Annotated in this window: 56 protein-coding genes, 1 tRNA gene, 1 other RNA gene and 1 pseudogene (1 of these 59 cut by a window edge); 27 read left to right on the forward strand and 32 right to left on the reverse strand. The window is 68.0% G+C overall.

From position 1 onward, the window contains the following. The 3 genes from ACL03I_RS11145 to ACL03I_RS11155 all read right to left on the reverse strand — a co-directional run. A protein-coding gene (locus ACL03I_RS11145; protein ID WP_412805836.1) for a cytochrome P450 crosses the window boundary here: on the reverse strand, positions 1 to 260 show its 5' portion. It extends 919 nt beyond the left edge of the window; the window shows 260 of its 1,179 coding nt (coding positions 1-260); it begins with the start codon at positions 258 to 260; its stop codon lies beyond the left edge, outside the window. 235 nt (positions 261 to 495) lie between these two features. Further along, positions 496 to 1,080, reverse strand: coding sequence for a GNAT family N-acetyltransferase (locus ACL03I_RS11150; RefSeq protein WP_356960983.1), 585 nt, complete (start codon positions 1,078 to 1,080; stop codon positions 496 to 498). Positions 1,081 to 1,526: 446 nt separating this feature from the next. Beyond that, the gene (locus ACL03I_RS11155; RefSeq protein ID WP_412805837.1) at positions 1,527 to 2,669 is read right to left on the reverse strand and encodes an FAD-dependent monooxygenase; all 1,143 of its coding nucleotides are present in this window, start codon (positions 2,667 to 2,669) and stop codon (positions 1,527 to 1,529) included. Positions 2,670 to 2,764: 95 nt separating this feature from the next. Between ACL03I_RS11155 and ACL03I_RS11160 the strand changes: the two genes are divergently transcribed. Beyond that, the gene (locus tag ACL03I_RS11160; RefSeq protein ID WP_412805838.1) at positions 2,765 to 3,340 is read left to right on the forward strand and encodes a TetR/AcrR family transcriptional regulator; all 576 of its coding nucleotides are present in this window, start codon (positions 2,765 to 2,767) and stop codon (positions 3,338 to 3,340) included. A 460-nt stretch (positions 3,341 to 3,800) separates the two neighbouring features. Here the strand turns inward: ACL03I_RS11160 and ACL03I_RS11165 are convergent, their stop codons facing one another. Beyond that, a complete protein-coding gene (locus tag ACL03I_RS11165; protein WP_355077822.1) occupies positions 3,801 to 4,616 on the reverse strand; it encodes a hypothetical protein in 816 nt (271 codons plus the stop codon). Between the two features lie 378 nt (positions 4,617 to 4,994). Beyond that, positions 4,995 to 5,612, reverse strand: coding sequence for a TetR/AcrR family transcriptional regulator (locus ACL03I_RS11170; RefSeq protein ID WP_397276898.1), 618 nt, complete (start codon positions 5,610 to 5,612; stop codon positions 4,995 to 4,997). Positions 5,613 to 5,674: 62 nt separating this feature from the next. Between ACL03I_RS11170 and ACL03I_RS11175 the strand changes: the two genes are divergently transcribed. From ACL03I_RS11175 to ACL03I_RS11185, 3 genes are all read left to right on the forward strand, one after another. Continuing rightward, a complete protein-coding gene (locus ACL03I_RS11175; protein WP_412805839.1) occupies positions 5,675 to 6,556 on the forward strand; it encodes an SDR family NAD(P)-dependent oxidoreductase in 882 nt (293 codons plus the stop codon). A 515-nt stretch (positions 6,557 to 7,071) separates the two neighbouring features. Next, the gene (locus tag ACL03I_RS11180) at positions 7,072 to 7,386 is read left to right on the forward strand and encodes a hypothetical protein (RefSeq protein ID WP_412805840.1); all 315 of its coding nucleotides are present in this window, start codon (positions 7,072 to 7,074) and stop codon (positions 7,384 to 7,386) included. 61 nt (positions 7,387 to 7,447) lie between these two features. Next, complete coding sequence (locus ACL03I_RS11185; RefSeq protein WP_364429631.1) at positions 7,448 to 7,711, forward strand: hypothetical protein; 264 nt, start codon at positions 7,448 to 7,450, stop codon at positions 7,709 to 7,711. A gap of 482 nt (positions 7,712 to 8,193) precedes the next feature. Here ACL03I_RS11185 and ACL03I_RS11190 read toward each other — a convergent pair. The 8 genes and pseudogenes from ACL03I_RS11190 to ACL03I_RS11225 all read right to left on the reverse strand — a co-directional run bounded on the left by ACL03I_RS11190 (position 8,194) and on the right by ACL03I_RS11225 (position 16,324). Continuing rightward, positions 8,194 to 8,266 (reverse strand) — tRNA-Ala (locus ACL03I_RS11190). Positions 8,267 to 8,948: 682 nt separating this feature from the next. Then, entirely contained in the window at positions 8,949 to 9,650 is a 702-nt protein-coding gene (locus tag ACL03I_RS11195) for a DsbA family protein (RefSeq protein ID WP_412805841.1), read from the reverse strand. A gap of 914 nt (positions 9,651 to 10,564) precedes the next feature. Next, positions 10,565 to 11,743: pseudogene (locus ACL03I_RS11200) on the reverse strand (MFS transporter); the annotation flags it as partial. Beyond that, complete coding sequence (pgm, locus tag ACL03I_RS11205) at positions 11,733 to 13,376, reverse strand: phosphoglucomutase (alpha-D-glucose-1,6-bisphosphate-dependent) (RefSeq protein WP_355077830.1); 1,644 nt, start codon at positions 13,374 to 13,376, stop codon at positions 11,733 to 11,735. The pseudogene ACL03I_RS11200 and the gene pgm, both read right to left, overlap by 11 nt. Positions 13,377 to 13,423: 47 nt before the next feature. Beyond that, positions 13,424 to 13,723, reverse strand: coding sequence for a hypothetical protein (locus ACL03I_RS11210; RefSeq protein WP_364431692.1), 300 nt, complete (start codon positions 13,721 to 13,723; stop codon positions 13,424 to 13,426). Then, positions 13,720 to 14,082, reverse strand: coding sequence for a DUF190 domain-containing protein (locus tag ACL03I_RS11215; protein WP_355077832.1), 363 nt, complete (start codon positions 14,080 to 14,082; stop codon positions 13,720 to 13,722). Before ACL03I_RS11215 ends, ACL03I_RS11210 begins: the two co-directional genes overlap by 4 nt. A gap of 92 nt (positions 14,083 to 14,174) precedes the next feature. Next, positions 14,175 to 14,348, reverse strand: a complete 174-nt coding sequence (locus ACL03I_RS11220; RefSeq protein ID WP_356960966.1) for a hypothetical protein — start codon at positions 14,346 to 14,348, stop codon at positions 14,175 to 14,177. Between the two features lie 476 nt (positions 14,349 to 14,824). Then, positions 14,825 to 16,324: an MFS transporter gene (locus ACL03I_RS11225; RefSeq protein ID WP_412805842.1), complete on the reverse strand. Its 1,500-nt coding sequence runs from the start codon at positions 16,322 to 16,324 to the stop codon at positions 14,825 to 14,827. A 117-nt stretch (positions 16,325 to 16,441) separates the two neighbouring features. Between ACL03I_RS11225 and ACL03I_RS11230 the strand changes: the two genes are divergently transcribed. Next, positions 16,442 to 17,122: a TetR/AcrR family transcriptional regulator gene (locus tag ACL03I_RS11230; RefSeq protein WP_355077834.1), complete on the forward strand. Its 681-nt coding sequence runs from the start codon at positions 16,442 to 16,444 to the stop codon at positions 17,120 to 17,122. Positions 17,123 to 17,176: 54 nt separating this feature from the next. Further along, complete coding sequence (locus ACL03I_RS11235) at positions 17,177 to 18,475, forward strand: D-arabinono-1,4-lactone oxidase (RefSeq protein ID WP_355077835.1); 1,299 nt, start codon at positions 17,177 to 17,179, stop codon at positions 18,473 to 18,475. Between the two features lie 19 nt (positions 18,476 to 18,494). Here the strand turns inward: ACL03I_RS11235 and ACL03I_RS11240 are convergent, their stop codons facing one another. Continuing rightward, a complete protein-coding gene (locus ACL03I_RS11240) occupies positions 18,495 to 19,250 on the reverse strand; it encodes an SIR2 family NAD-dependent protein deacylase (RefSeq protein ID WP_356960962.1) in 756 nt (251 codons plus the stop codon). 107 nt (positions 19,251 to 19,357) lie between these two features. Between ACL03I_RS11240 and ACL03I_RS11245 the strand changes: the two genes are divergently transcribed. The 3 genes from ACL03I_RS11245 (at position 19,358) to ACL03I_RS11255 (ending at position 21,729) form a co-directional block, all read left to right on the forward strand. After that, positions 19,358 to 20,269, forward strand: coding sequence for an oxygenase MpaB family protein (locus ACL03I_RS11245; RefSeq protein WP_397276889.1), 912 nt, complete (start codon positions 19,358 to 19,360; stop codon positions 20,267 to 20,269). A gap of 602 nt (positions 20,270 to 20,871) precedes the next feature. Beyond that, on the forward strand, positions 20,872 to 21,285 hold the full coding sequence (locus ACL03I_RS11250; RefSeq protein ID WP_355077838.1) for an arsenate reductase ArsC: 414 nt from the start codon (positions 20,872 to 20,874) through the stop codon (positions 21,283 to 21,285). A 54-nt stretch (positions 21,286 to 21,339) separates the two neighbouring features. Continuing rightward, complete coding sequence (locus tag ACL03I_RS11255; RefSeq protein WP_355077839.1) at positions 21,340 to 21,729, forward strand: VOC family protein; 390 nt, start codon at positions 21,340 to 21,342, stop codon at positions 21,727 to 21,729. On the opposite strand, the gene ACL03I_RS11260 is transcribed toward ACL03I_RS11255, so the two are convergent. Continuing rightward, a complete protein-coding gene (locus tag ACL03I_RS11260) occupies positions 21,726 to 22,430 on the reverse strand; it encodes a helix-turn-helix domain-containing protein (protein ID WP_412805843.1) in 705 nt (234 codons plus the stop codon). The two genes, ACL03I_RS11255 and ACL03I_RS11260, sit on opposite strands and share 4 nt — an antisense overlap. Positions 22,431 to 22,503: 73 nt before the next feature. Continuing rightward, complete coding sequence (locus tag ACL03I_RS11265) at positions 22,504 to 23,205, reverse strand: TetR family transcriptional regulator (RefSeq protein WP_412805844.1); 702 nt, start codon at positions 23,203 to 23,205, stop codon at positions 22,504 to 22,506. A gap of 85 nt (positions 23,206 to 23,290) precedes the next feature. Between ACL03I_RS11265 and ACL03I_RS11270 the strand changes: the two genes are divergently transcribed. Beyond that, complete coding sequence (locus tag ACL03I_RS11270; RefSeq protein WP_355077842.1) at positions 23,291 to 24,460, forward strand: FAD-dependent monooxygenase; 1,170 nt, start codon at positions 23,291 to 23,293, stop codon at positions 24,458 to 24,460. 25 nt (positions 24,461 to 24,485) lie between these two features. On the opposite strand, the gene ACL03I_RS11275 is transcribed toward ACL03I_RS11270, so the two are convergent. Further along, on the reverse strand, positions 24,486 to 24,980 hold the full coding sequence (locus ACL03I_RS11275) for a hypothetical protein (RefSeq protein ID WP_355077843.1): 495 nt from the start codon (positions 24,978 to 24,980) through the stop codon (positions 24,486 to 24,488). Between the two features lie 706 nt (positions 24,981 to 25,686). Here ACL03I_RS11275 and ACL03I_RS11280 point away from each other — a divergent pair. The 3 genes from ACL03I_RS11280 to ACL03I_RS11290 all read left to right on the forward strand — a co-directional run bounded on the left by ACL03I_RS11280 (position 25,687) and on the right by ACL03I_RS11290 (position 28,697). Then, positions 25,687 to 27,081, forward strand: a complete 1,395-nt coding sequence (locus ACL03I_RS11280) for a bifunctional lysylphosphatidylglycerol flippase/synthetase MprF (RefSeq protein WP_355077844.1) — start codon at positions 25,687 to 25,689, stop codon at positions 27,079 to 27,081. Between the two features lie 23 nt (positions 27,082 to 27,104). After that, the gene (locus ACL03I_RS11285; RefSeq protein ID WP_355077845.1) at positions 27,105 to 28,043 is read left to right on the forward strand and encodes a threonine/serine dehydratase; all 939 of its coding nucleotides are present in this window, start codon (positions 27,105 to 27,107) and stop codon (positions 28,041 to 28,043) included. Between the two features lie 105 nt (positions 28,044 to 28,148). Next, positions 28,149 to 28,697, forward strand: a complete 549-nt coding sequence (locus ACL03I_RS11290; RefSeq protein WP_355077846.1) for a thioredoxin family protein — start codon at positions 28,149 to 28,151, stop codon at positions 28,695 to 28,697. Here the strand turns inward: ACL03I_RS11290 and ACL03I_RS11295 are convergent. Then, the gene (locus ACL03I_RS11295) at positions 28,678 to 28,905 is read right to left on the reverse strand and encodes a type 1 glutamine amidotransferase family protein (protein WP_412805845.1); all 228 of its coding nucleotides are present in this window, start codon (positions 28,903 to 28,905) and stop codon (positions 28,678 to 28,680) included. The genes ACL03I_RS11290 and ACL03I_RS11295 overlap by 20 nt on opposite strands. Positions 28,906 to 29,205: 300 nt before the next feature. Here ACL03I_RS11295 and ACL03I_RS11300 point away from each other — a divergent pair, with 300 nt between their 5' ends. Next, complete coding sequence (locus ACL03I_RS11300) at positions 29,206 to 29,721, forward strand: ester cyclase (protein ID WP_412805846.1); 516 nt, start codon at positions 29,206 to 29,208, stop codon at positions 29,719 to 29,721. 70 nt (positions 29,722 to 29,791) lie between these two features. Next, positions 29,792 to 30,718 carry a hypothetical protein gene (locus ACL03I_RS11305; RefSeq protein ID WP_412805847.1) on the forward strand — a complete coding sequence of 309 codons (927 nt, stop codon included), beginning with the start codon at positions 29,792 to 29,794 and terminating at the stop codon, positions 30,716 to 30,718. Positions 30,719 to 30,804: 86 nt separating this feature from the next. Here the strand turns inward: ACL03I_RS11305 and ACL03I_RS11310 are convergent, their stop codons facing one another. After that, the gene (locus ACL03I_RS11310; protein ID WP_412805848.1) at positions 30,805 to 31,419 is read right to left on the reverse strand and encodes a dihydrofolate reductase family protein; all 615 of its coding nucleotides are present in this window, start codon (positions 31,417 to 31,419) and stop codon (positions 30,805 to 30,807) included. Positions 31,420 to 31,485: 66 nt separating this feature from the next. Beyond that, positions 31,486 to 32,433, reverse strand: coding sequence for a GlxA family transcriptional regulator (locus ACL03I_RS11315; protein WP_397276870.1), 948 nt, complete (start codon positions 32,431 to 32,433; stop codon positions 31,486 to 31,488). 153 nt (positions 32,434 to 32,586) lie between these two features. Between ACL03I_RS11315 and ACL03I_RS11320 the strand changes: the two genes are divergently transcribed. Continuing rightward, the gene (locus ACL03I_RS11320; protein WP_355077852.1) at positions 32,587 to 33,042 is read left to right on the forward strand and encodes a hypothetical protein; all 456 of its coding nucleotides are present in this window, start codon (positions 32,587 to 32,589) and stop codon (positions 33,040 to 33,042) included. 3 nt (positions 33,043 to 33,045) lie between these two features. Here the strand turns inward: ACL03I_RS11320 and ACL03I_RS11325 are convergent, their stop codons facing one another. Both ACL03I_RS11325 and ACL03I_RS11330 read right to left on the reverse strand, forming a co-directional pair. Further along, complete coding sequence (locus ACL03I_RS11325; protein ID WP_412805849.1) at positions 33,046 to 33,951, reverse strand: universal stress protein; 906 nt, start codon at positions 33,949 to 33,951, stop codon at positions 33,046 to 33,048. A 73-nt stretch (positions 33,952 to 34,024) separates the two neighbouring features. After that, entirely contained in the window at positions 34,025 to 34,423 is a 399-nt protein-coding gene (locus ACL03I_RS11330) for a hypothetical protein (protein ID WP_355077854.1), read from the reverse strand. 206 nt (positions 34,424 to 34,629) lie between these two features. Between ACL03I_RS11330 and ACL03I_RS11335 the strand changes: the two genes are divergently transcribed. Then, positions 34,630 to 35,535: an EamA family transporter gene (locus tag ACL03I_RS11335; protein ID WP_355077855.1), complete on the forward strand. Its 906-nt coding sequence runs from the start codon at positions 34,630 to 34,632 to the stop codon at positions 35,533 to 35,535. A 14-nt stretch (positions 35,536 to 35,549) separates the two neighbouring features. On the opposite strand, the gene ACL03I_RS11340 is transcribed toward ACL03I_RS11335, so the two are convergent. Next, positions 35,550 to 36,437 (reverse strand): helix-turn-helix transcriptional regulator, encoded by an 888-nt coding sequence (locus ACL03I_RS11340; protein WP_412805850.1) that lies wholly within the window; start codon positions 36,435 to 36,437, stop codon positions 35,550 to 35,552. 101 nt (positions 36,438 to 36,538) lie between these two features. On the opposite strand from ACL03I_RS11340, the gene ACL03I_RS11345 reads away from it, so the two are divergent. Further along, positions 36,539 to 37,291 (forward strand): SDR family oxidoreductase, encoded by a 753-nt coding sequence (locus ACL03I_RS11345; protein WP_412805851.1) that lies wholly within the window; start codon positions 36,539 to 36,541, stop codon positions 37,289 to 37,291. Positions 37,292 to 37,679: 388 nt separating this feature from the next. Here ACL03I_RS11345 and ACL03I_RS11350 read toward each other — a convergent pair whose 3' ends face one another. Further along, on the reverse strand, positions 37,680 to 38,570 hold the full coding sequence (locus tag ACL03I_RS11350) for a phosphotransferase (protein WP_355077858.1): 891 nt from the start codon (positions 38,568 to 38,570) through the stop codon (positions 37,680 to 37,682). A gap of 458 nt (positions 38,571 to 39,028) precedes the next feature. Beyond that, positions 39,029 to 39,399, reverse strand: a transfer-messenger RNA (tmRNA) gene (gene ssrA, locus ACL03I_RS11355). Positions 39,400 to 39,730: 331 nt separating this feature from the next. On the opposite strand from ssrA, the gene ACL03I_RS11360 reads away from it, so the two are divergent. Both ACL03I_RS11360 and ACL03I_RS11365 read left to right on the forward strand, forming a co-directional pair. After that, positions 39,731 to 41,044, forward strand: a complete 1,314-nt coding sequence (locus tag ACL03I_RS11360; RefSeq protein WP_412805852.1) for an ABC transporter substrate-binding protein — start codon at positions 39,731 to 39,733, stop codon at positions 41,042 to 41,044. A 49-nt stretch (positions 41,045 to 41,093) separates the two neighbouring features. Continuing rightward, positions 41,094 to 42,353: an ABC transporter substrate-binding protein gene (locus tag ACL03I_RS11365; RefSeq protein ID WP_355077860.1), complete on the forward strand. Its 1,260-nt coding sequence runs from the start codon at positions 41,094 to 41,096 to the stop codon at positions 42,351 to 42,353. Positions 42,354 to 42,486: 133 nt separating this feature from the next. Here ACL03I_RS11365 and ACL03I_RS11370 read toward each other — a convergent pair whose 3' ends face one another. From ACL03I_RS11370 to recQ, 5 genes are all read right to left on the reverse strand, one after another. Next, positions 42,487 to 43,350, reverse strand: a complete 864-nt coding sequence (locus ACL03I_RS11370; RefSeq protein WP_412805853.1) for an EamA family transporter — start codon at positions 43,348 to 43,350, stop codon at positions 42,487 to 42,489. After that, positions 43,347 to 43,820, reverse strand: coding sequence for an SsrA-binding protein SmpB (gene smpB / locus ACL03I_RS11375; protein ID WP_174186417.1), 474 nt, complete (start codon positions 43,818 to 43,820; stop codon positions 43,347 to 43,349). The genes ACL03I_RS11370 and smpB overlap by 4 nt, the downstream gene beginning before the upstream one ends. A 56-nt stretch (positions 43,821 to 43,876) precedes the next feature. Continuing rightward, the gene (locus ACL03I_RS11380) at positions 43,877 to 44,119 is read right to left on the reverse strand and encodes a hypothetical protein (protein WP_355077862.1); all 243 of its coding nucleotides are present in this window, start codon (positions 44,117 to 44,119) and stop codon (positions 43,877 to 43,879) included. A gap of 67 nt (positions 44,120 to 44,186) precedes the next feature. Further along, positions 44,187 to 45,266, reverse strand: coding sequence for a metallophosphoesterase (locus ACL03I_RS11385; protein WP_412805854.1), 1,080 nt, complete (start codon positions 45,264 to 45,266; stop codon positions 44,187 to 44,189). Between the two features lie 76 nt (positions 45,267 to 45,342). Beyond that, the gene (gene recQ, locus ACL03I_RS11390) at positions 45,343 to 47,217 is read right to left on the reverse strand and encodes a DNA helicase RecQ (RefSeq protein ID WP_355077864.1); all 1,875 of its coding nucleotides are present in this window, start codon (positions 47,215 to 47,217) and stop codon (positions 45,343 to 45,345) included. A gap of 196 nt (positions 47,218 to 47,413) precedes the next feature. On the opposite strand from recQ, the gene ACL03I_RS11395 reads away from it, so the two are divergent. Next, complete coding sequence (locus ACL03I_RS11395) at positions 47,414 to 48,385, forward strand: NHL repeat-containing protein (protein WP_412805855.1); 972 nt, start codon at positions 47,414 to 47,416, stop codon at positions 48,383 to 48,385. A gap of 21 nt (positions 48,386 to 48,406) precedes the next feature. Here the strand turns inward: ACL03I_RS11395 and hisN are convergent, their stop codons facing one another. Beyond that, positions 48,407 to 49,192, reverse strand: coding sequence for a histidinol-phosphatase (gene hisN, locus ACL03I_RS11400; RefSeq protein WP_355077866.1), 786 nt, complete (start codon positions 49,190 to 49,192; stop codon positions 48,407 to 48,409). 25 nt (positions 49,193 to 49,217) lie between these two features. Then, positions 49,218 to 49,814 carry an NADPH-dependent FMN reductase gene (locus ACL03I_RS11405; protein WP_355077867.1) on the reverse strand — a complete coding sequence of 199 codons (597 nt, stop codon included), beginning with the start codon at positions 49,812 to 49,814 and terminating at the stop codon, positions 49,218 to 49,220. A 142-nt stretch (positions 49,815 to 49,956) separates the two neighbouring features. Between ACL03I_RS11405 and ACL03I_RS11410 the strand changes: the two genes are divergently transcribed. The 6 genes from ACL03I_RS11410 to ftsX all read left to right on the forward strand — a co-directional run bounded on the left by ACL03I_RS11410 (position 49,957) and on the right by ftsX (position 55,375). Then, complete coding sequence (locus tag ACL03I_RS11410) at positions 49,957 to 50,817, forward strand: helix-turn-helix transcriptional regulator (RefSeq protein ID WP_412805856.1); 861 nt, start codon at positions 49,957 to 49,959, stop codon at positions 50,815 to 50,817. Positions 50,818 to 51,577: 760 nt separating this feature from the next. Further along, a complete protein-coding gene (prfB, locus tag ACL03I_RS11415; protein WP_355077869.1) occupies positions 51,578 to 52,693 on the forward strand; it encodes a peptide chain release factor 2 in 1,116 nt (371 codons plus the stop codon). Next, positions 52,694 to 53,554 carry a mechanosensitive ion channel family protein gene (locus ACL03I_RS11420; RefSeq protein WP_412805857.1) on the forward strand — a complete coding sequence of 287 codons (861 nt, stop codon included), beginning with the start codon at positions 52,694 to 52,696 and terminating at the stop codon, positions 53,552 to 53,554. A 16-nt stretch (positions 53,555 to 53,570) separates the two neighbouring features. Further along, entirely contained in the window at positions 53,571 to 53,696 is a 126-nt protein-coding gene (locus ACL03I_RS11425; protein ID WP_379253216.1) for a hypothetical protein, read from the forward strand. An 84-nt stretch (positions 53,697 to 53,780) separates the two neighbouring features. After that, positions 53,781 to 54,470, forward strand: a complete 690-nt coding sequence (ftsE, locus tag ACL03I_RS11430) for a cell division ATP-binding protein FtsE (RefSeq protein ID WP_039800068.1) — start codon at positions 53,781 to 53,783, stop codon at positions 54,468 to 54,470. Then, the gene (gene ftsX, locus ACL03I_RS11435; RefSeq protein ID WP_355077872.1) at positions 54,470 to 55,375 is read left to right on the forward strand and encodes a permease-like cell division protein FtsX; all 906 of its coding nucleotides are present in this window, start codon (positions 54,470 to 54,472) and stop codon (positions 55,373 to 55,375) included. Before ftsE ends, ftsX begins: the two co-directional genes overlap by 1 nt. The last annotated feature ends 16 nt before the right edge of the window (positions 55,376 to 55,391 follow it).

Raw genomic sequence — 55,391 nt, forward strand, 5'->3', positions numbered from 1 at the left:
GGCGTATGCGTCCGCAGAATCGCGCGCACCGCACGGCCGAAATCGACCTGAGCAGACCGCGAAGGCAGCATAGAACCGAAGAACCCGGACTTCCCCGCATGGAAAGCGCGGTCACTCAGCACCGTCAGCGCCAGACCCGTATCGCCGACACACCACCCGCCCCACGGCAGCCCGAACACCTCTACCGGGCTGGTCCGGCGCAGATTCTCGAGGAAACCCAACGGATCACGCCGGAACCGGCGCATCTCTGCAAAACCCATCGGACGGTCCTCTCATAGAGAGGGTGAGCGATTCATCAGATTTTTTCGAGCGGATTTATCCACTGGCGGTGCGTACAAACGCAGATCAAGCATAGTCTCGAGTAATTTTGCAAGCGAGGCCGTGGGGGTCGACCATGAGGTGAGTACCCGGCACCACCGGGCGTATCGAACACTGTGCCAGCAGTGATATCGGTTCACGATCACCCGCGACGGCCGGGCAACCGGCCATCGAGGTCTAACCGATGTGAACTCCATCCGCCTCGGCGAGGGCTCCCGCTGCCACGCGCGCGTACATGAACATGTCGCGGCGTCGATCGCCGACCTTCTGCCACGATCTGAGGAGCCCTTCGCATTCGAAACCGGCTCTCTCCGCAGTGCGGATCGAAGCGCGGTTCCAAGGTTCCACATAGAGCTGTAGTCGTGGGATATGCAGCTCTTCCAGCGCCCAGGTAGCCATTGCCGCCAGAGCATGCGCGGCGACGCCATGGCCGCGGGCAGAGCGGACCACCCAGTAGCTGAGCGATGCGCGGCCTTCGTCGATGTCCTTCAACCACAGGCCGATGCTTCCCAGTGGTGTGTTGTCCGGTCGCCGGACGATCACCATCGGGTATCCGGTTCGATCGGTCGCTGGTTGCCGCTGGCGTTCGACAAACCTCGTTGCGGCCTCGAGCGAGAAGGTCGCAGGCACCGTGGTTATAGGAATCAGGTCGTCGGCAGAAGCTTCCCTCACAAGCTCGAGGTCTGCCGCGGACAACGACCACGGGCGGAGTTCCAAGTCTGCGGTGGCTCTCAGATGCGGTATTTGCAGAGCATCGTCCATGGTCGACCTCCCCACAATATGCACAGGATATCGGCCCGGTGTCACCCTTACCACTTCCATTCCCGAGTACCGCATGCACACGCCCACCCCCGCAATTCGATGGCCTCCGGCAGGCATCGGCCGGTTCACCGCGCGATAGGTAGTACCGAACTCCTCGGGCTGAAAGGCGCTTCTTCGATCCGGGCGAACGTCACCTCGCCCGGCGGCAAGTCGCCAATGGTATCGGCCCAGGATCACCACACCCACCGGCCCATCCGATACAAACCAGAATGCAAACCGTGCGTTTCCGTGGGGTCGGGCCGAACAAAACAGGTCATCGCCTCCACCGGCAGCATCACCGGTCACCCGCCGATGATCAACCCGCCACCCCGGGCCGCGGGTTACAGCGTCAACCTTCCCGGACACGGCACTAGTATTCTCGCTGGTTTCTCGCGGCGGGCCTGGAATTACGCGGTTCGTGTTCTCCTGATCCCGGCGAGTGCGGGTGCGAGCCGGGCGGCGGTGTTGCGCAACGCGATGCCGGTCCGGGTGCCGGGTAGCAGCATGGCGCGTGCGGCGCGGAATCCCTGTTGTTTGGAATCGACCAGGGGTCGGTGGCCGGTTTCGTAGCGGCGCAGCGCGTCGGCTATGTGGGTCGGTGATTGGCTCAATTCCTCGGCGAGCCGGTAGGCGCCGGCGATGGCCAGGGTTGAGCCGTCGCCGAACAACGACACCGCGGCGGCCGCGTCCCCGACCAGTCCGATGCGCCCGGTGGACCAGTGCGGCGCCCGGACCCGGCTCACGGAGTCGAAGTACAGATCTTCGGCGGTGTGTACCTGGTCCAGCAGTTCCGGCAGTCGCCATGAGGCGTCGGGGAATGCTTCGGCGACGAGGTTCTTGTGCTGAGCCAGGTCGCGGTGGTCGTAGCCGGGCACCGCGTCACCGCGGAACATGAACGTCGCGATCGCATGTCCCTTGGTCGGGTGTATCGAGACCGCCCGGCCGGGTGTGTTGTAGATGATGACTTCGGTGTCGTCACCGAACGGTACGCCGATCGGCAGCGTCGCCACATACATTCCGGCATGGCGCACGAACTGCTGTTCCGGCCCGAAGGCCAGCCGCCGCACGGCCGAGTGCAGACCGTCGGCGCCGATCACCGCATCGAACCGTGCGGGTGGAGCGGCAGCGAAACCGACATCGACGCCCGCCGCGTCCTGGGACAGGTCGGTGATCGTGTCGCCCCAGAGGAATTCGACGCGGTCGCGGGCGGCGTCGAGCAGGATCGAGGCGAGGTCGGCGCGCGGCACCTCGACCTCCCGCTCGCCGGCGCCGCCCTGGAACATGCGCAGCGGAACACCGGCCACCCGCCGGCCTGCCGCATCGACGAACGTCATCCGGTCCACCACGGAGGCGACCTCCCGCAGCCGTGGCATCACGCCCATCTTCTCGACCACCTCGACCGCCGGCCCCTTCACGTCGACGGGATTGCCACTGGAGCGCTCCGTTGCGGCCCGCTCGACAACCGTCACGTCGAATCCCTTGTGGGCCAGCCAGTATGCAGCCGTCGCGCCGCCGACGCCCGCGCCGGAGATCAGCACCTTCTTGTCCATGTCGCACACCCTTCGAATAACTGGACGATTTTCGTCCACTTCCAGAAGGTAGCATAAGCGGAAGATATTCGTCCAGTTATTACCGGGAGGCGCGCATGGCGGCCGAGACCTTGCGGGCCGATGCCCGCAGCAACCGCGACCAGATCGTCGCGGCGGCGTTGATCCTGTTCCGCGACAAGGGTATTGACGTGTCGATGAAAGAGGTCGCCGACCATGCCGGTGTCGGCGTCGGCACGCTCTACCGCCGCTTCCCCGACCGCGACGCACTCATCTCCGCCGCCGCGCACGCCTACCTGACCGATCTCGCCGACCGCTGCGCCGCAGCGGCCCGCGAGGAGCGCGACGCCTGGTCGGCGCTGGGCCGTTTCCTGCGCGAATGCGCCCTCGCCGACGTCGGCGCGTTCGCCTCCTCGGTGGAACCCGCCCTGCACACGCGCATACAGGCCGATCCCGTATCGACTCAGGTGCGCGCGACGGTCACCGACTCCATCGCTCGACTCGTGACGCGAGCCCACGACGACGGCACACTCCGCTCCGACGTCGACGCCGCCGATATCGCCCGGCTGATGACCGTGCAGATCTACACCCGGCCCACCGAAGACCGCACCGTCGCAGTGGGGCGCGTCGTCGATCTGCTACTGGACGGCATCAGGAGTGCGGCGCACCCCTGAACCCTGCCTCACGAATGTCTCATCATGTCCCAAAACCACAGAAAGCCTCCCCGACTACGGGTCGGCAGCCGATGGGCTACCGGGCCACTGTCCGGCGAAGAACTCACCTTCGTGCGGTCCCGGCGCACTGACACAAACTCGGTCTAATTCGCTGGGATCGGTGGTGATGAGCGCGTTTTCGGTTGGTGCCGCCCACGGACTCGCAGAGGCGACGGTATTCGTCCTCGGGGTCGATCACGACCTGCTCGATCCCGCGATACGGCCCCCCAGAACGGCGACACGGCCACGTTCCCGGCCACCGGCTATGAACCCGACACCGCCGCCCCCGTGCAGACCGGCTGGATCGAACAGGCCATCGATCGCACCAAATAGGCCCCGCAATAGACGAACAGCGAACAGCCGGTGGCGTCGAGCAGATGCTCGGCCCACCGGCTGTCTCGGCACAAGCTCGGGGACTGGACTACTCAGTCAATGCACTCTGCCTGTCCTGGGCTTCGTGATGTCCGAGCGCGATCTGGTGACGCTGTCTGAATTCCGGAGACACCGCTTCCACCTCGTTCTGTTCCCAACCACGCTGGTGCGGGTCTGGCACCCATAGACCTTCTATGAACTCGCTCCTCTCCGACAACTCTCGAGCACGCTGAACGAAATCCCCCAGCGATGAACGATTCGCCTGGAAAGTTGAACTGCCCGTGGGATAGAACTCAAGGCCGCCTTGCAGGATGTGGTCGAGCTCAGCGCACAGCCCGCACGCGATATCGCCCTCCGCGAGCGGCGTGGCGCAGAATTGCAGGTAGAAACCGATCCTCTCCAAGAGCGGCTCGGAGATGAGGAAGGGGCGTGGACGGTGAGCGAGGTGCAGCAGCGCGAGCCTCGCACACGTCGTCGCATCAGCACGGCTCGGAACGCTGATGTCGGCCGGCCGCAGCCTGCGCAATGGCTGCATGCGCAGCCGCATCACCTCGTAGCCCCTCCCGACGTCGGGGTACTTGGTGATGTCACGGCGCTCGTGGTGGCGGTGCCAATACTCTCCGTCGTACTCGATAATCAGGTCGTACCGGCGGTTGTTGCCGACGAGGCTTCGCCAGCCCTCACCGATGCGTCGCAGGCGCTCGCCCTCGATCGAGAACACCATGTCTGGCCGCACCCAACCCGGTGGTCCGAGGACACCTTTTCCGAGGATCACGTTCAGCGCGGCGAAGACATCGATCTCCGAGACCGACGCTCCAGGCTTCGGTCCCCCACTCAACGGCCCGCGATATCGCCCACCAAACATAGGCGCCACCGTAGGACCAAGGGCTGACATATCGGCGACTGTGGCTACATCGGTGCACCGTGACGCTCGAACCGCGCTCTGGATCGTTCCCGGCCGCCAGGGAACCACCCCGGCGGGCCTCCACCATTTCCTCGCACGCACGCAAATGGCGAATTCAGTGTGTTCTGAGCCATTTTACTCGCACGGCCCCGCCGCTCTTAGACCAGCTCGCCGACTGACGGAAACAACGCAAGCTATGCTGGCAGGCCATGTTCCGCTCTATGTGGAACACGACAATCTTCCAACGAAGCCGTCGCCGCGCAAATTCACACGTAGGTCGTGTTGCGAAGTAGGTGGTCGTGGGGTCGGTGTGGGCTGTCGGCCGCGATCTGTTCGACGTCATCGATCCGTGCGAGCAGCCTGTGTCTCGACACAGGCGACGGCGGCGTCGAGGGCCGCCTCCAGCGGTGCGGGCTCGCGCTGGGCCCGGGAGACGAGCATGCCGCCCTCGTAGGCGGTGACGACGACGAGCGCCAGGCGGTCGATATCGGTGTCCTCGCGCAGTTCTCCCGCATCGCGCATGGCGGTGAGGCCATCGGCCACGGCGGCGGTGAGGCGGCGTAATCCGGCGGCCACCAGTTCGAGGAGTTCCGGATCGGTATCGGGGATGTCCTCGGCGAACGAGGCCAGCGGACACCCCGTGCGACAGCCGGTCGCGCGCGCGGCGGCGACCACCGCATCCCGCCACGCGCGCAGATCATGCAGCGAGCGCATCTCGAGCAGCCACTTGTTGGCGACCACGACCTCCGTGCTCGATTGAATGACCGCCGCCAGCAGATCCCGTTTGTTGTCGAAGTAGTGATAGAGCTGCGAGGCGCTGACGCCCGCCTCGTACTGGATCGCCTCCATCGTGGTGCCGTGCGCACCGTTCGCGAGCATCAGGCGCGCGGCGGCGTCGACGATCCTGGCGCGGCTACGCAGGCCTTTGGCGGTCAGGGTTTCGGTAGACGCAGGCATTGGGAATCTCCGGACTCGATTTTGGTATTGCCATTCCATTCTGCGCTCCGAGAATGAGAGCAATGGACACAACGAATCCATTGGCGGTCCCGTCGGCTTCGACCGCGCTGGTGACCGGAGCGACGAGCGGTATCGGATTCTCGGCCGGTCGCGCGCTGGCGCGGCTCGGCTGGACCGTACTGGTGCACGGGCGCAGCGGGGAGCGTGCGCGGGAGGCGGCAGCGAGCATGGGCGACGTGCCCGGCGGTCTGATCCCCGTCGATGCCGACCTCGAAACACGGTCGGGAGTGCGGCGACTGGTCGATCAAGTGCACCGCGCCGCACCGGACGGTCTCGGCGTCCTGGTCAACAACGCGGGCGCCGCGTTCGATCGGCACGGCCTCACCGCGGACGGCGTGGAACGGACCGTCGCCGTCAACCACCTGGCGGCCGCCGGACTTGCCCACAGCCTGGAGTCGATCATGAAACCGATTGGCGGACAGCCTCATTTATTGCCGAAGGTGATCATGATGACCTCGTATCTGGAAGCGCGGGCCCGCCCGATCGAGGACTGGGCATTGCCGGGGGAGTGGACACAGATGCGCGCGTACGCGTCGAGCAAACTCGCCAATCTCGCCTATACCTACGCGCTGGCCGAGCGGTGGCGTGACCGGATCGAGGTATTCGCGGTGGACCCGGGGGCCGTGCGCACCGGATTCCAGCGCAGCGCGGGCGGTCCGCTGCACCTGATCGGCCTCGTCGGCGCACCGTTGATGACCTCACCGGAGCAGCCGGCGCGCACGGTGGTCGCGACGGCCACCCGACCCGCCCACCCGAGCGGCAGCTATATCCGTGCGGTCCGCGCCGTGGACACCGGACGTGCGAAGCTGTCCTCGGCCCGCTCCCGCGATCATGCCTACCAACGCGACGTCTACGACGCCACCCAGCGCTTCCTGGGCGGCTAACAGTACTCCCCAAAAGACCGGCCAGGTCTACCGCGCGCTTCTCCGGATACTTCAGGCCCGGGGACGTGCTTGCGATCTGGGAGCAGAGCCGCATCACCCCGCGAGGAGGAGAAGAAGGGGTGAAGCACATCTGGCTCGTACCCCAACTCTTCCCCGCTGACAGCCCTGTGCGAGCCCTACCAAGAAGTCCGCCGAGCAGTGGATCGGAGAGAACTCCTCGGGGCTGTTGTTCTCGGAGGGCGACGGCGACGGACACTTCATTGCTCGAACCCGGGGCCCGACCCCGTTGCCGTCTACGGCATCGAAAGAATCCCATTCGGAAGTGAGGAGAAGAAGTGATACCACCATGCGAAAGATGCAGCGAGCCAGCCGTCTTTTCGGTCCAGGAGCCCGGCGCCGACCTGGGGCTAGTCCGCTTCTGCACGACATGCCTGGTCAGCTTCGCCAACGCCCAGCTAGCAAAAAAGAACCGCGAGTTAGTGGACGCCTTTCTCGAGTATGGCTCCGCGCGAAAGGTGGAGGAGCATCACGCGGACTTCGCCAGGGGGATCGGCGAAGTACTCGACATCGAGGCGGGGCTGGCCATGGCCGAAATTCTGAACCAGGAGGTGAAAGTACCCGAGGGCGACGGCTTCTGTCTGTCCATGGACACCAAGGATGGACACCACTTCGAGATCGTCGGCGAATCGGAGGACAGCGACATCCTGAGCGCACTCATCATGGCCGAGGACTGGGTAGTCGACTTCGACTTGACCCCCAAGGAGGTCGAGTTCTTCCGAAACGCGCTGGATGCCTGGATCGAGCACCGCCGTGGCAACAAGGCCACCTGAGAGCGCCTGACAGGTTCGTTTGAGTGGCGGTGATTATCGTTGCGGCGCAGTATGTTTCGTCATGACGGCACCGCGGATTGTCGACTTCTCCGCCGAGATCTACCGCTCCTACGCCCGCAACGCCGAGCAGTTCCTCGCCGACGAGCCGATCGACCTGCCCGCGAACAGCGGCCGTGCGGTCATCCGCCGACGGGGGATGCCGTACACGACGATCGACAATCCGGCGGAGGTCGATCCAGATGAGGTTTTCACGCTCGACATGATGGTGCTGCAGCACTGCGTGGACGCGGTGATCGAGGGGACGCGAGAACGCGCCAGCGAGTAACGGCGACGGAAATGACTGCACACGCGTCGAGTCTGGGTGCGAGTCCCAGAGGAGGCAATTCATCTGGGCTGGTAGATCAGCCGCAGTGTCGGGGGCCGGCCAGCGGCAGCGGGTTTCGCGCCAACGCGCGTACCAATCCCTGTCCGGACTGCTGGACCGGACCCCACGCTCAGCGTGGGTAGCCCGTCCAACAGCACAACGGGTGTGGTGCGGAGCCCTATGGGGAACGCACCAACAACATCCATACCCGCTCGTCTGCCAGTGACATTGTTTCATCACAACCGCGCGGCATCCGTGCGGCTGGTGACGGCAATCAGCTACCGATCGGGACACCTGGTTGCGGCGGATACAGCGGCAGAGCAGGACCGCGATAGGCAGCACCGGCGAACGGGACCTAAAACGAAAACGGGGGGTAAACGCGGGGCTAGACAAATAAAACAGGTCAGGCCCGCTCGTAGACCGGGCCTGACCTGCTATTTAAGTGGAGCTAAGGGGACTCGAACCCCTGACCCCCACACTGCCAGTGTGGTGCGCTACCAGCTGCGCCATAGCCCCTGGTTGTTTCGCTCCGGGTGTCCCCGCTGCGCTTGAATGAAGTTACACCAACGGTGTGTCGGCAACCAAATCGCCTCGATTCGGGGGTGGCAGGAGGCGGCGGTTGAGGTTAGTATCGAACATGTGTTCGAAGTGATTTCGATCGTGCGGGGTGTGGGGAGGTAGGCAGTTGGACGCTCGGGTTGGGCAGAGCAGATGGGGTTGCTGGTTTGTTCTTTCCCGAGTGTCCAGCGGTCGTCTGGTGCGAGTCGGATGTACGTGAGGGTGTGGGCGTTGCAGTGCCGGACAGGGATGTGCCGATCGGTCGGCACGTTCGCGGATCGGGACGAATGCCGAAACAGCCAGCGGCACAGCCGGTCTCGTCACTGGACATGGAGACATCTCGAGGCGCGGTCCAGGACAGGGGGCCGGATCGCGCTGTCGAGTGCGCGGGCCGGGTGGCGGCAGGTGGAGCCGTTGCCCGGCCCCAGGCCAACTGAAAGCTCGGCGATGGCGATCTCGGGGGCTGGGGATGTCGGGTCGCGCCGTCGAGTGGGCCGGGGCGTCGATTTGGTGGAGTCGGCGTTCCGGCCCTTCCGTTCGCCGCGAGACCGCATCGCCTTGCCGAGTCCGTGGCGGATCGGCGCTTCGTGGGGAAATCACCGGAGCCCGCTCTACCGGGAACAGCGCAGGCGTCCGCTGCTCAACGGGTGAGCGAGACCACCCAGTTCTCGTCGTTGGTGTCGACCTTGGTCGTGCCGTCGAAGACCGCGGGTGTGGCCGCGGAGCCGCCCAGTGCCGCGCCGAGCGCCGCCGTCTGCGCCATGGCGCTGCTGCGGGCGGACTCGACCTTGGCGCCGGTGGCGATGCATTGCCGCACGGACTCGGCGGCCCCGGCGTCGCCCGCAATAGCGGCGAGTTCCTCGTTGCTCAGGTCGGCGCCGCCTTCGCTGGGGCGCTTGGTAGTGAACAGTTCGGTGTGGAACTTGGAGTAGATCGGGCCCGAACCCGCCTCGGCCACACACTGGTTCGCGGCGATGGCGCGGGTGGAGTAATCCTTGCTCCGCGAGCGGGCGTCGAGGAAGTTCACCAGGCGATAACGGACCGCCAGCGCGCCCTCATCGATCTTCTGCGCGATCTCTTGACCGTAGATGCGCTCCAAACTGCCGCAGCCGGGGCACAGCGGGTCCTCGAAAATGTCGATGGTCTTCTTCGCGTCCGGGCGGCCGAGCAGGATCGAACCGTTCTGCTCGAGCACCGAGTGCACCGCCTCGTTCCGCACCGAACCGTAGCCGTCGTTGCGGACGGCCGCGTCGTCCCGCCCCCAGCGGATCGCCGCGATGACGATCACCACGATCAATACGAGAGCGACCGCACCGAGCGCATAGGTGGTCGCACTGGACATCGGCCGGGGTGTGTACTTCGAACGCGATTCGCTCACATTGACACTTTGCCGCAACGAACCGTCATCCCCGCCGCCGGGCCACCGATCCGATCTCCGTTGACCACCCGTGCGCGCCGGACCTGGCCAGCGGCAAACGGCACGGCCACGCGTTCGGTTCTGTCCTCGCATGGGCTTCGCACTTCGATTGCTCGACAGCGGATGGAATGCGACCGTCGTCGCCGACCTCGTACCGGCTCGGCAGCGATGGTTCCGGCGGCCGGGCTTCGGTGCTCAGCGGCGCGGCACTCGTCGCGACCCTGCGAGCTTCGTCTACGTCCGGACCGTGGCGGGTTCGCCGATGGCATCGGCCGCTGCGCGGGTGAGACCTGGGCGACCTGCGCGCGACTGCGCTGGTGACCGCATGTCACGACCGGACGCTCGCCTCCCAGCGCCTGGCGACGCCAAGCGGTCCCGCCTCGACAGGCGCTGTGCCGCAGGTGACGGCTTCAGCGCCTGCGGCGGGTTCGCCGCACCGGCCGCGGACGTTTGCCACGGGACATCGGTCGCCCCGGGGTGCTCGGGTACGGGGCTCCGTCCGCGACCGCCGTACCCGGCGCGGTCCGCGACGGTCCGGTATCGGCCGCCGTACCACGACGATCACCGCTCACAACCGACGGAGGGCTCCCCGTTACATCGGATTCAGCAGCCGTGCCGACGCCATTCGCCGTCGATCGGCGACGACCAGCCACCGCACGGGAATCTTTGACGCCCGCTGCGCGATCACCCGGAGACTCGGCCACCGCCGGCACCGGGCTGTCGGCGACCGGCGCGCCGGACATCTCGTTCAGCGCACGCTCGATACGAGCAGCGCGCCGTTCGGTGTCGTCCGCTCCGCCGGAACGTTCGGACGGGATCTCCGAGGGAACCGAACTTCCCCGCCGCAACGGCTCGGGCACCACAGCCCAGACGAGCGCGGCGACAGCGAGCAAAGCGCCGGTCACACCGAGCGCGAGTTCGTAGGACACCTGCTGCGCCAGGGCGCCCACGGCGACCGGACCGATGACGGTGCCGAGGTCGGCGGCCATCTGGAAACCGGCGAGCACCGGGCCGCCGCGCGCCTTGGGCCCGATGATGTCGGCGACGGCCGCCTGCTGGGTCGGCGTGAACATGCCGGACCCGAGCCCGGCCAGGAACGAGGTGGCGAGCAGCCACGGGAGGTCAGTCGCCAGGCCGAGCCCCGCCGTTCCCGCCGCACACACCAGCGAGCCGACGATCACGAACGGTTTGCGCCCCCACCGGTCGGACAGTCGCCCCGAGGCGAACAGCACCGTGACGTTCCCCGCGGCGAACACCGTCAACGCGACACCGGCCATACCCGGCGCCTGGTGCAGCACCTCGACGACGAGCAGCGGCACCAACGCCATCCGGACACCGAACACGGCGGCCCCATTGGCGAAATTCGACAGCAACACCGCCCGGTACTCCGGCCGCGCCAACCCCTCGCGGAAGGACATCATGCGAACACCGCCGACGGGCTCCGGCGCGGCCAGTTCCGAATGCCGCAAGCTCAGGTACACCACCACGCTTACGGCGAGCAACGCGACGGCGTAGATGACGAACGGCCAGCGCAGCCCGAGTCCGGACAACCCGCCACCGACCAGCGGCCCGCTCACCGAGCCGACCAGGAAGCTGGTGGACCACAACCCGGAGACCCGGCCGCGCTGCTCGGGCGGGGAGATGCGGATGACGAGCGCCAGCGACGACACGGTGAACATGGTCGATCCGATGCCGCCGAGCGACCGCAACAGCATGAGCTGCCAATAGCTCTGCGCCAACGCGCTGGCGCCGGTGGACACCGCGACGATCAGCAGCCCGCCGAGATAGACCGAGCGCTCCCCCAGCCGCTGCACCAGCCGTCCGCTGAGCGGCGCGAACAGCAACCGCATCAGCGCGAACGCGGACACGATCGCCGAGGCGGCCGCCACGCCGACGCCGAAGCCGCGCGCGAACTGCGGCAGCACCGGGGCGACCAGACCGAACCCGATGGCGATGACGAACGCGCCCCCGACCAGCACCCAGATCTCGGTGGGCAGGGGCTTGGATCTACCGGTCACCGGACAGCGCCTGCCCCACCAATTCCTCCGCGGCCGTCTGCACCTCGGCGAGGTGCTCCGGGCCGTGGAACGATTCCGCGTAGATCTTGTACTTGTCCTCGGTGCCGGACGGGCGAGCGGCGAACCACGCGTTCTCGGTGGTCACCTTGAGACCGCCCAGCGGCGCTCCGTTGCCCCGCGCCCTGGTGAGCACGGCGGTGACCGGCTCCCCGGCGACCTCCTTCGTGGTGATCATGTCCGGAGTCAACTTCGCGAGCAGCTCTTTCTGTTCCGCGGTGGCCGGTGCGTCGATCCGCGCGTAGGCGGGGCTGCCGTAGCGGCGTTCGAGTTCGACGTAGCGCGCCGACGGGCTCTGCCCGGTGACCGCGGCGATCTCGCCGGCCAGCAGGGCGAGCAGGATGCCGTCCTTGTCGGTGGTCCAGACCGTGCCGTCCATCCGCAGGAACGACGCGCCCGCGCTCTCCTCGCCGCCGAAGGCCAGGCTGCCGCTGAACAATCCGGGAACGAAGAACTTGAACCCCACGGGCACCTCGTGCACGTCGCGCCCGAGCACGGAGACCACCCGGTCGATCATCGACGATGTCACCGCGGTCTTGCCGATCTTGGTCAGCGCGTCCCACCCCATCCGGTTGGCGACCAGGTATTCGATGGCCACCGCGAGGAAGTGGTTCGGATTCATCAACCCGCCGTCGGGCGTGACGATGCCGTGGCGGTCGGCGTCGGCGTCGTTGCCGGTGGAGATGTCGTAGTCGTCCTTGATCGCGATCAGCGAGGCCATCGCGTAACGGGAGGAGGGGTCCATCCGGATCTTGCCGTCGCTGTCGAGCGTCATGAACCGCCAGGTGGGGTCCACGAAGGGATTGACCACTTCGAGCTCGAGGTCGTAGCGCTGGCCGATCTCCTCCCAATAGTCGACGCTGGCGCCGCCCATCGGGTCGGCGCCGAGGCGGATGCCCGCGCCGCGGATCGCGTCCAGGTTCAGCACGTTGGGCAGGTCGTCGATGTAGTGGTCGAGGTAGTCGTAGCGTTCCACGCCGGTGGCCAGCGCGCGCTCCAGCGTGGTGCGCTTGACCCCGGTGAGCCCGTCGCGCAGCAGTTCGTTCGCGCGTGCGGCGATGGCGTCGGTGGCCGTGTTGTCGGCCGGGCCCCCGTGCGGCGGGTTGTATTTGAAGCCGCCGTCGCGGGGCGGGTTGTGCGACGGGGTGACCACGATGCCGTCGGCCTGATGCTTGGCGCCGCCCCGATTGTGGCGCAGCACAGCGTGACTCAGCGCCGGCGTGGGGGTGTAGCGGTCGCGCGCGTCGATCACCGCGGTGACGTCGTTGGCGGCGAGCACCTCCAGCGCTGTGGTCCAGGCGGGCTCGGACAGCGCGTGCGTGTCCCTGGCCAGGTAGACCGGCCCGGTGATGCCGCGGGTGGCGCGATACTCCACGATCGACTGGGTGATCGCGAGGATGTGCGCCTCGTTGAAGGCGCCGTCCAGGCTGGAGCCGCGATGTCCCGATGTGCCGAACGTCACCCGCTGGGCCGGATCGTCCGTATCCGGAACACGGCTGTAGTACGCCGTCACCAGGTGTGCGATGTCTTCCAGATCGGTGGGACGTGCGGCACGCCCGGCTCGATCGTGGGCCATGCTCGGGTCTCCCTTCCGTATCGGCTGCGCCCGGCTCGTCATCAGGATCATGTCCACGACCGCCCGGTCACCGCCGACCCCACGGCCACGTCGTTCATGTCGGCCGCCGGCCGGAACGACTCGCAGCCCTCCATGCTGAACGTGGTCGGCACGGTGCGGAAGCCCGCTTCCGCGGCGGCGAGCGGTCGGTCACCCGCCGGCGCGCCGCTCAGATCGCCGAGCCGCGCCGAACCGACAATGGTAACGGCCGACGTGCCCGGCGGCATCGGCGAGGCGAAATCCGCTGGTGCCGCGAGGGCTACGGGAGAACCGGCCGGGGCATCGGGCTTGCCGCGGGGTCTGGTCATCGCTCACCTTCCTGCCACTGGTCCACCGGTGCCAATGTGACGTTGACCGAGGTGAACAGTTCGGCGTTCCGCTCGACGAAGGCGCGCAGGCGTTCGAAATCGTCGACCAGCACCAGCATCAGCGGAAGGTGGTCGGCGATATCCAGGATCCGGGTGGTGTGCACATGCGAGGACGCGCCGTATCCCTCGATGCCGCGCCACACGCTGGCGCCCGCCAGGCCGCTGTCTCTGGCCCGGCGCACGATCTCGTGATACAGGGGCGTGTGCCGCCATTTGTCGTCCTCGTCGAGCAGCACGGTGAGCCGTGCCGCGGGCCGCCACCGTCCCGCCGCGGCGGCATCCGCTTGCGAACCACTCATGCCTGCCCCCTTCCGTCGTGCCGTTCCCGTCGATCGCCGAGCCGAACCAGGTACTCACCGTGCCATGCCCGCGCCGGGCTCCGACGCCCCGGCTACGCCACCGCCACCCCCGAGGCGGACGAGCGCGGGAAGTGCCGCGCCCGGTCCGAGGAGTCTACGAACCTCGCGGGTGGGGTGGAGAAGGTGGTGCGACCGCCGGGTGCGCCGATACCGAGAAGGGTGCACAGCAGCCCCTTGGCTACCCACACCGAAGCGGTCGGAATCATCGGGTTTCCGATTGCAAAGCATCCCATGACATTTACCGCGTACGCCGGGTAGAGGACCGCCCACCTCTGCACGAGACCGGATCGAGCACAATGCCGATGGCGTTCAGCAAAGCCCGCCACATCTACTTACCTCGTATTTTGCACCAATAATGGTGATTCGGGAGCGCTTTGCCGTGTGCGGCGGACGAGCACCGCGTGTCGTGCGCGATAATCGGCGAAGGGCTCCGCGATCCGGATCATTGCCGCAGCCCATGGCGGAAGACTCGTCCCCACACCGGAGTAGAGCGCCAGGAGTGGCCGATCGGGCAACCGCAGAGCACAGTCCCGCCACCCCTCCTCGCGAGGGCACCGCCGCGCTCGCCGACGAACCCGCGATCGCCCGGCTCGGACAGCGACGACGGCCGCCGCCCCCGCGACGGAATCGCGGGGACGGCGGCCCCTGTGCCGGAAACCGGATCGGCGGTGCCGCACTCGGTTCAGTGGGCGAGCACCGGCTCTCCCTCGGCGGGCACCGGCGCCGTGCTCGGCATGAGCACCGCGGTGAGGATGCCGCCCACCACGAAGATCGCCGTGGCCCACCAGAAACTGGTGGTGTAGCTCTCGATCGCGGACTGGGCGATGGTGAGCGGGTCCGGGGTGCGGGCGGACAGGTAGTCCGTGGCCGCGGATGCCGCGATGGTGCTCAGCAGCGCGGTGCCGATCGATCCACCGACCTGCTGGCTGGTGTTGATCATGGCCGAAGCCACGCCGGCGTCCTCGTGCTGGACGCCCGAGGTGGCGCCCTGGAAGGCGGTCGACATCGAACCGCCGAGGCCGAACCCGAGCAGGATCAGCGCGGGCAGGATGTGGGTGACGTAGCCGGTGTCCAATCCGATCCGGGTCAGCCACGCCATGCCCGCCGCCGCGATCAGGAAGCCACCGCTGACCACGACCTTCGGGCCGAGTTTCGGCAGCAGCAGCGACGGGCCGGTAGTCGAGGAGGCCACCATGGCGGCGACCATCGGCAGGAACGCCACGCCGGTCATGATCGGCGAGTAGCCCAGGGTCAGCTGCATGTAGTAGGTGAGGAAGAGGAAGATCGCGAACATCCCGATGCCCATGATGAAGACCGTCAGGTAGGAGGTGCCGCGCATCCGGTCGAGCACGATCCGCAGCGGAAGCAGCGGGTGCGCGACCCGGGTCTCCAACCAGGCGAACACCGCGATCAGCGCCGCACCGCCGAGCAGGAACGCCAGGGTGACGCCGTTGGTCCACCCGTCCGATTCCGCGTGCGAGAACCCGTAGACGATACCGAACAGGCCCGCGGTGACCACCACCGTGCCGGGGATGTCGAGCTTGGGCCGCTCGGTGCTCGTGTGCTTGGCCAGCAACAGCACGGCCCCCACCAGGGCGACGGCGGCGAAGGCGAGGTTCACGAACATCACCCAGCGCCACGAGGCCCATTCGGTCAGTGCGCCGCCGAGCAGCAGCCCGATCGCGCCGCCGGTGCCGGCGACGGCGCCGAAGATGCCGAACGCCTTCGCCCGCTCGGACGGTTCGGTGAAGGTCACGGTGAGCAGCGAGAGCGCGGCGGGAGCCAGCAGCGCGCCGAAGACACCCTGTCCGACACGAGCCGCGACGAGCATCTCGAAACTGGTGGCCGCGCCACCGACGGCGGAGGCGACCGCGAAGCCGACCAGACCGATGATGAAGGTGGTGCGCCTGCCGAACAGGTCGCTGAGGCGTCCGCCGAGCAGCAGTAGGCTGCCGAACGCCAGGGCGTAGCCGGTGACCACCCAGGAGCGGTCGCCGTCACTGAAGCCGAGGTCCTGCTGGGCAGCGGGCAGGGCGATGTTCACCACGGTCGCGTCCAGCACCACCATGAGCTGAGCGACGCCGAGGACGGCCAGCACCCACCAGCGCAGGGCGTGCGAGCCGCGCCGCCCACTTCCCGTTCGCTCCGGGGCCGGGGCCCCGCGGTCGATCGCGGTAGTCATGTGTACCCTTTGTCTCGAGCATTGATCCGGAGAATGCTCCTCCGCTTACTCGAAGAAGCTATCACGATAACGGAGACAACACCTCCGGTTAATCCCCGATGTTGATAGAATGGCGGTGTGAATCACGCCACGGTCGCCTCTCCACCCCGGCGCCTGCGGGCCGATGCCGCGCGCAATCAGCAGCGGATCATCGCCGCGGCGCGGGAACTGTTCGCCGATCACGGACTCGAGATCACTCTCGACGACGTGGCCGAGCGCGCCGGTGTGGGTGTCGGCACGGTGTACCGCCGCTTCGCGAACAAGAAGGAACTGATCGTCGAAGTCTTCGACCAGAACCTGAACGATTTCGCCGACGCGGCCGACGCCGCCTACCGGCATCCCGATCCCTGGTTCGGACTCGTCGAGTTCTTCGAATACGCGTGTCGGCACATGGCCACGAATCGCGGATTCAGCGAAGTCATGCTGGAACTCGAAGACGACGAGACCGACCGATTCGCGGTCGTGCGCGATCGCATCAAGCCGAAGGTGCACGCCATCTGCGCACGCGCCCGCGACGCGGGCGTGCTCGCCGACGGCATCGAGCCCTCGGATTTCTTCGCGCTGGTGCACATGGTCGACGGTCTCGCCGAGTTCGCCAGGCCGGTCAATCCCGATGTCTGGCAGCGGTATATGGCCATCATGTTGAACGGCGTGCGCGGCGACAAGACGCCGCGTCAGCATCTCGTCGTCCCCCCGCTGAGCGACGACGAGGTCGAGCACGCCAAGCAACAGCTGACCTGCAGCTGGCGCAAGAGGTAGCGAAAACGAACCGTAAGTAGCGCGGGTCACACACACTCCCGTAGAGTTGGACACATGACCAATTCGTGGGTGAACTGGGCCGGCGATCAACGCTGCGCACCCGCACTCCTCGCCACGCCGCGCTCCGTCGACGAACTGGCCGGCCTGCTCGCCGACGCCGAAGCCGACGACCGGACCGTGCGCGTCGCGGGCAGCGGGCATTCGTTCACCGACGCCGTCCTGACCGACGGCACCTTGCTGAGCCTGGCGAACCTGAACCGCGTGCTCGACGTCGACCGGGCGAGCGGCCTGGTCCGGGTGGAGGCGGGCATCAGCCTGAACGCCGCCAGCACCGCCCTGCACGAGCACGGCCTCGCCTTCCCGAATCTGGGCGACGTCGACGTGCAGACCGTCGCGGGCGCCATCGCCACCGCTACCCACGGCACCGGCGCGACTTTGCAGAACCTCTCCGCCGCAGTGCATTCGGTGGAACTGATGCAGGCCGACGGAACCCTGGCGGAACTGAACGAGCAGACCGATCCCGACGGTTGGCGCGCGGCGCGCGTCGGCATCGGCGCACTGGGCGTCGTCACCGCCCTGACGCTGCGGATGGCGCCGTCCTTCGTGCTGGAGGGCATCGAGCGACCGATCCCGGTGGAGGACGTGCTCGCCGACCTGGACTCGTTCGTCGACGGCAACGAGCATTTCGAGTTCTACATGTTCGCGCACAGCCCGCTGGCCATGACCAAGCGCAACAACCGCGTGCTCCTGCCCGAACAGCCGCGCCCCAGAGCGGTGGACTGGTTCACCGACATCTTGTTGTCCAACTACCTGTTCGACGCGCTGTGCGGCCTGAGCCGCAGGCAGCCGCGCCTGCTCCCGTTGATCCAGCGCAGCGCCGCCTATGCGGGCAGCTACCGGCGTCAGGTGGACCGCTCCTACCGGGTGTTCGCGTCGCCGCGCCTGATCCGCTTCACCGAGATGGAGTACGCGATCCCGCGCGAGCACTCCGTCGACGCGATCCGCGAGATCAAGGAACTGTCCACTCGATTCGACACCCCGATGCCCATCGAGGTGCGGTGGGTCGCGCCCGACGACGCGTTCCTGTCCCCGGCGGCAGGCCGCGACACCTGCTACATCGCGGTGCACCAGTACCGGGGCATGGACTTCGAGCCATACTTCCGCGCCTGCGAAGCGGTTTTCGACCGCTTCCAGGGCCGCCCGCACTGGGGTAAACGCCACTTCCAGACCGCCGCGACGCTGCGCGGCCGCTATCCCGACTGGGATCGGTTCGCCGAGGTGCGCCGCCGCTTCGACCCGAAAGGGCGTTTCGCCAATCCCTACCTCGACCGGGTACTCGGCCCGGTCGGCTGAACCCGGCGCACCGCAGGCTTCACTCCGGTGGATCGGCGAGGAGCTCCGCGACCAGACGGGGCACGGCCGTGCCGATGGGTTCGCGGATGATCTCGGTGGCCATGGCGTCGTACGGCGTCGGCTCGGCGTTCACGATCACCAGATCCGCGCCGCTGCGCACGGCGATGGAGCACATCGACGCGGCGGGCTCGACCTGCAACGACGTTCCGATAGCCAGGAAGATGTCGCTCGTCTCCGCGGTGAGCGCGGCCTTGGTCATGGTGCGGCGGTCCATCTGCTGGCCGAACATCACGGTGGCGGACTTGAGGATGCCACCGCAGTCCGGACACGGCGGGTCGGGTTCTCCCGCGGCCACTCGCTCCAAGGTGGCGGACATCGAGGTCTGGTAATCGCATTCGATGCAGACCACCTCGAACATGTTGCCGTGGATCTCGATCACCCGATCCGGCGATGACCCCGCCCGCTGATGGAGGCGATCGATGTTCTGGGTGATGATGGTGACCGCTCGCCCGGCCCGCTCCAAGTCGGCGAGCGCGTTGTGCGCGGCATTCGGGACGGCCTGCCAAGCCGGATTGTCCCGCCGCGCGAGCCAGGCGCGTTCCCGCAAGCCTCCGTCGGCCACGTAGTTCTGATAGGTCGACAGCAATTCGGCGATCGGATCCTTCGTCCACACCCCGCGCGGGCCGCGGAAATCCGGGATGCCGGAATCGGTGGAGATGCCCGCGCCCGTGAGTACTCCGATCCGGCCGGTACGACTGCGCCACTCGGTCGTCATATCTGCACAGCCTAGGGGCAGCGACGAGATCGGACACGGATAGACGATGAGAGATTGTTAGGGTTATTATCTCATTGTATGAGTTCGGCCGATCAAGGGAGATCACGATGACCGCGTCCGTCGCACGCGAATCCACCGGCGCGCGTACGCTGCCGCCCCGCCGCCCGATCGAACCGGGAACCCGCATGTGGGAACAGACCGGTCTGATCACGTTCTCCCTCACCGCGGGCTCGGCCTTCCTGTTGCAAACGATGGAACCGACCATCTCCGCGGTGGTGGACGAGTACTCCACCTTCCGCACCGATCCGATGGGACGTGCCACGCGCAGCCTGGCTTCGGTGATGATGTGGGTCTACGGCGGCGACGAGGCGCTCGCCGAGGCCGACCGCCTGCGGGAGCTGCACGCGTCACTGAACACCACCGACGCCAACGGCGTGCGCCACACCGCGCTGTCCAGCGCCCCGTGGGCCTGGGTGCTGCACACCGGGACGTTCGCCTTCACCGAAAGCGCCAAGTACTTCGCCAAGCGCCCGCTCACCGCGGCGGACAAGGAAGCGTACTTCCAGGAGACGCTGCAGCTGTTGCGCAATTTCTCGGTGGCGCCCAAGGAGATCCCGGCGAACTACACCGAATTCGAGAAGTTCTTCGACGACACCGTCGCGAACCATCTGGTCGCCACCGACACCGCGCGTGATTACCTGCGGGTGATCCGCTCCGTCGCGCCGCCGAAGCAACTGCCGCGCGTGCTGCGTCCGGCCTGGAAAGCGGCGGCCGCGCCGATCGGCTGGCTGCAGTACTTCGTGACGGTCGGCACCACGCCCGAGGTTGCGCGCCAGAAGCTCGGCCTGACCTGGACCGCGGCCGACGAGCGCAAGCTCCGGATGCTCGGCCGGCTGATCGCGCGACTGGTGCCGCTGCTGCCGGAGCGGTTGCGTTACTTCCCGATCGCCTATGAAGCCCGCCGCCTCGAACGCGATCGTCAGCGGCTGCGCAAGATGATCGACCTGCGTCCGATCTGATCCGCCTCCGGGAAATAATCCCTTCTCCGGTGGACATGCGCGGCGGGCGAGACGATTCGATCCCCGCGGCCATGACATTCCGCTGATTCGCGCGTGTACCCCGGTCGACCTCGCATCGACCGGGGTACACGTGTCGGCGGTGCAAGAGACCGAAGCGCGTTCGGCGATGTGATATCGCGCGTTGCGTAGTGATCCGCATAACAGCGGCTACCGGGGTGATGCCCGCACGTCCTGAGCCTGTGCGCTCGCCGGATCGAATCGCGTATCGTCCCGCGCTGCCGAAAGCTCGCGAACCGCAACGTCTCTGGATGCCGCGGCCTTCCTCGTGCCTTCCGGTGCGCCCCTTCGGGCGAACACTCCTGCACTACCGTCCAGTCCCCTCCGGCATGCGAGTACGCGGCGGCGGCGCGATCTCGGATTCGGGCTCTGACCTGCGACCACCGTACGCGCGCGCACACGAAGGCACGGCGCGCCGTAACGATTCACGGCTCGCTGGTATACGTATCTCATACGCTCCGAAAGCGTTTCGGCTCACCCAGCCGGGCGGCCGGTCCGCCAGCCAGCACACTTATGCTCCACCTTGCACATCGAAAGGCGTTCCCATGTCCCACAAGCCCAGTGTGCTGTTCGTCTGCGAACACAACGCGGGCCGTTCGCAAATGGCCGCCGGGTTCCTCACCGCCCTCGCGGGCGACCGGTTCGATGTGCGGTCGGCGGGCAGCGCACCGGCCGACACCCTGAACGCCACGGTGGTGGACGCCATGGCCGAGATCGGCATCGATATCTCAGGACACACCCCCAAGCCGCTCACGATGGACGCGATCGGCATCTCCGACGTGGTGGTCACCATGGGCGCGGGCGACGCCTGCCCGTTCTTCCCCGGCATCAGCTACCGCGACTGGATGCTGCCGGATCCCGCCGACCAGACCATCGATGTGGTGCGCACGATCCGCGACCACATTCGCATCCTGGTGGAGAATCTCATCGCCGAACTGGTCCCCGCACCCGCGCGGTAGGCGCTGTCCGATTCGTTCAAGACGCGCCCCCGCGGCACTGCCTACGCTGCCGGCATGACACCACAACTGGACGTGATCGGCATCGTCGTCCGCGATATGGCCGCCGCGGTGACCTTCTACCGTCGCCTCGGTCTCGACTTCCCGGACGGCTCGGAACACGAGGGGCATGCCGAGGCGGCTCTGCCCAACGGCCTGCGGCTCACGCTGGACACCGAAACCGTCATCCGCTCCTTCCATGCCGACTGGACGCCATCGACCGGAGCGGGCCGACTCGGAATCGCCTTTCGCTGCTCGGATCCCGCTGAAGTCGACGCCGTCTACGCCGAACTCGTGGACGCTGGATACCACGGCGAACTGAAGCCGTGGGACGCCTTCTGGGGGCAGCGCTACGCGGTGGTGCAGGACCCGGACGGCAACGGCGTCGACCTGTACGCCGCTCTCTAGGACTGGGCGAGGAGCTTTCCCAGCGGGATCCCGGCCAGCGCGCGCACCTCGCGCGACAGGTGCGCCTGGTCGGCGAAACCGGCTCGCGTCGCGGTTTCGGCGAGCGGTACGCCCTGGCGTGCCGTCCCCAGCGCGCGTTGCAAGCGCAGCACCCGCGCAAGGGTTTTCGGGCCGTAGCCGAAGGCATCCAGGCAGCGGCGGCGCAGGGTCCGCTCGCCGAGCCCGGCCGTGTCGGCGACCGCCGCCACCGGCCACCCGGCGTCGAGCGCGCCGACCAGCTTCCGCAGGAGCGGATCTGCCGGTTCGGTCTCGGCCGCGCGCCGGCGCACGAGGTGTTCCAGCGCTGCCGCCTGATCTCCGGCACCCGCGATCCGGTCGACCAGCGGCCGGACCATCGCCGACGGCCACAGCTGAGCCAGATCCACTCGCCGGTCACGCAACTCGCACGCCGGGACGCCGAGCAACGCGGGCGCGGTTCCCGGGAAGAACCGGACGCCGACATACCGATCGCCGGACGTTCCACCGGGATGGTGGGCACGGGTGTCCGGTCCCGCGACGACCAACCGGTCGTTCATCCAGATCAGATCCATGCAGCCGTCGGGCAGCACCGGCAACGCGGAGCCACTGGCGTCGACGGTCTTGGTCCACAACACGGCGCCCGCGTACCTCGACGGCCGCTCGCGGTAGGCGGCATCGTCCATGCCGCCGACGCTACCCCGGGCCTCCGACGAACACGAGCGGCTTGTCTCAAAAATATCGTCTCAATAAGACGATTTATTTGAGATAGCGGTACAGCGTCGCCCGGGAGACACCCAACTCCCGGGCGATGTCCGGGATACTGCGGCGCTCCGTGTCACGCATCCGCCGGGCGAGTTCGATCCGCTCCTCGGTCATCGCCGCCGGCCTTCCCCTGGACGCCGACGCGGGCCGCGTCCGGTCCGCGGGCGCCAACAGCAGGCGCACTCCTTCCAGCACCTCCGCACGCAACTGTTCGACCGGAGCCTCGGCGTACAGCACCACCGGGTCACTGAGCCCCGCCACCGCCTGGGTGGCTCGAACGCGCTCCGCGAAGGTGGCGTCCGGCCCCGCCACCAGGATGTTCGCCTGCATCATGGCCTTGCTGAACCGCTCGAAAATGGTTCCTGGAGCGGCCAATGCCAGGTCTCGGACATTGAGCCGGAGCAGGTAGCGATGCGTGAGGAACACGTCGAGCAACCCTTCGATCACGCGACGTTGCGCCTCGCACGGATCGGGATCGGCCGCCTCGGCGACGACGCGTTCCATGGTGACGAGCAACGGTTCGGCCAAACCGGCCAGGATGTCGTACTTGCTCGGGTAGTGGTACAGCACGCCCGCCTTGGAGATGCCCAGCTGCTCGGCGATCGCGCGTACCGAGGTGCGGTGGTAACCATGCGTCCCGAACAGGTCCATGGCCACCTCGAGGATGCGCGCGCGGGTGGTCGTCTCGTCGCTCACGGTACAGATCCTACCTGTTGACTGACCGATGGTCAGTGTCTTACATTCATGACTGACCAACGGTCAGTCGATGAAGGAGGCACTCATGGCCCACGAACCCCGCATTCTCATCTCCGGCGCGAGCATCGCCGGACCGACGCTCGCGTACTGGCTGGTGCGCAACGGCTTCCGGCCCACGGTGGTCGAGCGCAGCCCCGCACTGCGCCCGGGCGGCAACGGCGTCGACATCCGGGCCAATTCGGTGCGGATCGCGGAGCGCATGGGTGTGCTGCCGCGGCTGCGCGAACGAGCCACCGACATCCGCGAGTTGACCTTCGTCGACGCCGCCGACCGCCGCGTCGCGGGCATGAGCACCAGCACCTTCAACGGGGACGGCGACCTCGAGATCATGCGCGGCGACCTGGCCCAGGTGCTGTACGAGGCGACCGCCGACGACGTCGAGTTCAGCTTCGGAGATTCGATCGCCGCGATCGATCAGCACGAAGGCGGCGTCGAGGTGACCTTCGACAGCGGCAAGCAGGCCGAATTCGACTTGGTTCTCGGCGCCGACGGATTGCATTCGCGGACAAGGAATCTCGCCGTGGCACCCGAGGCGGACGCGCTGCACCACCTCGGTGTGTACTTCGCCACCGCGCGTATCGACACCGAGCTCGGACGTCCGCACTCGGTGACGCTCTACAACACGCCGGGGAAGGTGGCCGGCGTCTACCGCTCGGGGGCCCACGACACCGCGACGGCGTTCTTCGCCTTCCGCGAGGACCGCGTGCTCGAGGTCGACCACCGCGACCAGGATGCCCAGAAAGCCCTGCTGCGCGGGTATTTCGACGACCAGGCCTGGCAGGTGCCCACCCTGCTCGACCAGGCCGCCGCCGACGACGGCTTCTATTTCGACGCGGTGAGCCAGGTCCGCATACCGGCCTGGTCGAAGGGGCGGGTCGCGCTGGTCGGCGACGCCGGTTACTGCGCGACGCTGCTGTCGGGCGCGGGCGCGGCGCTGGCCATCGAGGGCGCACATCTGCTCGCGACCGAGCTGGCCGCAGCGGGCGGTGACCATCGGATCGCCTTCCGCCGCTATGAGCAAGCCCTGCGTCCGACCGTGCTGCGGGCACAGCGTTCGGTGCGGGCGAGCAGTTCCATGCTGATTCCGGCCACCGGCGGCCGCATCTGGTTGCGCAACCAACTGACTCGCCTGATGGTGTTGCAGTCCCTCGCGTCTCGCGTCTACCGGCCGGTCGAGGTGCGCGCCGCCGCCTGAACAGCCGGGCACCGCGCCGGTGCGATCAGCGCTGCGGCGGCGCGATCGGGACGATCTCGCGCGGCACGACGCGCAGATACGGATCCCGATGAGCGGCAGCGATCTTCGACTCCGCGTCCCGGCAACCCACGGTGACGTCGCTGTTCGGGGCGGAGGAGAACGTCCACACCGTCACCCATTCCGTCCCGCCGAACGTCTCGGTCTTCTTCGCGTCCGACGAGCGCAGATCTTCATTCCGGCCGGAACTATCGGTGACTGTGCAGCGAATACCACCGACGGCTTGACCCCAAGCGGCGGGAGCCCGGATATCGAGCACCGCATCGGCGGGCACCGGAACTTTCTTTACTTCACCCAGCAAAATCCGGAGCCCGCCGTCCGCCGCCTCGTCGTCGCGCGCTCCGGCCGTCGTGGCCGGAGCGCTCGAGGCGGCACCGACGGTGGTCGAGGTCGCCGCCGACCCCTCCGAAGGATCGTCGGAACACCCGGACACAGCAGCGACTACCAGCGCGGCAATCGCCATCCAGCTCAGTTTCACAGTCGGACCTCTCGTCGCGCCCACTCCTCAGGCGGTTGGTTCGGATCAGCCAGGCACTGAGCATGACAACGGGACAGCGGAAAATCGCGGATACACGCCGAGGAATCAGCAATCGGACTGCAATCGACCGAATCAGCCCCCAAGAGAAAGAAATAGGGTTGAATTGTCGATTTGCTTCGATCATGCTCCGCGCACATTCGGGCAATCGGTCTGCAGCCGAGGATTCTCCTATGTCGTCGCGCGGGCGCACATCGCGCGGCCGGCATCGCACCGGTTGACCGCCGAAATCCGACCTCGGAGCCCCGATGATTTCGCCCGTGACGTCGGCGGCGACCTTCGGCGATCGGATCGCGGCCCGCCCGGACAGCCCGCGCCACCACGCGGCGGGCATCACGGCGGAACTGCTGGTCGCTCACGCCGATCAGGACGGTCCACGCCACCCGATCAGATCGCACGACTGGAAGCGGCCCTGGCGAAGGAATAAAACGGGATTCATCCGATGTTTGCCCCTGGGGCGGCACGTGCCCTGCGTCCGGCTCGGTTCGTGCCCCCGGGCTACCCGACGGTTCGGAAAGGCATTTCCCCTGGACCGTCCGGTGCGCATAGTGTGTTCGGTAGGCGATCATCTGGAGGGCCACCATGGCGAAACTGTCGTGGGTAGCGAAGCGCGCGGGCAGAGCGGAGCCCGCTCGTGCCTGACGGTCAGGGAACCTCCAGCTCGCGCACACTGCGCGCCACCACCCTCAGCGGCTACCGGGAAGCCGCTTTCACCACCACGCCCGCCGCGCGCGCCACGCTGATCACCCTGGCGCTGCTGATCGCGGTGATCCTGGCCTACGAGGCCAACGCCACCTCGAACGAGACCGTCGACCACGGCTGGTTCGTCGCACTCGCGCTGTCCGGCGTCTTCGTCGCGCGAGGGCTGCACCTGCGCAGGCCGATCACGCTTCCGCACCTCACCGCCGCGGTGCTGGTGCTGGCCGTCGCGCACCTGGCCTACCGCGCCGAGCATCCCGGCGCCGGATTCGTGCTGCTGGCCGCCACCGGCTTCGTTCTGGTGCTGCCGATAGCCAGCAAACCGCAGCCCGACCAGCTGTACCGAGTGGCAGAACTGGTCGGCCGCACCGAGGGCGATGCGCTGGCGCCGTTCGCCTTGCACTCGTCGAAGACCTACTTCTTCAACGCGTCGTCGACCGCCGCGATCGGCTATCGCGCTCGCTTCGGCATCGCCGCCGTGGCGGGCGACCCGATCGGTGATCGCGCGGCCTTCCCCGAACTGGTCGCCGCGTTCTCCGACTTCGCGGTCAACCAGGGCTGGCGCGTCGCCGTGCTGGGCGCGAGCCCGGAACTAGCGGACCTGTGGCAGGTGTGGGCGCTGGAGCATCGCGGGCTGCACGCGGTACCGATCGGCCGCGACGTGGTGCTCGATGTGGACGAGTTCGACCTCGTCGGCCGCAAGTTCCGCAACCTGCGCCAAGCCGTGAGCCGGACCAAGAATTTCGGCGTCACCACCGAGGTGGTGTACGAGTCGGCCCTCACCGAACAACGACGCGAGGAACTGCTGGCCATCGTCGACGAATGGCGGCGCGGCAGGCAGACCCGTGGCTTCTCGATGATCCTGGACCACCTGCTCGACGGACGGAATCCCAACATGCTGGTGGTCATCGCCAGCGACGCCGACGGCAATCCCGTTGGCTTCCAGCGCTACGGCATCTCGGACCGGGGCCGGGAACTGAGCCTCGACGTGCCGTGGCGGCGCAAGGACGCACCCAACGGCCTGGACGAACGCATGATCGTCGATCTGGTCGACTACGCCGCCGCGCACGATATCCACCGTATCTCGCTGGCTTTCGCCCCCTTCCCGGAACTGTTCGCCGAGAAGGACAAATCGCGCACGGCCACGCTGCTCTACGTGCTGGTGCACCTCGCCGATCCACTGATCCGGCTGGAATCGCTCTACCGCTTCCTGCGGAAATTCCACGCGCTGTCGGATCAGCGCTACGCCTTGATCCGCTGGCGCGAAGTGGTCATCGCCGCCGCCGCCCTGCTCACCCTGGAGTTCGCCCCGCACCGCCGCGAGTACTGAGCGGCACGGTACCGAGGAGTTCGATGGAACTGACCCACAGCGACGTGAAGGCCGCTGCCGAACGGGTGGCCGGGCTGGTCAGACCGGTGGCCGTGGCGCAGGCCGACCACACGGGCGAGCTGTGGTTCGCATTGGAGTTCCTGCAGCACACCGGCAGCTTCAAAGCCCGGGGTGCGCTGAACTTCTTGCTCACGCATCGCGAGAACGGGACGTTACCTCGGGTAGGCGTGACGATCGCCTCGGGCGGCAACGCCGGACTCGCGTGCGCGTGGGCAGCGCGCAGCCAGGGAATTCCCGCCACGGTGTTCCTGCCGACCACCGCGCCGCGGGTCAAAGTGGACCGGTTGACCTCCTATGGCGCCGACGTCCGCCTGGTGGGGACGCAATACGCCGACGCGCTCGCGGCCAGTCGCGAATTCGCCGACGCCACCGGCGCCCTGCTCTCCCACGCCTACGACAACCCGCTGATCGCCGCCGGTGCGGGCACGCTCATGACCGAGATCCACGAGCGCATCCCCGATCTCGGCGCCGTCGTGGTCGCGGTCGGCGGCGGCGGGCTGTTCGCGGGTGTGGCCACCGCCGCCGATCACTACGGCGTCCGGACCGTCGCCGTCGAACCGGTTCATTGCCGCGCGCTGCACGCCGCGATCGAGGCCGAACAGGTCGTGGACGTGGAGGTCGACTCGATCGCCGCCGACTCGCTCGGCGCCCGGCGCGCCTCGCAGCTGGCGCTGACGGCCGCACAGCGCTACGACGTGGCCTCGGTGCTGGTCGACGACGACGCGATCGTGGCGGCGCGCCGCGAGCTGTGGGCGCAGCGCCGCCTCGCCGTCGAGCACGCCGCGGCGACCGCCTTGGCGGCGATACGCGGCGCGGAGCCGGCGTTCCGACTTAGGCCCGGCGAGCGGGTGTGCGTGGTGCTGTGCGGAGCGAACACTGATCCGGCCGATCTGACCTGCTGAGAAGCCCGCCACGCCGACTGACCGTTCATCGGCGTATTTCCGACGAATCGGACGACACGGGGTTAGGCTCCCGCTGTCCTCTGCGATCCCGACGGAAGGCACACCATGGCGCATACCTCACACATGGTTCCCATCGGCACACCGCTACCCGACTTCGCTCTACCCGATCTCGACCAGCGGATCTACTCCCGCGACGACTTCGCGGACGGACCCGGTCTGCTGGTCGTCTTCGCGTGCAATCACTGCCCCTACGTCAAGCACATCGAGGCCGCGCTCGGCGAACTGGTCGACTCGCTGCCGTCCATGCCGACCGTGGCCATCTGCACCAACGACGCGACCGCCTACCCGGACGACGCACCGCTGCGGCTGCGCGACCAAGCGATCCGCGCGGGCTGGACGTTTCCCTATCTCGTCGACGAGGAGCAGCACGTGGGGCGGGCCTTCCGCGCCGCATGCACTCCCGATTTCTTCCTCTACGACGCCGACCTCCGACTCGCCTACCGCGGCGCATTCGACGAATCGACGCCCGGGAACGGCAAGCCGCTGACCGGGGACGACTTGCGCACGGCCGTCGAGGCCGTGCTCGCGGGCGAGCCCGCGCCCGAACCACACCGGCCGAGCATGGGTTGCTCGATCAAATGGCGGGACGCCTGAAGATTTCCCACTGGGCGGTGGCGGCCCGCCGCACGGCGCGCGAGGCCTTGCCGACGTGACCGGCGTCGTACGGCGGCTGCGGGTCGTACTCGATGATCAATTGAGCGATCTGTGGCTGCTCCGCGCCGAAGACGTCCCCGACCAGCCACAGCGCCAGATCGATGCCTGCGGAGACTCCTGCGGCCGTAGCTGTTCTCCCGTTACGCACCACTCGTTCCTCCGGGCGAACGTCCGCGCCGAGTGCGCGCAATGCCGACTGCGCCGGCCGATGCGTCGTGGCAGGCGTCCGTCCAGCAGTCCGGCCGCGGCCAGTACCAGCGAACCCGTGCACACCGAGCTCGTCCACCGGGTGGGGCTCCGGTGCGCTCGCCGCAGCCAGGCCGGCAGCGCGTCGTCGACCGCGGCCGCCGCCGGGCCGGGCCCGTCGGGACGAGCAGGATGTCGGGCGTGGGCGTGGAGCGCGGTCATCCCCGAATAGGTCACTATCGCGATGACGAAAGGATTACCGTTGACGAACTCAGGCGACCCGGGCTCGGTGGCGCGTCGTTACGTCGAGGCCATCGGCGAGCAGGACTGGCAAACCGTCTCCGACTGCTGGCGGCCGGGTGCGATCGACGTGTTCGTCGGCGTCGCCGATCTGCGCGCTCCGGGCGAGGTCGTGGCCTTCTTCCGTGACGTGCACGCCGCGGTCCCCGACCTGACGATGGAGATCCTCTCGGTCACAGCGCAAGACGAGCGTGCCGTGGTGCACTGGCGCATGCACGGCCGGTTCGACGGCACCGCGCCGCTGATCGGGTTGGCCCCCAACGGAAGACACCTCGATCTGCTGGGCACCGACGTGTTCGTCGTGCGCGAGGGGCTGATCGAGTCGAACACGGCGATCGTCAACGGGCTGGAACTCGCCCGCCAACTCGCCGTGCTGCCCCCGCAGCACTCGATCGCCGAGCGGGTGCTGTTCGGACTCGCCAATTCGATTGCCCCACTGGGCAAAGCGATTCGCGCACGGAACCGTTCCGGACGATGAGCCACGCTGCCGATCCCGCCTCCGATGAGGGACACTGTTCCCGACACCGGGGATCGAAAGGGGTGGGACGTTGGCGACGATCGTCCTCGTGCACGGCATCGCGCAGGAACAGGAATCGGCCGACACGCTGGAGGCGCGCTGGTTGCCCGGACTCGCCGGAGGCGTACGCAACTACGGCGCACCCGAATTGGCGGACCGATTGTGGCGCAACGGTACTCCCGGCGACTTGTCGACCCGCATGGCGTTCTACGGCAATCGGTTCCTGGTCGAGGGCGCCCAGGGTGCGGGGACCGAACTCGACGACGAGCAACTCGACCTGATGGAGCAACTCGCGGCCACGTGGCTCGCGACAGCCATGGAGCACGCCGGTGACCAGCGCGATCGGGCGACGGCCCGCCGACTCGGCACTCCCCCGCCGCCGGACGCGGTGGCGCAGGGAGCGAACGCGAGGCTGCGGCCCGCTTTGAACGCGCTGATGCGCTTGCGCTGGTTCGCGCCGTTCGGGTTCGGGCTGGCCCAGAAGTTCGTCATAGCGGCACTGTCCCAGGTCACCCGGTACTTCACCGACGACGAGGTGCGGGAGTACGCCCAGCGGCAGGTGCTCGACCAGATCGGCCCCGAAACGCGCCTGGTGATCGCGCACTCGCTCGGCAGCGTGGTGGCCTACGAGGCGCTGCACCGCACCGACCATCCGGTGTCCCTGCTGACCATGGGCTCGCCACTGGGCCTGCGCACGGTCGTGTACGACCGGCTGCGCCCGCAGCCGAGCACCGTGCCGAAGGCGGTGACGAACTGGCACAACCTGGTGGACGAGGACGATCTCGTCGCGGCGCACCTCGATCTCACCGTGTTCTTCCCGCCGTATCCCGGCGGCACCGTCGCTCCGGTCACCGAGCCGCACTTCGACAACGGCGCGTCGCCGCACGACTCCACGAGCTACCTCGTCAAATCGGTCACCGGCGGCATCGTCACGAAAGCGCTCGGACACTCCATATAGTTCGCACTGGCACTGTCCGAGTTTCGAAATGGCGAGCGCTGGACCGAAACTCAGCGGCAACCCCCTGCGCGATCCGGAGCCGACTCTTACCGAACGCTCTGGGAAAGGTGCACTTTCGCGTCTTCGTACGTTCCGGCGAGCGCGGCCTCGTCGCGGGTGTAAACCAGGTGCAGCACCCCGGTGTCGAAGGTCTCCGAGGACAGCAGGCGCAGCGGAACAGTGGTTGCACCGTCCTGGAACAGGCGCTCGCCTTTGCCGACCGCGATCGGATGCACCAGCAGGTGCAGTTCGTCCAGCAGACCGGCGGCCAGCAACTGACGGACGACCGAGACCGAGCCGCTCATGCCGATGTCCCCGCCCGGCTCGCCCTTCAATGCCGTCACCGCCTCGATCAGGTCGCCGCCGATCACTTCGGAGTTGCGCCAGGTGAATTCGAGGTTCTGCCGCGTCACCACGAGTTTGCGCGCATCGCCCAGTTTCTTCCCGAACGCCGCGTCCGGGCCGCCCGCCGCTTCGCGCTCCGGCCACGCGCCCGCGAAGCTCTCGTAGGTCCTGCGGCCGAGCAACAGGGTGTCGGCGGCGCCGAGTTGGGCGTCGACAGCCGCCCCCATGGCGTCGTCGAAATACGGGAAGTGCCAGTTCTGCGGATCTTCGATGACGCCGTCGAGGGCGATGAACAGGCCTGCGGTGATTTTCCTCATGCGCGTTGCTCCTGGATCGGTGTTGCGAACTCGGTCGCTTGATCCGACGGGGTGACGCGCGAGAACTCATCGGTCGGCGTGAAAGGCTGCCCGGTAGTTGTGCGGGCTCGTCCCGACCACTCGCTTGAAGCGGTCGCGGAACGCGGTCGGCGACCCGAAACCGACCTGGCCCGCGATCCGGTCCACCGGGTGACTGGTGACTTCGAGCAGATGCTGCGCCTGCCGGATGCGCGCACGCAACAGCCATTGCAGGGGCGTCGTTCCGGTGTGCTCGCGAAACCGCCGGTTGAGCGTGCGGGTGCTCATTCCGGCTTGTACGGCGATCTCGTCGAGGGAGAGGTCGCGCGCGGAGTTGTCCTGGATCCACCGCAGCACCGGCTCCAGCACCGAGCCGCGCGGCGTCGGTGGCTGGTCGTGCACGATGAACTGCGCCTGTCCCCCTTCCCGCTCCAGCGGCACGACGGATTTCCTGGCCGCGTCCGCCGCCACCGCCGAGCCGTAGTCGCGGCGGACCATGTGCAGGCACAGATCGATCCCGGCCGCGGCGCCCGCCGAGGTGAGCAACGAACCGTTGTCCACGTACAGCACGCCGGGGTCCACCTCTATCTCCGGGTAGCGGGCCGCTAGTTCCGCGGTGGCGAGCCAGTGCGTGGTCGCGCGATGGCCGTTCAGCAATCCGGTCGCCGCCAAGATGAAGGCGCCGGAACAGATCGACGCGATACGGGTGCCCGCGGCGGCGGCCCGGCGTAGCGCGTCGATCACCTCGGCCGGCACCGGCAGGCCCGGATCGGCGCAGCCGGGCAGCACGATCGTGTCGGCCTCGGCCAGCGCGTCGAGCCCCCGGGACGCACACAGCGTGAACACGCCCGCGTCGACCGTCGGCGCGGGCGCGCAGACCAGCACGCGATAGGCGGGGCGTCCGTCGGGCAGGCAGGTTCGCCCGAACACCTCCACCGGCGTGGCCAGATCGAACGAGATCACTCCGTCCAGCGCGAGTACGACCACGGTGTGCATGGCAATAGCGTAGTTATCCGGTCGATTTCAGCCAATGCCGATCTAGTGCGCCCTGGGAGGAGTGGGCAGTTCAAGGCTAATGGCGAGAATCAATCGCTATATGGCACTTTCGCCAATTTCTCGTACGCGCCGCGCTTACTAGTGTCGACCGCCGTGACGAAGTTCCTGCTCTCGGTCCACGTGCTCGCCGTGATCATTGCCGTCGGACCCGTGACGGTGGCTGCCAGCATGTTTCCCGCCACCACCCGCCGCGCCCTCGCCCCATCCGGAGCCGAGCACAGCCGCGCCGTCCTCGGCACGTTGCATCGCATCTGCCGGGTCTACGCTCTGCTCGGCGTGCTCGTCCCGGCCTTCGGTCTGCTCACCGCGCTGAGTCTCGGCGTGCTCAGCGACGCATGGCTGATGGTGTCGATCGGGTTGACGGCCGCCGCGGCGGGTGTGCTCGCACTGCTCGTGCTGCCGGGACAGCAGAAGATCCTGGCAGACCTCACCGGGACGACACCGACGCTGATCCGCCGTCTCGCCATGGACACCGGGGTGTTCAACCTGCTGTGGGCGGCGGTCACCGTTCTGATGATCGTCCGGCCGGGTTCGACGACCGGAGCGTAACGCTCAGTCGGGCAGGTGGCGGACCACCATCGACAGGTCGCGGACGATCATGATCGGGCACGCCACCGACAGCAGCAGCGCCTGACTGGTCGAGCCGAGCAGCATGCCTGCGAACCCACCTCGGCCCCGGCTACCGACCACGAGCAACTGGGCTCGCTCGGAGCGTTCGAGCAGACAGCGCTCGGGCCGATCGGTCACGATCTCGCGCCGGATCTCGACGTCCGGAAAGCGCTCCTGCCATCCGGCGAGGCTCTCCGCGAGCACGATCTGCTTTTCGGTGTCACCCGCGAGCTCCGCCCTCGCCGACGGCAATTCGACGCCGGTCCACACGTGCAGTGCCAGCAGAGGCACATCCCGCGACGAGGCCTCGTGCAGTGCCGCTTCGATGGCGGGTTCACTGACCTCCGTACCGTCCACCCCGACCACGATCAGCTGCTTCCTGGCCTCCGGGCTGAGCGGCGCGCCCTCCCGGACCACGACCAGCGGGCAGCGCGCCCGGCGGGCCAGCGCCGCGCTCACCGACCCGAGCAGAGCGCGCCGGACGGTCCCGCGTTCCCGGGTTCCGACCACCATCATCCGCGCTCCGCGGGTACGGTCCAGCAGCGCCGGACCGACCGGCTCGTACACCAACTCGGTGGTGATCTCGATGTCGTGCAACGCCCGGACCGCGATGAGCGCCTCCTCGGTCGCGGTGTCCAGCACCCAGCGACCGTGCCCCTCCAATCGGGCGTAGTCGGTGCTGGTGAGCGGTTCGGTGACGCCGGGCCCGTAGTCGGCGACCGGATCCAGCACGTGCACCAGACACAGCGGCGCCCGATGCTGCGCGGCCGCCTGCGCTCCCCACGCGACCGCCGCCGCCGATCCGGCGGACCCGTCCACACCGACCACGATCGGCCCGTTGCTTCGCATGCTCACTTCCTTTCCCGACGAAAAGATCGAGCTCAGCACCGCCGATTTCGACACTACCGGCGCGGCGGACCCGTCAACCGCCGAGGACGACGCACGCGTACCCCAGGTGGACGCCTTCACCGACCCGCAGGTCGATTCCCGCCACATACGGTGCGTACGGCTCTTGTACCGCGCTGACGGTGTGCGGCCCCGGTGTCGCGGGCACCCAGTCGATCAGTGCGACGCCGCCCGACGGGCGGACCACGCCGAACGGGATGCCGTTGTCGTAGAACGTCACCGGTGTGACGATGTCGGTCACCGTCGCTCGCGCGGTGTAGGTGCAGCCTGTTCCGTAGTTCGTCGCCAAGCCGAAATTGATGCCGGGATACATCCCCACCTGGGTCACCGTGGCTCCGGCCAGGGGTGGGCAAGCCAGCGCGACTGCCGCGCCGGTTCCGATCGCCGCCGCTATCGCGGCAACTCCTTTTCGCATGCGGAGTGGTCCTATCGGTCGTGAGTCGCTCTTCGTCGAACGGACGCCGGCCGCGCACCGGCGCGATAACTAGATACTCACTCCCCCACGGCTTCGACGGGGGCAAACCGCGGAATCTCGGTGGGGCCCGCACCGCCTGACGGTCGTGTCGCCCCGGCGTGGTTGGGTGTCCGGAGGTCTTCCCGAGACAACGGAGGTGCGGCGTGGTGGCGATCGACTTCGAGCGGAGGGCGCGCGGGGCGAGGACGGTCTCGGTCCGGCGTTCGGTCGCCGCTCAGGGGCTCGGTGGCGTACCGCCGACGGCGCTGGTGCTGGCGGGCATCGTCAGCGTGCAAGTGGGCGCGGCGGTGGCGAAGCAACTGTTCGCGGCGACCGGAGCGGCCGGTGCGGTCACGCTGCGGCTGATCTTCGCCGGGATCGTCCTGCTGGTGATCTGGCGCTCGTCGCTGCGGGTGGCACGCGGCGCGCTGCCGGTCGTCCTCGGCTACGGCGCGGTGCTCGCGCTGATGAACCTCTCGTTCTACGAAGCGATCGATCGGATTCCGCTCGGCATGGCGGTGACCATCGAGTTCCTCGGACCGCTGAGCGTCGCGCTGGCCGGATCGCGGCGCTGGATCGACCCGCTGTGGGCGATGCTCGCCGGGGCGGGAGTGCTGCTGCTGACCCGGGCCGACGGCGACGTGAACTGGGCCGGAGTGCTGTTCGCGCTGGCCGCGGCGGCGTGCTGGGCAGGCTACATCCTGCTGAGCGCCGCACTCGGCAAACAGACCAGCGGCGGCGGCGGTCTGGCACTGGCCATGGCGTTCGGCGGCCTGGTCATGCTGCCGGTCGGCGTCATCGACGCGGGCGCCGCGCTGTTGCAGCCCGGCGTGCTCGCCGCCGGATTCGCGGTGGCGTTGCTGTCGTCGGTGCTTCCGTATTCGGTGGAGCTGGAAGCGCTGCGGCGGATCCCGCCCCGCGTCTTCGGTGTGCTGATGAGTCTGGAGCCAGCGGTCGCGGCGATCGCGGGTTTGGTCGTCCTCGGTCAGATCATGAATCTCGGACAGTGGGCGGGCGTCGCGTGTGTGGTGGCTGCGTCGGCGGGGGCGACGCGGACCGAAGCGAAGGATTGACGGCTCCGGGCCGCTCAGCGCGCTTGCCGCGTCACGTCCGGCTGACCGGCGGGACGCTGCGCATCATCTGCCGTCCTCGGGTTGTCGGCGATCAAACTGCCGAGCAGTGCCAGAGATCGCTCCGAGAGCGATCCCGGCTCCGCGTGGTAGGCGATGAGTATCTGGCCCGGCGCGCCGTTCACGCTGAACGTCTCGTAGGACAAGGTCAGGTCCCCGACCATGGGGTTGCGAAATTCCTTGACGCCCCCGGTCTTCGCCCGGACGTCATGGCGGGCCCACAGCTGCCGGAACTCCTCGCTCTTCAGCGACAACTCGCCGACCAGCTCGGTCAATCGCGGGTCGTCCAGGTCCGCGCCCGCGGTCGCCCGCAGGCTGGCGACGGTGTCGGCCGCGATGGTCGGCCAATCCAGGTAGACGTCGCGCGCCTCCGGATCGAGGAAGACCATGCGCACCTGATTCACTCCCGGAACCGAACACGAGTTGACGGCCGCGGCCAAGGGATTCGCCGCCAGGACGTCCAGGTACCTGCCCAGCACCAGCGCCGGCGTGTGCGGCCACGCGTTCATCAGGCGCAGCAAGCCGGGCGCCACACGTTCGGGCCGCCGCGGCGCTCTCGGCCGTCTGGCCGTCGGCCTGGCCAGTTCCCGCAGGTGCGCCGTGCCCTCCTCGTCCAGCGCGAACACCCGCGCGAGCGACGCGATGACCTGTTCGGAAGGATGCCGGTCGCGCCCTTGCTCCAGTCGCACGTAATAGTCGGCGCTCACCCCGGCGAGCAGCGCGATCTCCTCCCGGCGCAGACCGGCGACCCGCCGCTGGCCGCCGCCCGGCAACCCGAAATCCTCCGGTCGCACCAATTCGCGGCGCGCGCGTAGGAAGGCGCCCAGTCGATTGTCGGAGTCCATGACCCGAGCGTAGGTCAGGGGCGCCGCTCCTGGGTGGCCCCGCGACTACCAGGAAGTCCGCAGCCTGTCAGGCGCACGCGAAGGGCCGGAAAGTAGTGGACATGACGAACGACAACCTCACCGGCCGCGTCGCGGTCGTCACCGGAGCATCGAGTGGAATCGGCGCCGCCACCGCACGGCGGCTCGCGCGGAGCGGCGCCAAGGTCGCCCTGCTGGGCAGGCGCAAGGATCGCATCGAAGAACTCGCCGCCGAACTCGGCGCCCACGCCCTCGCGGTCGTCGCCGACGTCGGCGATCAGCAGTCCGTGCGCGATGCCGCCGCCACGGTGCGTGCGGCGTTCGGGCCCGTCGACCTCGTCGTCGCGAACGCGGGCGTCATGCTCGCCGCGCCGTTCGAGTCCGCGCTCACCGACGAGTGGGACCAGATGGTCGGCACCAACGTCACCGGGCTGCTCTACACCGGACGAGCGTTCATCGATGACCTGCTCGCGGCCGCGACCGACGGCAAGCGCGCCGATCTGGTGCTGGTCGGCTCGATCGGCGGGCACACGGTCTTCCCCAACTACGCCGTATACACCGCCACCAAGGCGGCGGTCGCACACCTGACCCGCAACCTGCGCGCCGAGTTCGGGCCGCGCGGCGTCCGGATCAAGAACATCGAACCGGGCTTCGTCGGCACCGAACTCGGCGACGGGATGCAGGACGAGCAACAGCGCTCCGGCCTGGCGCAGTGGCGCACGGCGATCGAGATCCTGGAACCCGGCGATATCGCGGACGCGATCGCCTACGCCGTCGACGTACCCCGGCACGTCAACATCGCCGAGATCGTCGTCGTCCCGACCCAGCAGGGCTGATCGCCGACGCGTTCGCCGCTACCACCCTGGCGGATGACCGACACTGCCCCGGCGCCGCGCCAGGCCCGAGGACGCCTCGGCGGCCGCCGAGATGGGATACCTCGGCTGGCGCGACGCGCATCGGGGCAACGTCCCCGACATCCCGGCCGTGCGTCCGCGCGACTCGTTCGAGTCCGCGGCCGAGCTCGTCGGCGACACCCGCGCCCGCCGCCTTCCCTACGAACCAGGGCTGGACCGGCGAAGGCGTCTTCACCCACGCGGCTCCTGGCCCCACTGATCCGGTCCTGGTTCCCGCCCACCGCCCTACGAAGCTGCCCTGACCGCTCTCGCGATTGCTGCGGACGACGCAATGTCGTACCCGGCAGGCGCACCAGGATGTCGCGGCAGACTAGTCGGTGTCCGCCCACTCGGGCCACGGTCGCATGCCCTCGTCACCGCGGATGTATGCGAGGCGGCGCAGCGCCAACCGCTGATGGCTCGGGTCGACGGCGGCGGCCCGCAACGACTGCAAGGCCATCCGGAACTCCTGGATGTCGCGCAGCAGGTAGAAGCCGTCCCACCGCATCACATCCCGGCCGTATCCGGTACAGAACTCGGCGTACTCCGAGGCGGTGATCTTTTTGGCGGTCCAGCACTCGATCGCCATGTGCACCAGGTCCCACTCCGGTGGGCCGATCACAGCCCGTTCCAATCCGACCAGGATCGCGTCGCCGTCGTCGCCGACCACCACGCCGTCGCCCGAGCCCGCGCCCTGCACCACCGACCACGGCAGACCCCGCGGCAGCGCCTTCCAGCGGCCGCGCAACTCGTCCAGATGTTTGCACAACCAGCGCCGGTCGTCCTCGGTCACCGTCTGGGCGGCGGCGATGTCCTCCTCCACCCGAGCCAGGGGCGCCATCCGGCGCAGCTCGAAACCGGGCAGCGGCAGCCGATGCAACTCTCCCAGCGCCTTGCCGACCTCGCCGGGCGTGCCGGAGTGATGCGGCGGCAACTCCTGCCAAAAGGTCACCGGTCGGCCGTCGACCACGACCGGCTGCGGGATATCCGGGACGACCCGCGTCGCCGACACCCCACAGGTCTCCAGCCATCGAGACACGGCGACTTCCCGCGAAGTCGCCAGCTTCTGTTCCCGCCCGCCGATCCGCACGACGATTCCGTCGCGCAACCGATAGACCCCCTGCGCGCCCACGGGCTCGGCATCGCTCGCATCGATACCGACGCTCACACAGGCGGCACGCAGAATCGACCGCATGCCGTTGCCCGCGACATCCGCGGTCATGTCGACCCCCCGCAACCGCCCCGGGGGGAGTAGCACCGCATCTCGCTCTCGAGCCTCATGGCAGCCATCCAGATACCGGGGGGCAAACACCCCATTTTCCCTGGTCAATGGACATTACCCGAGAGATTCCACCGAGCTCAGCAACCAAACAGAATCCGACCGATTCGCCCGAATTACCCCGTTCGACAGCTCCCACATCCCGCCCATGCACCGAAAACGGTCCCCCTGCCCCCGCAGCACGATGCCGCCGCCCAACTGCCGCGACTTACGCCAGAAGGTGAAGCGATGTGCGAGCACCGCGAAGTGGCGAAGGCGAGAACGCGCCGGACCCACTCAACGTAACCACCGACCTGGGGTCCGGGGGCGAAGCCCGCCGGGCGGGGTATGGGGGTTGCACCCCCACAGAACACCCAGCTCCACCAAAAAGGCGAGTGCTCTCCGCGAGCACTCGCCTTCGTTGGTGGAGCTGCCGGGAATCGAACCCGGGTCCTCCGCCGCGTCTTCAGGGCTTCTCCGTGTGCAGTTCGCTGTGTCTCTACTCGGATCTCCGGGTCCCGCGAACAAGCCCGGATGACGATCCCAGCCGCTGTTCGATGTCCCGCCCTACTCCGCGACCGAGTAGGACGGTTAGCCCCCTAGCTGATGCCGGCACCGGAGCCGAGGGCATGCCCCGGGCCGACAGAGACGCTCTGCTGATCAGGCAGCGAGAGCGTACTCGCGCTGATTGGAATCGGCGCTTAATTGGTTGCAACGACGCTTACGGTGGTCTCTTGCCTGCACCGACACGCTTCCCCTAAATCTACGTACGCAGTCGAAACCGTTCAGCCCCGTACGCCCCAGCACCTTGCCGGGCTGTTCATGTTAACACCGGGGAAAGCGCGGATCATCCCGATATCCGGCGGTGGCGGTCGCCACACCCGAAGGCGATCTACGGACGCGGCCCGGAGGTGGACGCCGACCCACGAGGGCGCGCCGCGAGCATATGCGCCGAGCGCCCCGCGACCGGATCTCGAGTCACCCGCTCCGGCGAGCACCTCGCCTCGCCCTTCCCGGATGCTGGTAGTCGATTCTCGAGGTCCGACGACGAACCCGACTTACACTGCACGAGCCGTACGATCGGCTCTGAGCAGCGGATCTCGATTTCAGACTAAGGAAACACTTTGGCAGTTCGCACCATTCGGGACAGGTTGCTGCGCCTGTCCGCCCTCACCGTCATCGCCGGGCTCGTCCTGACCGGATGTTCCGTCCTGCGTGGCGAGCCGACCGGAGCCATCGAACCCGGAGTCACCGCCGACCCGTGTCCGAACGCGGTGGACTCCCACAAAGGGTGTATCTATCTCGGCGTGCTGTCCGATCTGACGAGTGGGCCGTTCGCCGCGCTGGGCAAGGACATCAACAACGGCCAGTTGGCGTTCTGGAAGGCGGTGAACGAAGCGGGCGGGATCGGCGGCAAGTACGAGGTGGACATCGCCACGTACACCGAGGATACGAACTACGATCTGCAGAAACATGCCGAGGCCTACCGGCGGATCGAGCCGCATGTCCTCGCGCTCTCGATGAGTTTGGGCACGGTGCAGACGCAGAAGGTACTTCCCGAGATGGACGCGGCGAACATGGTCGCCATTGCCGGAACCCTGTGGTCGGGTTGGCAATTCGAGAACAGCGACAAGGGTCTGCTGCTGGAGTCCGGCTACTCCTACTGCTCCGAGGCGATCATCGCCCTGGACTGGATCGCCGAGCACGAAGCCAAGCCGAGTTCGATCGCCACCGTCAGCTACCAGGGCGACTACGGCGGCGACTACGCCACCGGCGCCAAGAAATGGGCGTCGGCCAATCGGGTCGACCTGGTGGCGCAGATAGACACCGAGCCGAACACCCAGATCGGCAACCAAGACGCGGCGGTCGCGAAGATCCTCAATACCAGAGCGGATCTCGTGCTCCTTGCCACAGGGCCCGCGGAAGCGGGCGAGATCATGGGCAAGGCGGCACTGGCCGGTTTCCCTGGCAGGTTCCTCGGCTCGGGCCCGACGTGGAACGGCGGCCTGCTGAAAAGCCCTGCGGCCTCGGCGATCACCGCTCGCTACAACATGACCTCACCGCTGGACGGCTGGGACGGAACCAGCGCGGGCGCCAAGAGGGCCAGGGCATCGGCGACCCGCGAACCCTCCACCTGGGGTTACAGCGCGGGCTGGATGTTCTCCTATCCGATGAAGGCGCTGCTCACCCGGGCGGTCAACGAAGGCAAGCTGACCCGCAAGGGTGTCCGTCAAGCCGTGCACGGCCTGCGCGTCGACTACGAGGGCGCGATCCCGGAACACACCTACGGCGCGGTCAAGCCGGACCTCACCCGGCAGCGCGCCGTGATCGAAGCGCCTGATCAGACCGCGCCGCTGGGCGCGAGGACCCTGGCGACCGACTATCACGGCCCGACTCAGGACCGCATCACCCTCAACGAGCCCTGCGTGCAGCCGTAAGCGAGCAAAAATGCCTTTTCCTCATACTTTTCATCGGCTACTTCGTCTCGTGGCCGCTCCCCTCACGCTCGGGCTCGTCCTGACCGGCGGCTGTTCGGCTTCGTCGCCCGCCGCCGCACCCGGCGTCACCCGCGAAGCCTGCCCCCACGCGATCCAGCGTGACAAGGGCTGTATCTATCTCGGCGTTCTGTCGGACCTGAACAACGGCCCCTTCGCTCCGCTCGGAAAGTCTCTGCAGGACGGTCAAGTCGCGTTCTGGAACGAGGTGAACAAGCAGGGCGGCATCGGCGGCTACGAGATCGACATCACCACCTACACGCGCGACACGGCCTACGATCCGCGCAGGCACGTCACGGAATTCGAGAACATAGCGCCGCATGTGCTGGCGCTCGCGATGAGTTTCGGGACCGCGCAGACGCTCGCCGTGCTGCACGAGATGGACGAGGCGGACCTGGTGACCGGGGCGGGCACACTCTGGTCGGGTTGGCAGTACCGCGGCACCGACCGCGATCTGGTGCTCGACGACGGTTTCTCGTACTGCACGGAAGCCGTGCTCGGCCTGGATTGGTTCGCGCAGAACTTCTATCAGCCACGCACGCTCGGCGTGGTCGCCTACCGCGGCAACTACGGCGGCGACTACGCCAGCGGGGCGCTGAAGTGGGCATTGGACAACGGCGCGACGATCACCGAGCGGATCGACACCGGACCCAACACCGAAGTCGGCACACAGGACTACCCGGTCGCCGAGCTGTTGGCCGACCCGCCGGATGTGGTCCTCTTGGCCACCGGCCCGGCCGAAACCGCCGAAATCGTCGGCAAGCTGGCGAAATCCGGTTACACGGGCCGATTCCTCGGGTCCACCCCGACCTGGAACAGCGCGCTGCTCAAGACACCGGCCGCACCCGCGCTCACGGCGCTGTACAACTACACCTCTCCGTTCGACGGCTGGGACGGCGCGAGCACCGGAGCCCAGCGCGCCAGGAACGCCGCGCCGAGCGAACCGACGAACTTCGGCTACAACCTGGGCTGGGCGATCTCGTATCCGCTGAAGGCGCTGCTCACCAAGGCAGCCGAGACCGGCGGCATGGACCGGCCGACACTGCGCAAGGCCCTTGCCGGGCTCACGGTCGACTCCGAGGGAATGGCGGCGCCGCAGATCTACGGGCGTGACGAACCCGATGTCGCGGCGCAGCGCGCGGTGGTCAACGTGCCCGACCCGTCCACTGCGCTGGGGTCGCGCACCGTGGTGGCCGACTATCGCAGTCCCACGCTGAAGCGGATCTCGATGCACGAACCGTGCACGCGGTGATCCGCGCGATCGGCGTGCGTCGATGACGCGTCGGTCCGGGTACGCGCGGACCCGGACCGCGTTTTCGGCACTCGGGCGGCGGACCCGTCACCGAGTGCCCGGCCCGCACCGCGTCCGAGCGGGCACATGACCTTCAGGCCGCGGCGATGAGCGCGACCGCGGCCAGCGCGAGGATCAAACCGATCCGCTGCTGCCGGTGCACCCGCTCGCCGAGCAGAACCATCGCCAGCAGCACGGTCACCGCCGGATACAGCGAGCCGATCACGCTCACCAGCGACAACAGCGATCCGTGGAAGGCGTACAGCAGCGCCGCGTTGCTGATCACGTCCAGCGCGCTGATATAGCAGGCCAGCCGCAGCGGTTCGCCGCGCAACCGCCCGAAGTCCCTGGCGGCAAGCGCGGTCAGCCAGACCACCGCGGTGGCGGCGATCCGCTGCATGAGCAGGGGCCACAGTCCGGAGTCCGCGGAGGTCTCGTGGAAGAACACGAAGGCAAGACCGTACGCGGCGCCGGACCCGATGGTCAGCGCGGCGACCTTGCGGGTGAACCGTAGTTCGCGGCCGCCGGTGATCTCCTCCGTCACGTCGTCCGGCGACTCCCGGCTCACCAAGAGCACGGCGACCAGGGCGAATACGATGCCGGCGAAGGCGAGCGGGCCGGGACGCTCGCCGGTCGCCAGACCGGCGAGTACCGGAATGCCCGCGACCAGCACCGCCGTCAGCGGTGACACGACCGCCATCGGACCGCTGGCCAGCGCGGCATAGAACCACCACACCGCGACGCCGCTCGCCAGGCCCGCCGCCGCGCCCCACCACAACGACGCCGCGTCCGGGCTCCCGGGCACGAGCGGGAGCGCCACGAGGACCAGCAGCACCGAGAACGGATAGGAATAGATGACCACACGCAGCGCGGTCACCCGCCGCGACGCCACACCGCCGTAGAAATCGCTCACGCCGTAGCCCACCGCGGCCGCCAGCGCGAGCAGGACGGCAGTCACCTCATGCCTTTGACCCGCCGTCCGAGTTCACGGGTGACCTCTCGCTCGGCGGTGCGCCGGGCCAGGTCCTGCCGCTTGTCGTAGTCCTGCTTGCCCTTGGCCAGCGCCAGCTCGACCTTCACCTTGCCGTCGGAGAAATACATCGACAGCGGCACCAGCGTCTGGTTGCCCTCCCGCGACTTACCGACCAGCCGCTCGATCTCCCGCTTGTGCAGCAGCAGCTTGCGCACCCGGCGCGGCGCGTGGTTCGTCCAGGTGCCGTGGCTGAACTCGGGGATGTGCAGCCCACGCAGCCACACCTCGCCGTTGTCCACCGTCGCGAAGGCGTCCACCAGTGAAGCCTTGCCCTCGCGCAGGCTCTTCACCTCGGTGCCGACCAGCGCGATCCCGGCCTCGTAGACGTCCAGGATCGTGTAGTTGTGCCGCGCCCGGCGGTTGGTCGCGATGACCTTGCGCCCCTTCTCCTTCATAACGGTCCACTTTAAGTGACCCGGCAACCGGATTATTCCCGCAGGTCGCGGACGCGCTAACCGCCCTGATGCAGCACCACGTAGAGCGTGAGCACGGCGAGGAACGCGACGAGCAGCGCCACCGTCGACATCCGCGGTACGCCAGGGCGCGGCGGCGGCGGACTGCGGCGCAACCATATGTTCTCGACCGCCGGATCGGTCCGGCCGCGCACATACGGCGGCGTGTCCGGCGTCTCACCCCCCACCGAGCTGATGGAAATGTCATCGCCCGCGTCACTGGAACCATCACCCGGTGCCATAGCCAGAACGGTAGCCGCCGAGAGAGCGGCGCGCCGCAATTCTCGCACGCCGCAACATAGTTGGAACTCAGGCCAGACGCCGCCGGAACACCTCGACGGACGCGCCGGTCGCCAGGTCGGCAGTGTGCACGCCCAGGTCGACTCCGCCCTCGGTGAGCTCGAGAACCATGAAGCCCAGCTCCTGGTAGTTCTCGTACAGCGCACCGTGGCCCGCGCTCGCGGCGAGCCGCAGCTCCGCGCCGACCGTCTTCGCGGCCGCGCCGGACACGACCTGCCTGGTTCCCTTCGACGCCGCCGTGGGTTCGAGCACCTGCAGCGAGTGGTCGTGCCCGGACAGGATGAACTGGCACCGTCCGATCACGTGGTCTTCGAAGAAGCGTTTCACGTGCACGCCGTTGATCGGCTCCAGCGACAGACCCTCGTAGCGGCCCGCGTCCCCGTGCGGGCCGTTGTTCAGATACGGGTGGTGGGTGCAGGCGATCTTCCACGTGGCGGGCGAGTCGGCGAGGGCGCGATCGAGCCAGTCGCGCTGCTCGTTCATGAACTGGCCGTCGACCGCCCAGTACGGCGAGAAGACCGGCGGCACGTAGGCCGCCAGCGGGTTGACGTCGAGGACGAAGAACTCGACGACGGGGTTGCGCTCCGGAATCCGCACCGAGTAGTAGCGGCTCGGCATCCACCAGCGCCGGGAGTTCGCGTGGTACTCCACCTCGGCGTTGCCGCGCAGCAGCCAGCCGCCGTCACCGCCGAGAACCGAGCTGTTGTCGTGGTTGCCCAGCACCATCAACCAGGGGAAATCCAGTCCGGCATTGGGATTTTCGAACTTGTCGGCGAACTGGACGTCGGCCGCGCCGTCGGGCCCGTGCTCGTAGATGTTGTCGCCGAGACCCAATGCCAGCGAGACCGGTTCGCGGCCGTGCAGCGCGCGCATGGCGTCGGCGACCGCCCACTGAGCGCGGGTGCCGGTGCCCGCGTCGCCGGTCACCAGCACCCGCACCCGGCGCTCGTCCGGGAAGGGGAACTTGGTGACACCCTCGGCGACGGGTACCGCATGAGCCGGCGTGCGCCCGACCAACGTGGTCCCGGCTGCGAGGGTGGCCGCACCGGCCAGAAACGCCCTGCGCCCGATCGTGTCGCTCCGGCTCACGCTGTCCTCCATAGTTTTCGGCGGCCTTGCCCGGCAACCGTCCCCGCTCATCGGTGACCCGCGTGACGGTAGCGGTTCATCCGGTGGCTAGCACCTCGAGCACCTGTTCGCCGTATTTCGCCAGTTTGTTCTCGCCGACACCGCTGACGCCGCCGAGCTGGGCGAGGCTCGCGGGCTTGCGCGCCGCGATCTCGCGCAGCGTGGCGTCGTGGAAGACGACGTAGGCGGGAACACCCTGTTCCTTCGCGGTGGCCGCGCGCCATTCGCGCAACTTCTCGAACAGCGGCAGGTCGGTGGACGTCAGGTCGACGGAGGCCGCCTTGGCGGCCTTCGCGGTCCGGGCGGGCTTGGCCTGGCGTTCGGGCTCGCGGCGCAGCGCTACCTGTCGTCCGTCGAACAGCACCTCACTGCTGGCCTCGGTGAGCGTCAGCACGCCGTAGTCGCCGTGAACGGCCAGCAGCCCGTGCGCGAGCAGTTGCCGCACCACGCCACGCCACTCCACGTCACGCAGGTCGGTGCCGACCCCGAAGACCTTCAACTCGTGGTGGTCGTATTGCAGGACTTTGGGACTCTTCTTACCGAGCAGGATGTCCACGATGTGCCCCGCGCCGAAGCTCTGGCCGCGTTCCCGCTTCAGCCGCAGCACGGTGGACAGCAACTTCTGCGCGGCCACGGTGCCGTCCCAGGATTGTGGTGGCGACAGGCAGGTGTCGCAGTTGCCGCAAGGCAGACCGGGCTCGCCGAAGTAGGCGAGCAGCTGCGTGCGCCGGCAGGCGACCGTCTCGCACAGCGCGAGCATCGCGTCCAGGTGCAATTGGAGCTGGCGCCGGTGGGCGGCGTCGCCCTCGGAGGAGTCGATCAATTTGCGCTGCTGCACCACGTCGCTGAGGCCGTAGACCATCCACGCGGTAGAAGGCAGCCCGTCGCGGCCCGCGCGCCCGGTCTCCTGGTAGTAGCCCTCGACCGACTTCGGCAGGTCGAGATGGGCGACGAAGCGCACGTCGGGCTTGTCGATGCCCATGCCGAAGGCGATGGTCGCCACGACGACCAACCCGTCTTCGCGCAGGAAACGCGCCTGGTTCTCCGCGCGGGTGCGATTGTCCAAGCCCGCGTGGTAGGGCACGGCGGTGACGCCGTTCTCGGTGAGGAACGCCGCGGTCTTCTCCACCGAGTTGCGCGACAGGCAGTAGACGATCCCCGCATCCCCGGCATGCTCGGTGCGGATGAATTCCAGCAGCTGACGCTCGGGACGATTCTTCGGCTCGATCCGGTACTGGATATTGGGGCGGTCGAAGCTGGACACGAACCTGCGGGCGGCGCCGAGGTCGAGGCGCTGGATGATCTCGTCACGGGTCTTCTCGGTGGCGGTCGCGGTCAGCGCGATCCGCGGTACGTCCGGCCAGCGCTCGTGCAGCAGCGAAAGGCCCAGGTAGTCGGGCCGGAAGTCGTGACCCCACTGGGAGACGCAGTGCGCCTCGTCGATGGCGAACAGCGCGACCTTGCCGCGATCGAGCAGCTGCGCGGTGGAGTCGAGGCGCAACCGTTCCGGGGCCAGGTACAGCAGATCGAGTTCGCCGGCGACGAATTGCGCTTCGACGGCCCGGCGCTCGTCGGGGTACTGGGTGGAGTTGAGGAAGCCCGCGCGCACGCCGAGCGCACTGAGCGCGTCCACCTGGTCCTGCATGAGGGCGATCAGCGGGGAGATCACCACACCGACGCCGGGACGCACCAGCGCGGGGATCTGATAGCAGAGCGACTTGCCGCCGCCGGTCGGCATGAGCACGAGCGCGTCGCCGCCATCGATCACGCGCTGCACGATCGTCTGCTGCTCACCGCGGAAGCTGTCGTAACCGAAGACTCGGCGTAGAACCTCTTGCGCCGCAACGGATCCAGCGTCCGATCCGGACACGGCTTCGGTCGCTACCGCAGCGAAATCATCGGGGGGAGTCACCCGGCCCATCCTACGAGCGCACGGGCGGGGCGGTACCCGCACCGTTCGGCGTTCGCCCTGTTGGGCCGCCGAGTTGTCCACATGTGGACAACCGAGACCCTCGCTTTCCGTCACAGCGCGCCGACCTCGCGTTTTCTCCACTCGAGCGAAGTTCGCCGGCCTGCTCGCGGGATCCGGCGCTGTTATGTTGTCGCTCATGGCAAAACGGATAGGGATTCGGGCGTGCGCCGCGGTGCTGAGCGCCGTCGCGGTGACTGCCGGAGTCACCGCGGCGATACCGACGGCGCGGGCGGAGACATTCCCCTCCAGGTGCTCGGACGGCTGGGAGACCACGACGGTGGTCGAAGGGGTCGGCAATCTGGAGAATCTCGATTCCGACGGGCGGGGCGGCTTCTACGTCACCGGTCTGATGGACGGCTACTTGGCGCACGTCGATCGGGCCGGACGATTGGAGAAGCTGGTCACGAACCTGTACCGCCCGGCGGGCGTGCGCGTCGCCGGACGCTACGTCTACTTCCTCACCGGAGACGGGCTCAGCGAACCGCCGGGCACACTCCAGCGCTACGACACCGAGACCGGCGCCGTGCAGGTTCTGCTCACCGGGCTGAACGGGCCCAACGGCCTGCTGTTGCTTGCCGATGGCAGCCTGCTGTTCACCACGATCGGCCTCGGCGGGTCGAACGGAATCTCCCGCTACTGGCCGGCGACCAGCGAGTACGAACGGGATTGGTCGGTGCTGCCGCCCGCCAACGGCCTCGCGCTGGCCGCGGACGGCGAATCGGTCTACGTCGACACCTTGACGTTGCAGATCCTCCGCGTCCGGCTGGACGATCCGGCTCATCCCACCACCGTCTCCGGTATCCCGGACCTGGTAGCTCTGCCCGACGATATGGAAGCCACCAAGGCGGGGGCGCTGTTCGTGGCCGATCACATACTCGGCGCCGTCTATCGGGTGGATACGGCGACCGGCGCAACGTGCGCGATCATCACGGGCCTGATCAAACCCGCTCCGGTGCGCAACCCACCGGACGGCGCCACGTCGGTGCGCATCGACCGTGACGGGGACTCCTGGGCGCTGTTCGTCACCAGCATGGACGGCACGCTGCGCCGCCTGCGTCCTCCGACGGGGATCGACCTCACGCCGGCGACCCCGTGGCGGGCCGGTTAGCTCCGAACATCGCGAGTGCGGTCAGCCGCGCAGGCGGTCGAGGACCTCATCGTGCAGCAGGCCGTTGGTGGCGATGGCGTCGCCACCGTGCGGGCCGGGTGCACCGTTCAGCGAGGAGAAACGCCCGCCCGCTTCGCGGACGAGGATGTCCAGCGCGGCCAGGTCCCACAGGGAGACCTCCGGTTCGGTGGCGATGTCGACGGCGCCCTCGGCGAGCAGGCAGTAATTGAAGAAATCGCCGTAGCCGCGCACACGCCACACATCGTCGGTCAGAGTGATGAACTGCTCGCGCAGGCCGCGGTCGCGCCAGCCGGAAAGACTGGACAATGCCAGGCTGGCCGAACCCAGCTCACCCACGGCGGAGACCGAGATCGCTCGCGCGGCACGCCCTTCGAAACTAGACCATGCCCCCGATCCCGCCGCTGCCCACCAGCGCCGTGCCAGAGCGGGCGCGCTCACCACGCCCACGACCGGTTCACCGTCTTCCAGCAGGGCGATCAGCGTCGCCCAGATGGGCACTCCGCGCACGAAGTTCTTCGTGCCGTCGATCGGGTCGACCACCCATTGCCTCCCGCTGAATTCGGCGGCGCCACCGAATTCCTCACCGAGCACCGCGTCGTCCGGCCGCGCCTCGGACAACACCTGCCGGATCGCCTGCTCGACGGCCAGATCGGCATCCGACACCGGCGTCAGGTCCGGCTTCGCGTCGACCTTCAAATCGAGCGCACCGAAGCGAGCCCGCGTGATCTCGTCGGCGGTATCGGCCAGCCGCAGGGCGAGTTCGAGGTCGGAGGAGTACACAGCCACGCCCCGCACCCTATCGGCCCGGCGCTCACCCCACGGGTTCCAGGGATCGCGCCGCCGTCAACGCGCTCGCCCACCAGTGCAACTGATCCAGCATCGCCGTCGCGGCGGCCGCGGGCTCCTGCGGCTCCCTCGGCTTGCCCTCGTCGTCGAAGAGCAGGTAGTAGCGCGGGAACGACACGTAGTTGCGCACGGTGTGCGCGTTGAGCTCGTTGAAGATCTGCCGCAGGTGCTCGATGGCGAGCAGGCCGCCGGACGCTCCGCTGTAGCCGACGAAACCGATCGCTTTCGCGTTCCACTGGGTGAAGTGCCAGTCGATGACGGCCTTCAGGGACGCGGGGATGCTGCGGTTGTAGTCGGGCGTGACGATGACGAAGGCGTCGGCCGCCGTGAGCCTGCGCGTGAGGTCGGTCATCCCTTCGGGTCGCTGCGGGTCCGGATCCATCGCGGGCGGCACCGCGGGCAGTTCCCAGGGGATGTCCGCCTCGGCCAAGTCGATGACGTCCACCTCGAACGAACCGTGCCGCCGCGCCTGCTCGGTGAACCATGTGGCCACGACCGGCCCGAAACGTCCCTCGCGGACGCTGCCGATGATCACCGCGAGCTTCAGTGGGGCGTTGGACATGCTGTTTCCTCCTCGGATCACAGAACGGCCCGGCCGGGCCGCCCACTCAATCTGCTGCCGGGCACGTGGAACAGGGAGACCGCCGTAAGAGTGGTAGTGGCAGGGACACCCTCCGAGCGTTTCGCCTTGTTAGGTTCGACAGGTGAGCGACAACGAGCTGGGGCTGTTCCTGCGCACCCGCCGCGAGGCGGTGACGCCCGCCCAAGTCGGCCTGCCCACCGGCGCGCGGCGGCGCACCCCCGGATTGCGCCGCGCCGAGCTGGCCACCCTGGCCGGTGTGAGCGTGGAGTACGTCACGCGCCTGGAGCAGGGGCGCGACCGGCGTCCCTCCCCTCCGGTGCTTTCCGCGCTGGCGGACGCGTTGCGTTTGAGCCCCGCCGAACGCGTGCACCTGCACCGGTTGACCAAGTCGGTGGACAGCGGCTTCACCTGCATGGGGGACGCGCAGCCGCTGCGCGAGGTGCGGCCGACGGTGCGCGCGATCCTGGACCGGCTCGAGCCGACGCCCGCCGTCGTGGTCAATCGCCTCACCGAAATTCTCGCCTACACCGGCGCCTACCACCGGCTGATGGCGCCGACCGGACTCTTCGACGGGCCGCATACCCCGCCCAACCTGGCACGTTTCGTCTTCTGCGTCCCTGGATCCAGGGACGTATACGCGGACTGGGAGCACGTCGCCGACGAGACGGTCGCGACGTTGAAGCAGGGCCCGTTCCGCGCCGACTCGCATATCGCCGCGCTCGCCGACGAGCTCACCGTCACCGTGGGCCCGGCGTTCGCCGACCGGGTCGACACCGTGCCGAGTTTGGCCGCCGCCACCGGCATCACCCGCCTCGCCCATCCCGAAGCCGGATCGCTGCGCCTGGCCTACGAGTTCCTGGAGCTCTCCGCCGACGACGACCAGCGGGTGATCGTCTATCTACCGGCCGACGACGCCACCGCCGCGGCCCTCGACGCACTCGCCGGACGCCGCCCGGGTGGACTGCGGGCCGTCTCGGGCTGAGCGGGCCACTCATGGCACAGCAGGACCGATCGCGGTAAATCGAGTACGCCCGCGCGCGGCCGGAGCCGACCAGGCATATTGATCTCTGACCCCGCGGGTGAGGAAGCCGGAAGCGGCGCGGTGCTTCCACAACCCTGCGCTCGCCGTCGGGGTCCCGGTGGCCGCACCCCCCGATATCGGCTGTGACCAGCCGGAACGGCGAAACGCTCTGCCGTGGGCGCAAGTCCCCCGGGCGAACCCTCCTCGGCCACGGGGTTTCGGCTGCCGAGCACGCCGATCGCCGCTTCGGCCGAAATCACCTCGGCCGGAATCGGCACGGCCGAATCGGCACGGCCGAATCGGCACGGCGGAATCGGCTTGGCCGAGAGTCGTCGAGCAGTTGCGTGAGCTCCGAGCGGCGGCGATCCGCGGCCGCACGAGTGGAGTTCGCCACACCGCTCCCCTCGCGCACAAACCGTCCGCCCGGCAGGACGACTGATCAGGCACGACCGGCATCCCGTCGCGTGGCCGGAGCAGCATCTCCGCCGCGAATTCCAAACACCAACTGCGCCAAGCGCGGTCGCCGTTTAGGGTAGAAACCCATGAGGCGTCCGTCACAGCTCACCCGCCTGGCGCGGGCTGTCGAGCGAGCGCGCGACGTCCCGGCGATCCGCCCGCTCGGCCCGCGCCGGGCGCGAGCAACCCGCGCAGGCGCCGTCCCCGGTCACACCGCGCGCACTCGTGTGCTGCGGCCGAAGAGGGGCAGCTAGGCTTGACGATCGTGCATCCTGACGTTTCCGCTGATCTCGCCGAACTCGACGCCACTCTCAAGACGGTCGAATCGGTCCTCGACATCGACGAGCTGCGTCGTCGTATCGACGAGCTCGAGCATCAGGCCGCCGACCCCGAGCTGTGGAACGACCAGGACCACGCCCAGCGGGTCACCAGTGAGCTGTCGCACGCCCAAGGCGAGTTGCGCCGGGTGGAGGAGCTGCGTCAGCGGCTCGACGATCTGCCGGTGCTCTACGAACTGGCCGAAGAGGAAGAGGGCGAGGCCAAGACCAACGCGCTCGCCGAGGCCGACGCCGAGCGCGCCGCGCTGCACAGCGACGTGGAGGCCATGGAGGTCCGCACGCTGCTGTCCGGCGAGTACGACAAGCGCGACGCGCTGGTGAACATCCGCTCCGGCGCCGGTGGCGTGGACGCCGCCGACTGGGCCGAGATGCTCATGCGCATGTACATCCGCTGGGCCGACCGGCACAAGTACGGGGTCGAGGTCTACGACACCTCGTATGCCGAAGAAGCGGGCATCAAGAGCGCCACCTTCGCGGTGAAGACGCCCTACGCCTACGGCACGCTCTCGGTCGAGATGGGCACGCACCGGCTGGTGCGGATCAGCCCGTTCGACAACCAGGGCCGCCGCCAGACCTCCTTCGCCGAGGTCGAGGTGCTTCCCGTGGTGGAGACCACCGACCACATCGAGGTGCCGGAGACGGAGATCCGCGTCGACGTGTACCGCTCGTCGGGCCCCGGCGGCCAGAGCGTCAACACCACCGACTCCGCGGTCCGGATCACCCACTTGCCCACCGGCATCGTGGTCACCTGTCAGAACGAGAAATCGCAGCTGCAGAACAAGATCTCGGCCATGCGGGTGCTGCAGGCCAAGCTGCTGGAACGCAAGCGGCAGGAAGAGCGCGCCGAGATGGACGCGCTGAAGACCAACGAGGGCGCGTCCTGGGGCAATCAGATGCGCTCCTACGTGCTGCACCCGTACCAGATGGTCAAGGACCTGCGGACGAACTACGAGGTGAACAACCCGTCGGCGGTGCTCGACGGCGACATCGACGGGTTCATCGAGTCGGGGATCCGCTGGCGAATGCGAGAGCAGGCGAGCTAGATGAATGTCGCGGACATCCAGGCTATCGCTTCCACCGGTTTCACCACGTGGCTACGCGGTTCGGGCCTGGAGATCGTGCTGCTCATCCTCGGCGCCATCCTGTTCAGCCGGCTCGCCACCTACCTGCGGGACCGGGTCACCCGCAGGATCGACGCGGGATTCCGCAGCAGCGACGCGCTGGTGCGCACCGAGGCGGCCAAGCATCGGCACGCGCTCGCCCAGGTGATCACCTGGGTGGTGCTGACCATCGTCTACGTGCTGATCACCATGGAGGTGCTGCGGCGGCTCGGCTTCGCCGTCACCGGGTTGGTCGCGCCCGCCGCGGTGCTCGGCGCCGCGCTGGGTTTCGGCGCGCAGCGCATCGTGCAGGACATCCTCGCCGGATTCTTCCTGATCACGGAGCGGCAGTACGGGTTCGGCGATGTGGTCCGCATCGCCGTGACCGGAGCCGCGGAGCAGGCCGAAGGTACGGTCGAGGACGTCACGCTGCGGATCACCACATTGCGCAACGCCGACGGTGAAGTGATCACCGTGCCCAACGGCCAGATCGTGAAGGTCACGAACCTGTCGAAGGATTGGGCGCGCGCCGCGATCGACGTTCCGGTGTCCGCCAGCGCCGACATCACCAGGGTCAACGAGATCCTGCACGAGGTGGGCGCGAAGGCGTACGAGGACGCTCGCCTGAAGCCGTTGCTGCTGGACGAGCCCACCGTCATGGGTGTGGAAGACCTGACCGTCGACCAGATGAACATCCGAATGGTTGCCCGAACGTTGCCGGGTAAACAGTTCGACGTCGGACGCGAGCTGCGGGTACGAGTCGCCGCGGCGCTGCGCCGGGAGGGAATCAGTGAGACCACGTAGATCCACGGCGATCCTGATGGCAACTTGGGTCGCCACGTTCGTGCTGTACGTATTCGTCAAACCCGAGGAGACCACCACCGCTCCGGCTACCCTGGTCAACGCTGTTCCGGCAGCGGTGTTCAGCGAACAGCCGGGCCACTGAGCCGAGTGGGACCGACCGCCGCCGCACTGTCTCCCACGGTTGACAACGCAGGCCGCGAACGGTTGCTGGTTACACTGGCTCCCCGTGATCACCATGCGGAACGTGACCAAGTCGTACAAGACCTCGACGCGACCCGCGCTGGACAACATCACCGTCGATGTGGGCAAGGGCGAGTTCGTCTTCATCATCGGACCGTCCGGCTCGGGAAAGTCGACCTTCATGCGCTTGCTGTTGAAGGAGGAGACTCCGACGGCGGGCGAGATCAGAGTGGCCGATTTCCGGGTCGACCGCTTACCTGGCCGCAAGGTGCCCAAGTTGCGCCAGCGGATCGGGTGCGTCTTCCAGGATTTCCGGCTGCTGCAGCAGAAGACCGTGTACCAGAACGTCGCCTTCGCGCTGGAGGTCATCGGCAAGCGACGGCAGGTCATCGACCGCACGGTCCCCGAGGTGCTCGACATGGTCGGCCTCGGCGGCAAGGCCGACCGGCTGCCGACCGAGTTGTCCGGTGGTGAACAGCAGCGCGTCGCGATCGCGCGCGCCTTCGTGAACCGGCCGCTGGTGCTGCTGGCCGACGAACCGACCGGCAACCTCGATCCCGACACCAGCGCCGACATCATGATGCTGCTGGAGCGGATCAACCGCATCGGCACCACGGTGGTGATGGCCACCCATGACAACCACATCGTCGACGCGATGCGCAGGCGGGTGGTCGAACTCGACCACGGACGCCTGGTGCGGGACGAGGCGACGGGCGTGTACGGGGTGGGCCGGTAATGCGCGCGAGCTTCCTGTTCGGCGAGGTCTTCGCGGGCCTGCGCCGCAATGTCACGATGACCATCGCGATGATCCTGACCACCGCGGTCTCGCTCACCATGCTCGGTGGCGGTCTGCTGGCGGTGCGCATCGCGGACAAGACCGAGCAGTACTTCCTGGACCGGCTCGAGGTGCGGCTGTACCTGACCGAAGACGTGTCGGCCAACGACCCGGACTGCTCGCTGGACCCGTGCCGCTCGCTCATGGCGGATCTGAAGGCGACCAGCGGCGTGGAATCGGTCCAGTTCCTCAACCGGGAAGAGGCGGTCCGCGAGGCCAAGGAGAAGACGTTCAAGGACCAGCCCGAGCTGGCCAAGTACGTCAGCGAGACGCCGTTGCCCGCGTCGCTGCGAGTCAAGATGGACAACGCGGAGCTCTATCCGACGATCTACGAGAAGTTCTACGACCGCCCCGGCGTCGGCATGGTGCGCAACGACAAGGACATCGTGGACCGGCTGGTCAGCCTGTTCGACGGGTTGCGCAACGCGGCGTTCGGCCTGGCCGTGCTGCAAGCGCTGGCCGCGGTGATGCTGATCGCGAACATGGTGCAGATCGCCGCGTTCACCCGGCGCACCGAGGTCGGCATCATGCGATTGGTCGGCGCGACCCGCTGGTACACCCAGCTGCCCTTCCTGCTCGAGGCCGTGGTCGCCGCGCTGGCCGGCTCCCTGCTCGCCATGTTCGGCCTGCTCATCGCCCGCCCGCTGGTGATCGACCGCGCCCTCGGCGACCTGTTCGCCAGCAAGGTCTTCCCCCGCATCACCGGCGACGACATCGCGATGACCGCGCTCGTCATCGCCCCGGTCGGCATCGTCTTCGCGGGGATCACGGCCTACGCGACGCTGCGGTACTACGTGCGCGAGTGATCCTTCGGGCCGGTGG

Origin of the sequence: Nocardia sichangensis (assembly GCF_047200615.1) — a bacterium.
Taxonomy (GTDB): Bacteria; Actinomycetota; Actinomycetes; order Mycobacteriales; family Mycobacteriaceae; genus Nocardia; species Nocardia sichangensis.

Bases quoted from the DNA above. Each gene is read 5' to 3' on its own strand.
- ACL03I_RS11150 (WP_356960983.1), bottom strand. From the start codon at position 1,080: ATGGACGATGCTCTGCAAATACCGCATCTGAGAGCCACCGCAGACTTG.
- ACL03I_RS11155 (WP_412805837.1), bottom strand. From the start codon at position 2,669: ATGGACAAGAAGGTGCTGATCTCCGGCGCGGGCGTCGGCGGCGCGACG.
- ACL03I_RS11160 (WP_412805838.1), top strand. From the start codon at position 2,765: ATGGCGGCCGAGACCTTGCGGGCCGATGCCCGCAGCAACCGCGACCAG.
- ACL03I_RS11165 (WP_355077822.1), bottom strand. From the start codon at position 4,616: ATGTTTGGTGGGCGATATCGCGGGCCGTTGAGTGGGGGACCGAAGCCT.
- ACL03I_RS11170 (WP_397276898.1), bottom strand. From the start codon at position 5,612: ATGCCTGCGTCTACCGAAACCCTGACCGCCAAAGGCCTGCGTAGCCGC.
- ACL03I_RS11175 (WP_412805839.1), top strand. From the start codon at position 5,675: ATGGACACAACGAATCCATTGGCGGTCCCGTCGGCTTCGACCGCGCTG.
- ACL03I_RS11185 (WP_364429631.1), top strand. From the start codon at position 7,448: ATGACGGCACCGCGGATTGTCGACTTCTCCGCCGAGATCTACCGCTCC.
- ACL03I_RS11195 (WP_412805841.1), bottom strand. From the start codon at position 9,650: ATGTCCAGTGCGACCACCTATGCGCTCGGTGCGGTCGCTCTCGTATTG.
- pgm (WP_355077830.1), bottom strand. From the start codon at position 13,376: ATGGCCCACGATCGAGCCGGGCGTGCCGCACGTCCCACCGATCTGGAA.
- ACL03I_RS11210 (WP_364431692.1), bottom strand. From the start codon at position 13,723: ATGACCAGACCCCGCGGCAAGCCCGATGCCCCGGCCGGTTCTCCCGTA.
- ACL03I_RS11215 (WP_355077832.1), bottom strand. From the start codon at position 14,082: ATGAGTGGTTCGCAAGCGGATGCCGCCGCGGCGGGACGGTGGCGGCCC.
- ACL03I_RS11220 (WP_356960966.1), bottom strand. From the start codon at position 14,348: ATGATTCCGACCGCTTCGGTGTGGGTAGCCAAGGGGCTGCTGTGCACC.
- ACL03I_RS11225 (WP_412805842.1), bottom strand. From the start codon at position 16,324: ATGACTACCGCGATCGACCGCGGGGCCCCGGCCCCGGAGCGAACGGGA.
- ACL03I_RS11235 (WP_355077835.1), top strand. From the start codon at position 17,177: ATGACCAATTCGTGGGTGAACTGGGCCGGCGATCAACGCTGCGCACCC.
- ACL03I_RS11240 (WP_356960962.1), bottom strand. From the start codon at position 19,250: ATGACGACCGAGTGGCGCAGTCGTACCGGCCGGATCGGAGTACTCACG.
- ACL03I_RS11245 (WP_397276889.1), top strand. From the start codon at position 19,358: ATGACCGCGTCCGTCGCACGCGAATCCACCGGCGCGCGTACGCTGCCG.
- ACL03I_RS11250 (WP_355077838.1), top strand. From the start codon at position 20,872: ATGTCCCACAAGCCCAGTGTGCTGTTCGTCTGCGAACACAACGCGGGC.
- ACL03I_RS11255 (WP_355077839.1), top strand. From the start codon at position 21,340: ATGACACCACAACTGGACGTGATCGGCATCGTCGTCCGCGATATGGCC.
- ACL03I_RS11260 (WP_412805843.1), bottom strand. From the start codon at position 22,430: ATGGACGATGCCGCCTACCGCGAGCGGCCGTCGAGGTACGCGGGCGCC.
- ACL03I_RS11270 (WP_355077842.1), top strand. From the start codon at position 23,291: ATGGCCCACGAACCCCGCATTCTCATCTCCGGCGCGAGCATCGCCGGA.
- ACL03I_RS11275 (WP_355077843.1), bottom strand. From the start codon at position 24,980: ATGGCGATTGCCGCGCTGGTAGTCGCTGCTGTGTCCGGGTGTTCCGAC.
- ACL03I_RS11285 (WP_355077845.1), top strand. From the start codon at position 27,105: ATGGAACTGACCCACAGCGACGTGAAGGCCGCTGCCGAACGGGTGGCC.
- ACL03I_RS11290 (WP_355077846.1), top strand. From the start codon at position 28,149: ATGGCGCATACCTCACACATGGTTCCCATCGGCACACCGCTACCCGAC.
- ACL03I_RS11310 (WP_412805848.1), bottom strand. From the start codon at position 31,419: ATGAGGAAAATCACCGCAGGCCTGTTCATCGCCCTCGACGGCGTCATC.
- ACL03I_RS11315 (WP_397276870.1), bottom strand. From the start codon at position 32,433: ATGCACACCGTGGTCGTACTCGCGCTGGACGGAGTGATCTCGTTCGAT.
- ACL03I_RS11325 (WP_412805849.1), bottom strand. From the start codon at position 33,951: ATGCGAAGCAACGGGCCGATCGTGGTCGGTGTGGACGGGTCCGCCGGA.
- ACL03I_RS11330 (WP_355077854.1), bottom strand. From the start codon at position 34,423: ATGCGAAAAGGAGTTGCCGCGATAGCGGCGGCGATCGGAACCGGCGCG.
- ACL03I_RS11340 (WP_412805850.1), bottom strand. From the start codon at position 36,437: ATGGACTCCGACAATCGACTGGGCGCCTTCCTACGCGCGCGCCGCGAA.
- ACL03I_RS11345 (WP_412805851.1), top strand. From the start codon at position 36,539: ATGACGAACGACAACCTCACCGGCCGCGTCGCGGTCGTCACCGGAGCA.
- ACL03I_RS11350 (WP_355077858.1), bottom strand. From the start codon at position 38,570: ATGACCGCGGATGTCGCGGGCAACGGCATGCGGTCGATTCTGCGTGCC.
- smpB (WP_174186417.1), bottom strand. From the start codon at position 43,820: ATGAAGGAGAAGGGGCGCAAGGTCATCGCGACCAACCGCCGGGCGCGG.
- ACL03I_RS11380 (WP_355077862.1), bottom strand. From the start codon at position 44,119: ATGGCACCGGGTGATGGTTCCAGTGACGCGGGCGATGACATTTCCATC.
- ACL03I_RS11395 (WP_412805855.1), top strand. From the start codon at position 47,414: ATGGCAAAACGGATAGGGATTCGGGCGTGCGCCGCGGTGCTGAGCGCC.
- ACL03I_RS11405 (WP_355077867.1), bottom strand. From the start codon at position 49,814: ATGTCCAACGCCCCACTGAAGCTCGCGGTGATCATCGGCAGCGTCCGC.
- ACL03I_RS11420 (WP_412805857.1), top strand. From the start codon at position 52,694: ATGAATGTCGCGGACATCCAGGCTATCGCTTCCACCGGTTTCACCACG.
- ACL03I_RS11425 (WP_379253216.1), top strand. From the start codon at position 53,571: ATGGCAACTTGGGTCGCCACGTTCGTGCTGTACGTATTCGTCAAACCC.
- ftsX (WP_355077872.1), top strand. From the start codon at position 54,470: ATGCGCGCGAGCTTCCTGTTCGGCGAGGTCTTCGCGGGCCTGCGCCGC.